50 protein-coding genes and 1 tRNA gene (1 of these 51 running past the window's edge) are annotated in these 57,671 nt (G+C 46.5%); 26 read left to right on the forward strand and 25 right to left on the reverse strand.

Going from position 1 to position 57,671, the window contains the following annotated elements; genetic code table 11:
- Positions 1–180 precede the first annotated feature (180 nt).
- Both WIG73_RS08760 and WIG73_RS08765 read right to left on the reverse strand, forming a co-directional pair.
- Positions 181–1,248, reverse strand: coding sequence for a hypothetical protein (locus WIG73_RS08760; RefSeq protein ID WP_337400171.1), 1,068 nt, complete (start codon positions 1,246–1,248; stop codon positions 181–183).
- Positions 1,249–1,810: 562 nt separating this feature from the next.
- Positions 1,811–2,635: a helix-turn-helix domain-containing protein gene (locus WIG73_RS08765; protein WP_337400172.1), complete on the reverse strand. Its 825-nt coding sequence runs from the start codon at positions 2,633–2,635 to the stop codon at positions 1,811–1,813.
- Positions 2,636–3,076: 441 nt separating this feature from the next.
- On the opposite strand from WIG73_RS08765, the gene WIG73_RS08770 reads away from it, so the two are divergent.
- Genes WIG73_RS08770 through WIG73_RS08790 form a run of 5 tightly spaced genes read left to right on the forward strand, consistent with a single transcriptional unit; the run spans position 3,077 to position 7,813 of the window.
- Positions 3,077–3,871 (forward strand): hypothetical protein, encoded by a 795-nt coding sequence (locus WIG73_RS08770; protein ID WP_337400173.1) that lies wholly within the window; start codon positions 3,077–3,079, stop codon positions 3,869–3,871.
- Positions 3,864–4,586: an HPr-rel-A system PqqD family peptide chaperone gene (locus tag WIG73_RS08775; RefSeq protein WP_337400175.1), complete on the forward strand. Its 723-nt coding sequence runs from the start codon at positions 3,864–3,866 to the stop codon at positions 4,584–4,586. Before WIG73_RS08770 ends, WIG73_RS08775 begins: the two co-directional genes overlap by 8 nt.
- The gene (locus tag WIG73_RS08780) at positions 4,583–5,602 is read left to right on the forward strand and encodes a radical SAM protein (RefSeq protein ID WP_337400176.1); all 1,020 of its coding nucleotides are present in this window, start codon (positions 4,583–4,585) and stop codon (positions 5,600–5,602) included. The genes WIG73_RS08775 and WIG73_RS08780 overlap by 4 nt, the downstream gene beginning before the upstream one ends.
- Positions 5,599–6,786: an HAD-IIIC family phosphatase gene (locus WIG73_RS08785; RefSeq protein WP_337400177.1), complete on the forward strand. Its 1,188-nt coding sequence runs from the start codon at positions 5,599–5,601 to the stop codon at positions 6,784–6,786. The genes WIG73_RS08780 and WIG73_RS08785 overlap by 4 nt, the downstream gene beginning before the upstream one ends.
- Complete coding sequence (locus WIG73_RS08790) at positions 6,776–7,813, forward strand: nucleotidyltransferase family protein (RefSeq protein WP_337400178.1); 1,038 nt, start codon at positions 6,776–6,778, stop codon at positions 7,811–7,813. The genes WIG73_RS08785 and WIG73_RS08790 overlap by 11 nt, the downstream gene beginning before the upstream one ends.
- Before the next feature lie 43 nt (positions 7,814–7,856).
- On the opposite strand, the gene WIG73_RS08795 is transcribed toward WIG73_RS08790, so the two are convergent.
- A tRNA-Glu gene (locus WIG73_RS08795) sits at positions 7,857–7,931 on the reverse strand.
- A 168-nt stretch (positions 7,932–8,099) separates the two neighbouring features.
- Between WIG73_RS08795 and WIG73_RS08800 the strand changes: the two genes are divergently transcribed.
- The 3 genes from WIG73_RS08800 to WIG73_RS08810 all read left to right on the forward strand — a co-directional run bounded on the left by WIG73_RS08800 (position 8,100) and on the right by WIG73_RS08810 (position 10,799).
- Positions 8,100–9,002: a dihydrodipicolinate synthase family protein gene (locus tag WIG73_RS08800; protein ID WP_337400179.1), complete on the forward strand. Its 903-nt coding sequence runs from the start codon at positions 8,100–8,102 to the stop codon at positions 9,000–9,002.
- Between the two features lie 15 nt (positions 9,003–9,017).
- The gene (locus WIG73_RS08805; protein ID WP_337400180.1) at positions 9,018–10,373 is read left to right on the forward strand and encodes a sialidase family protein; all 1,356 of its coding nucleotides are present in this window, start codon (positions 9,018–9,020) and stop codon (positions 10,371–10,373) included.
- A gap of 120 nt (positions 10,374–10,493) precedes the next feature.
- Positions 10,494–10,799, forward strand: a complete 306-nt coding sequence (locus tag WIG73_RS08810; protein ID WP_337400181.1) for a DUF6809 family protein — start codon at positions 10,494–10,496, stop codon at positions 10,797–10,799.
- Between the two features lie 45 nt (positions 10,800–10,844).
- On the opposite strand, the gene WIG73_RS08815 is transcribed toward WIG73_RS08810, so the two are convergent.
- On the reverse strand, positions 10,845–12,200 hold the full coding sequence (locus tag WIG73_RS08815; protein ID WP_337400183.1) for a hypothetical protein: 1,356 nt from the start codon (positions 12,198–12,200) through the stop codon (positions 10,845–10,847).
- A gap of 144 nt (positions 12,201–12,344) precedes the next feature.
- Between WIG73_RS08815 and WIG73_RS08820 the strand changes: the two genes are divergently transcribed.
- The 6 genes from WIG73_RS08820 to WIG73_RS08845 all read left to right on the forward strand — a co-directional run bounded on the left by WIG73_RS08820 (position 12,345) and on the right by WIG73_RS08845 (position 24,700).
- Complete coding sequence (locus WIG73_RS08820; protein WP_337400185.1) at positions 12,345–13,142, forward strand: AraC family transcriptional regulator; 798 nt, start codon at positions 12,345–12,347, stop codon at positions 13,140–13,142.
- 188 nt (positions 13,143–13,330) lie between these two features.
- On the forward strand, positions 13,331–14,170 hold the full coding sequence (locus WIG73_RS08825) for a TIM barrel protein (protein ID WP_337400186.1): 840 nt from the start codon (positions 13,331–13,333) through the stop codon (positions 14,168–14,170).
- 53 nt (positions 14,171–14,223) lie between these two features.
- On the forward strand, positions 14,224–17,856 hold the full coding sequence (locus tag WIG73_RS08830) for a right-handed parallel beta-helix repeat-containing protein (protein ID WP_337400187.1): 3,633 nt from the start codon (positions 14,224–14,226) through the stop codon (positions 17,854–17,856).
- Between the two features lie 20 nt (positions 17,857–17,876).
- Positions 17,877–19,676 carry a hypothetical protein gene (locus WIG73_RS08835; RefSeq protein ID WP_337400189.1) on the forward strand — a complete coding sequence of 600 codons (1,800 nt, stop codon included), beginning with the start codon at positions 17,877–17,879 and terminating at the stop codon, positions 19,674–19,676.
- 30 nt (positions 19,677–19,706) lie between these two features.
- Positions 19,707–21,443: an S-layer homology domain-containing protein gene (locus tag WIG73_RS08840; RefSeq protein WP_337400190.1), complete on the forward strand. Its 1,737-nt coding sequence runs from the start codon at positions 19,707–19,709 to the stop codon at positions 21,441–21,443.
- The gene (locus tag WIG73_RS08845; RefSeq protein ID WP_337400191.1) at positions 21,440–24,700 is read left to right on the forward strand and encodes an S-layer homology domain-containing protein; all 3,261 of its coding nucleotides are present in this window, start codon (positions 21,440–21,442) and stop codon (positions 24,698–24,700) included. The genes WIG73_RS08840 and WIG73_RS08845 overlap by 4 nt, the downstream gene beginning before the upstream one ends.
- 99 nt (positions 24,701–24,799) lie before the next feature.
- Here WIG73_RS08845 and WIG73_RS08850 read toward each other — a convergent pair whose 3' ends face one another.
- Positions 24,800–26,182 (reverse strand): MATE family efflux transporter, encoded by a 1,383-nt coding sequence (locus tag WIG73_RS08850; RefSeq protein ID WP_337400193.1) that lies wholly within the window; start codon positions 26,180–26,182, stop codon positions 24,800–24,802.
- A 223-nt stretch (positions 26,183–26,405) separates the two neighbouring features.
- On the opposite strand from WIG73_RS08850, the gene WIG73_RS08855 reads away from it, so the two are divergent.
- Complete coding sequence (locus WIG73_RS08855; protein WP_337400194.1) at positions 26,406–27,101, forward strand: MgtC/SapB family protein; 696 nt, start codon at positions 26,406–26,408, stop codon at positions 27,099–27,101.
- A 35-nt stretch (positions 27,102–27,136) separates the two neighbouring features.
- On the opposite strand, the gene WIG73_RS08860 is transcribed toward WIG73_RS08855, so the two are convergent.
- Both WIG73_RS08860 and WIG73_RS08865 read right to left on the reverse strand, forming a co-directional pair.
- On the reverse strand, positions 27,137–30,016 hold the full coding sequence (locus WIG73_RS08860) for a glycoside hydrolase family 2 TIM barrel-domain containing protein (RefSeq protein WP_337400195.1): 2,880 nt from the start codon (positions 30,014–30,016) through the stop codon (positions 27,137–27,139).
- Between the two features lie 93 nt (positions 30,017–30,109).
- The gene (locus WIG73_RS08865; RefSeq protein ID WP_337400196.1) at positions 30,110–30,913 is read right to left on the reverse strand and encodes an AraC family transcriptional regulator; all 804 of its coding nucleotides are present in this window, start codon (positions 30,911–30,913) and stop codon (positions 30,110–30,112) included.
- Positions 30,914–31,024: 111 nt separating this feature from the next.
- On the opposite strand from WIG73_RS08865, the gene WIG73_RS08870 reads away from it, so the two are divergent.
- From WIG73_RS08870 to scfB, 3 genes are all read left to right on the forward strand, one after another.
- On the forward strand, positions 31,025–32,689 hold the full coding sequence (locus WIG73_RS08870; RefSeq protein ID WP_337400197.1) for a trehalase family glycosidase: 1,665 nt from the start codon (positions 31,025–31,027) through the stop codon (positions 32,687–32,689).
- Between the two features lie 65 nt (positions 32,690–32,754).
- Positions 32,755–32,907, forward strand: a complete 153-nt coding sequence (gene scfA / locus WIG73_RS08875) for a six-cysteine ranthipeptide SCIFF (protein WP_177677513.1) — start codon at positions 32,755–32,757, stop codon at positions 32,905–32,907.
- Positions 32,908–32,965: 58 nt separating this feature from the next.
- The gene (scfB, locus tag WIG73_RS08880) at positions 32,966–34,339 is read left to right on the forward strand and encodes a thioether cross-link-forming SCIFF peptide maturase (RefSeq protein WP_337400198.1); all 1,374 of its coding nucleotides are present in this window, start codon (positions 32,966–32,968) and stop codon (positions 34,337–34,339) included.
- A 42-nt stretch (positions 34,340–34,381) separates the two neighbouring features.
- On the opposite strand, the gene WIG73_RS08885 is transcribed toward scfB, so the two are convergent.
- The 6 genes from WIG73_RS08885 to WIG73_RS08910 all read right to left on the reverse strand — a co-directional run bounded on the left by WIG73_RS08885 (position 34,382) and on the right by WIG73_RS08910 (position 40,035).
- Positions 34,382–34,795 (reverse strand): GNAT family N-acetyltransferase, encoded by a 414-nt coding sequence (locus WIG73_RS08885; RefSeq protein ID WP_337400199.1) that lies wholly within the window; start codon positions 34,793–34,795, stop codon positions 34,382–34,384.
- Entirely contained in the window at positions 34,792–35,538 is a 747-nt protein-coding gene (locus WIG73_RS08890) for a class I SAM-dependent methyltransferase (protein WP_337400200.1), read from the reverse strand. Before WIG73_RS08890 ends, WIG73_RS08885 begins: the two co-directional genes overlap by 4 nt.
- A gap of 22 nt (positions 35,539–35,560) precedes the next feature.
- The gene (locus tag WIG73_RS08895) at positions 35,561–36,835 is read right to left on the reverse strand and encodes a methionine gamma-lyase family protein (protein WP_337400201.1); all 1,275 of its coding nucleotides are present in this window, start codon (positions 36,833–36,835) and stop codon (positions 35,561–35,563) included.
- A gap of 16 nt (positions 36,836–36,851) precedes the next feature.
- The gene (locus WIG73_RS08900) at positions 36,852–37,415 is read right to left on the reverse strand and encodes an indolepyruvate oxidoreductase subunit beta (RefSeq protein ID WP_337400202.1); all 564 of its coding nucleotides are present in this window, start codon (positions 37,413–37,415) and stop codon (positions 36,852–36,854) included.
- Positions 37,416–37,434: 19 nt separating this feature from the next.
- On the reverse strand, positions 37,435–39,165 hold the full coding sequence (gene iorA, locus WIG73_RS08905) for an indolepyruvate ferredoxin oxidoreductase subunit alpha (protein ID WP_337400203.1): 1,731 nt from the start codon (positions 39,163–39,165) through the stop codon (positions 37,435–37,437).
- Positions 39,166–39,315: 150 nt separating this feature from the next.
- Positions 39,316–40,035: an SDR family NAD(P)-dependent oxidoreductase gene (locus tag WIG73_RS08910; RefSeq protein ID WP_337400205.1), complete on the reverse strand. Its 720-nt coding sequence runs from the start codon at positions 40,033–40,035 to the stop codon at positions 39,316–39,318.
- 155 nt (positions 40,036–40,190) lie between these two features.
- Between WIG73_RS08910 and WIG73_RS08915 the strand changes: the two genes are divergently transcribed.
- Positions 40,191–40,934 carry an AraC family transcriptional regulator gene (locus WIG73_RS08915; RefSeq protein ID WP_337400206.1) on the forward strand — a complete coding sequence of 248 codons (744 nt, stop codon included), beginning with the start codon at positions 40,191–40,193 and terminating at the stop codon, positions 40,932–40,934.
- Positions 40,935–40,947: 13 nt separating this feature from the next.
- Here the strand turns inward: WIG73_RS08915 and WIG73_RS08920 are convergent, their stop codons facing one another.
- From WIG73_RS08920 to WIG73_RS08930, 3 genes are read right to left on the reverse strand one after another with little or no spacing between them, the layout of a single operon-like run.
- Complete coding sequence (locus tag WIG73_RS08920; protein ID WP_337400207.1) at positions 40,948–42,582, reverse strand: ribulokinase; 1,635 nt, start codon at positions 42,580–42,582, stop codon at positions 40,948–40,950.
- A gap of 12 nt (positions 42,583–42,594) precedes the next feature.
- A complete protein-coding gene (locus WIG73_RS08925) occupies positions 42,595–43,452 on the reverse strand; it encodes a hypothetical protein (protein WP_337400208.1) in 858 nt (285 codons plus the stop codon).
- 40 nt (positions 43,453–43,492) lie between these two features.
- Positions 43,493–46,714, reverse strand: coding sequence for a UvrD-helicase domain-containing protein (locus WIG73_RS08930; protein ID WP_337400209.1), 3,222 nt, complete (start codon positions 46,712–46,714; stop codon positions 43,493–43,495).
- Between the two features lie 109 nt (positions 46,715–46,823).
- Here WIG73_RS08930 and WIG73_RS08935 point away from each other — a divergent pair, with 109 nt between their 5' ends.
- The gene (locus WIG73_RS08935) at positions 46,824–48,104 is read left to right on the forward strand and encodes a glycoside hydrolase family 140 protein (RefSeq protein WP_337400210.1); all 1,281 of its coding nucleotides are present in this window, start codon (positions 46,824–46,826) and stop codon (positions 48,102–48,104) included.
- 22 nt (positions 48,105–48,126) lie between these two features.
- Positions 48,127–48,660 (forward strand): flavin reductase family protein, encoded by a 534-nt coding sequence (locus WIG73_RS08940; RefSeq protein ID WP_337400211.1) that lies wholly within the window; start codon positions 48,127–48,129, stop codon positions 48,658–48,660.
- A 271-nt stretch (positions 48,661–48,931) separates the two neighbouring features.
- On the opposite strand, the gene WIG73_RS08945 is transcribed toward WIG73_RS08940, so the two are convergent.
- The 3 genes from WIG73_RS08945 to WIG73_RS08955 all read right to left on the reverse strand — a co-directional run bounded on the left by WIG73_RS08945 (position 48,932) and on the right by WIG73_RS08955 (position 50,014).
- Complete coding sequence (locus WIG73_RS08945; protein ID WP_337400213.1) at positions 48,932–49,126, reverse strand: hypothetical protein; 195 nt, start codon at positions 49,124–49,126, stop codon at positions 48,932–48,934.
- 99 nt (positions 49,127–49,225) lie between these two features.
- A complete protein-coding gene (locus tag WIG73_RS08950) occupies positions 49,226–49,606 on the reverse strand; it encodes a hypothetical protein (protein ID WP_337400214.1) in 381 nt (126 codons plus the stop codon).
- A gap of 132 nt (positions 49,607–49,738) precedes the next feature.
- Positions 49,739–50,014 carry a hypothetical protein gene (locus WIG73_RS08955; protein WP_337400215.1) on the reverse strand — a complete coding sequence of 92 codons (276 nt, stop codon included), beginning with the start codon at positions 50,012–50,014 and terminating at the stop codon, positions 49,739–49,741.
- 184 nt (positions 50,015–50,198) lie between these two features.
- Here WIG73_RS08955 and WIG73_RS08960 point away from each other — a divergent pair, with 184 nt between their 5' ends.
- The 3 genes from WIG73_RS08960 to WIG73_RS08970 all read left to right on the forward strand — a co-directional run bounded on the left by WIG73_RS08960 (position 50,199) and on the right by WIG73_RS08970 (position 52,120).
- Positions 50,199–50,438, forward strand: a complete 240-nt coding sequence (locus WIG73_RS08960) for an ABC transporter ATP-binding protein (protein ID WP_337400217.1) — start codon at positions 50,199–50,201, stop codon at positions 50,436–50,438.
- 32 nt (positions 50,439–50,470) lie between these two features.
- Complete coding sequence (locus WIG73_RS08965; protein WP_337400218.1) at positions 50,471–51,298, forward strand: DUF2971 domain-containing protein; 828 nt, start codon at positions 50,471–50,473, stop codon at positions 51,296–51,298.
- Positions 51,299–51,382: 84 nt separating this feature from the next.
- Positions 51,383–52,120, forward strand: a complete 738-nt coding sequence (locus WIG73_RS08970) for a Fic family protein (protein ID WP_337400219.1) — start codon at positions 51,383–51,385, stop codon at positions 52,118–52,120.
- Between the two features lie 1,409 nt (positions 52,121–53,529).
- On the opposite strand, the gene WIG73_RS08975 is transcribed toward WIG73_RS08970, so the two are convergent.
- The 6 genes from WIG73_RS08975 to WIG73_RS09000 all read right to left on the reverse strand — a co-directional run bounded on the left by WIG73_RS08975 (position 53,530) and on the right by WIG73_RS09000 (position 56,432).
- Positions 53,530–54,078, reverse strand: a complete 549-nt coding sequence (locus WIG73_RS08975; RefSeq protein ID WP_337400220.1) for a sigma factor-like helix-turn-helix DNA-binding protein — start codon at positions 54,076–54,078, stop codon at positions 53,530–53,532.
- Positions 54,075–54,284, reverse strand: a complete 210-nt coding sequence (locus WIG73_RS08980; protein WP_337400222.1) for a hypothetical protein — start codon at positions 54,282–54,284, stop codon at positions 54,075–54,077. Before WIG73_RS08980 ends, WIG73_RS08975 begins: the two co-directional genes overlap by 4 nt.
- A gap of 105 nt (positions 54,285–54,389) precedes the next feature.
- A complete protein-coding gene (locus WIG73_RS08985) occupies positions 54,390–55,166 on the reverse strand; it encodes an ATP-binding protein (protein WP_337400223.1) in 777 nt (258 codons plus the stop codon).
- Positions 55,167–55,187: 21 nt separating this feature from the next.
- Entirely contained in the window at positions 55,188–55,994 is an 807-nt protein-coding gene (locus WIG73_RS08990; protein ID WP_337400224.1) for a phage replisome organizer N-terminal domain-containing protein, read from the reverse strand.
- Positions 55,995–56,007: 13 nt separating this feature from the next.
- Positions 56,008–56,250 carry a DNA-binding protein gene (locus tag WIG73_RS08995; protein WP_337400225.1) on the reverse strand — a complete coding sequence of 81 codons (243 nt, stop codon included), beginning with the start codon at positions 56,248–56,250 and terminating at the stop codon, positions 56,008–56,010.
- A complete protein-coding gene (locus tag WIG73_RS09000) occupies positions 56,247–56,432 on the reverse strand; it encodes a hypothetical protein (protein WP_337400227.1) in 186 nt (61 codons plus the stop codon). Before WIG73_RS09000 ends, WIG73_RS08995 begins: the two co-directional genes overlap by 4 nt.
- Positions 56,433–56,576: 144 nt before the next feature.
- Here WIG73_RS09000 and WIG73_RS09005 point away from each other — a divergent pair, with 144 nt between their 5' ends.
- Together WIG73_RS09005 and WIG73_RS09010 are read left to right on the forward strand one after the other, a co-directional pair.
- Positions 56,577–57,194: a helix-turn-helix transcriptional regulator gene (locus WIG73_RS09005; RefSeq protein ID WP_337400228.1), complete on the forward strand. Its 618-nt coding sequence runs from the start codon at positions 56,577–56,579 to the stop codon at positions 57,192–57,194.
- Positions 57,169–57,671 carry the 5' portion of a helix-turn-helix domain-containing protein gene (locus WIG73_RS09010; RefSeq protein WP_337400229.1) on the forward strand. Its footprint extends 307 nt past the window's final position, so the window shows 503 of its 810 coding nt (coding positions 1–503); the start codon lies at positions 57,169–57,171; its stop codon lies beyond the right edge, outside the window. The genes WIG73_RS09005 and WIG73_RS09010 overlap by 26 nt, the downstream gene beginning before the upstream one ends.

Consider the following 57,671-nt stretch of genomic DNA (forward strand, 5'->3'; position numbering starts at 1 on the left):
CAAGCATGCAGCGAGCGCTAACGCGCGACTCGCTGCACAACTTGAGGTGACAAAAGAGCACGTCATATGACGTGTTCTTTCGCTTTTTAATATTCAGATTAGCGAGAAATTGCGTGTCCTCCATCGAAATAGCCCCCCATTGCCAACTTTAGGCGATGGGGGGGAGTTAAGTTATAAATTTTAAGAAACTCGTTCAATCAGCTCGGTGCAAAGCGAAATGTCCATTTGTTTCAGGCCAAGCAATAAATTTTTAATCCGTTCAACGTTTTCTTTTCGATAGGTAAAACCAAATTTTAAATATAGGTTAAAGCACATGGTAGCATAATCCACACATTCGCCTGCAGGCGCAAGCAATGGCTCTAACTTAAAATTTTGTTCTTCTATTAAATATTGAATACGTTTCTGCATGGTAAGCTTGTGGTCATAAAGAAACGTAAAAATCCGGTCGTCAATTCTGTTTTCATTGATATAATTTGGTTTATATAGAATTTTGTCTAAATATGCTTCAATAATATCATAAATTTCAAGTCCGTAGCAAAACGCGTCCTTCCGAAACGGCGTGTTACGGATTTTCGCCAAAAATCCTGTTCCCGGGTCGGAATTTAAATAATCTTTTAAAAACTGTGAAAACAAGCCGCAGTCGAATTCATAATGAAAATCTTTCGGTTTAATCAAATATATAGAATTTTCCTCCATTTGGTGGTCTTTATCAAAGAGCGGAATAAATTCGTCGGCTTCTAAAAAGGCATGGTTTAAATCGTCAAAGCGCATTGTAAAATGCTGAAAGCGGCCGTTGTCAATGTGGTCGGCCAAATAAACCTCCTGCAAATCACGGTCAAACCCGGTTATGTAGGCCTTGTGAGAATAGTTTCTGCCGCGGATTTTCGTCTGGCTGAACGTAGCGTCAATGAAATAGCCTTGCGAAACAAAGTCTGTTACAAAATCGCAAAACGTTGGGTAGCTGGTTTTCACAATTTCACGGTTTAAGGTGTTTTTGTCGACGAACGGGCACAAATCCCACACATTGCACAAAAATTGGGATGTTGTAGGAATGCATGACGGGTGAAATAAAACAGAGGGAGGTGCGTTGTCATCTTCTGTTTTCACAACGCCCAGCGTGTTCACATAAAAATTCATATACCAGTGATAGGCGGTTTCCTTCGGCAAAATGGTGGAAATAAAAAAATTGTCGGAAGACCAAGTTTTAAACTGTGGTTCGTGAAACTGCAATGTAAATCTGTTTTCCATAAAAAACCTCCGTTCTTTTGAAAATATAGCACAAATTGGCTGCCATGTCAAGGCCCGCTTAGAAAGAGAACAGCGCAAAGTACCCAACTTGGCACTTTGCGCTGCCTGCTAATTTTAGTCATAACTTGAATCTAGTGCGTTTCATCTTGTGTGTGTTTAAAAAAATAATAATCCCTTTTACCCCTTAAAGAAAAGATAATAATCCCCTTGCACTATTTTCAAGTTATACTAAAATTCTCCTAACAAAACACATTATATCACAAAGTTTTCCATTTTGCAATACCATAATGTCATATTTTTTAAAATTTTTGAATTTTTTCTCATAAAATATCTAATTTGCGATAAATGTGATAATATGCGCGTGTGAGATTTGGGCAAAACAAAAACCGCAGCAAACCAAATTGTTCACCACGATTTTTGCAATGCTAATTAGCGGTAGAACCCAAAACCACAGCCGGAACGGGCTGCCGCCATAATGTGCATTGACAATTTGTCTGCTGTTAAGGTTAAGCAAGCAGGCTTTTTCCATGTTTTTTTCACGATGAAATTCCCCCCTTTTTTTTCATTTGTTTGAAAATTTACTTAAAACGTCAATAATGGCGTCAAAGTACTTTCTGTTGAGGCTGTAAAGAATGGTTTTTCCTTCATTTCGTGTCTTTACAAGGCCAATTTTCATCATCATGGTAATATGATGATATGCTGTGGAGCCGGTGAAGCTGAAAATCTTTTCTAAGTCCTTACAGGTAACTTCCTCCCGTTCCAATAATAGCTGCAAAATTTTAACGCGGCTCTCTTCACATATTGCGTTGCCAAAATCCAGTAGGTTTAAATCCTTTTTTAGGCTCTTAACAATATCTAAAACAGACAAATATTCATATCCAAGAAGATAAACCGCACCCTCTTCAATGCCTATAAAATTAATGGTAAACTTTGTTATCAAACAATGGGAAACATATAAGGCCAAATTGTTTTTCTTAATATAGGTTAAGTCTTTATATCCTTTCATTTCCTCGTTTAAAATTTCAAAGTTTGTTTGGTTAAAAACCTGAAGAATTTTTTGATAATTCTTTTCATAATATTGCGAAAGCATAATTTCTTTCGCCATCAGCTCATAGCGAAGCGTTTGAATGTAAGGCTCAGGTTCAATAAAGAACTCATACAATTTGCTTTTTTCCTCGCCGGAATAGTTTGAGTTTTTAATGTGTGAAAACAGCGGAGTGTTAGACTTTATGCACGCTTCCACCTCTTCGTCCGACAGGTCGTAAAAATAGAACCGAATCAGCCTTTCTTTTAACCGTTCCTTGTCAGCCAGTTCACTCAGCAAAAACTTAAAATTAAACGTCGTTGAAAACTGTTCTTTATACGGATTGTAATATTGCGTAGTCATAAAACAACGACCATTTTCGATTGTATGAAAAAAAACATATAAATCCTCTGGGATGTCAGCAAACTGTTCAATCACATCATTATAGAACTTTATGTTTTCAGACAGTTTATCATCAACTTTGAGATCATTTAAACAAAGCTTTGTGTTAAACCTGAGGATAAAAATAAAAAACAAATCGTATATATATCCTGGTTCTTTTAATAAACGAATTTGGTGCATAAAATCACCTCCACAACTTTACTGTAAACAAATTATAGCATAGAGGTTTTGAAAAATCAAGAGTTATTATATCATATAAGTAAAAAATATGCAATATAATTAGTTATATTTTCCATAAAATTCGAAATTTGTCTAATTTTACTTTTAAGTTGCATGTAAAAAGTTGATTTATTATAGAAAGTATTATATACTATAATAAATTGACAAAAAAGGAATGACATCATGGAACAAGTAACACTAAATCTGCCATTTCAAACTTCATTTCAAATTTCAACCAACAGCAAAGAGCTTGTTGGCATGCTGAAATTAAAATATGGCAAATATGTAACAACAACCGCCGCCGAAAATGCAAAACACATTTCGGCTCTCAAAAATGACGGCATTTATCAGGTGGCGTTTGAAGACATGAACGTGACAGACGAAAGCGGAGCCTTTGCCATTGACGAAATTGTGGCGAACAACACCGTTTACGACGAAGCAGTTTTCGCCCTCCACGGCGCCGCTGTGGAGCACCGCGGCAAAGCATATTTGTTTTTAGCCTCAACCACCAGCGGAAAAAGCACCCTCACCAGCTTTTTAACCACCAGCGGCTTTGGCTATTTAACCGACGACTGCATTTTGCTGGACAGGACAAGCTTTTGCGTCTATCCGTTTACCACCCCAATCCACCTGCGGGAGGGCGGGCTGAACGTTTTAAAACGCCTGAATTCTGCACCAAAATCCTTTGAAGTGATTGACGACGAAAAATTTGAACGGTTTGTTTATACGCCGTCAAACTGCGTAACCCGCCCGGCGGAGCTTGATAAAATCTTTTTCATTGCCCGAACGGAGCAGGAAAATAGCCTGAACCAAATGGACACCATTTCCCGCATGACGGCGCTGATGAAAGCGCCCATAACGCCCTATCCCGTTACGCCGGACTATTTAAAATTTATCTCAAAACTCGCGGCAAAAAACTGTTTTGCGCTCAACTATTGCGATATGGCGTTTGCGGCGGAGGTGATTCAAAATGGATAGCGCCCTTTTAAACCGGCTTTTGTTCGCGCAAACAGCCTCCGGCAAAGAGGTGGATATTTCTGTTGTTGGCGTTAGCATGAACCCCACGTTTTATGAAAACGACACCATAACGGTGAAAAAGTTTGACGATTATGAAATTGGCGACGTTTTGGTGTTCACCTATAAATTAGGCGAGCTTTTGGTGCACCGCCTGCTGGACAAAAAAGACGGATTATATTTTTGCAAGGGCGACAATTCGTTCCGGCTGGAGGACATTTTAAAAGACCAAATTGCCGGCAAGGTTATCCGGCTGAACCACAGGCCCCTTGCGCCTTGCTCTAAGCAGCTTATCACGCTTTCTTACCAGGTAAACCGCGCATTTGTAAACTGCCGGTATGACATAGATAAAACAAAACAGACAAAAATTTATCAGCTTTATGAAAAGACATTTTTAAAAGAGAGGGACACAATTATGAAGTACAAAACAAATGAAGCGATGGATTACATTCAAACCGACGAAACATCTCTTGCCGTTTTCGACCCGGAAACCGGCGACACCCATTTCTTCGACGAAACGGGAATTGACATTTTAAACCTTTTAAAAGAACCCTGCGATTTAGAGCAGCTGCTTTCAAGCTTAAGCGAGCTTTATAACGTGACGCCGGATGAAATTCAGGCAGACGTAAAAGAATTTCTGGCTGACACAACAGAAAAAAAGGTTGTTGAAGTGCTATGAATGTAAAATCTGTTTATGTTGAAACCACAAATATTTGCAATTTAAATTGCAAAACCTGTTACAACCGTTCGGGGCTGAACAAAGAAAGGAAAGAAATTTCAAAGGCCCAGCTAGAAGAAATTATTAAGCTGTTTTTACCGTTCGGGCTGTCCCGCTTTTTAATTTCCGGCGGCGAACCGGCCCTGCACACAGAGTTTGATAAAATTTTAGATTTGGTTGACGCTTATCCCAATCTGTCCTTTGGCATTGTGACAAACGGCACGGTTCACAGCCAAAAGCTTATTGAATTTTTAAACACCCGCGAAAACTTTACCCTGCAAATCAGCTTAGACGGGTCAACCGAAGAACAAAACAGCAAAACCCGCGGCGCTGGGCACTTTGCAAAGGTTTTGGAGTTTGCAAAGCAAATTCACAGCAAATCTGCCAGCCCGCTTTTGAAAATGGTCATTTCCCAAAACAATTACGACGACATTGAAAGCTTTTATAAGCTGGCGGTTTCGCTGAACTTTACGCCGGAATTTGCGTTTATTTTCCGCTCCGGCAACGGAGCGTCCGGCTGGGAAGATAAGGCGGTTTCGCCCCAGCAGAAAATTAAGGCCCTAAACCTCATTGACGGGCTGAACAAAACCTATGGCGTCAACGCGGTTTTGCCGTTTTGCACCGGAAAATGCCCGTTTACGAAGGGTGACAGCAACCTTTCCCTCTGCATAAAGACAGACGGGTCGGTTCAGCCCTGCCAAATGCTTTATCAGGAACAATTCACCCTGGCAAACGCGCTTTCTTTCGACTTAGGTGCATTTCAAGCCGGGCTTTCCCGCATTGTTCAAACAGCGCAGGAGAGACTTGCGCTGGATTACGGCTGCAAAAAATGCATATTGAACAAATATTGCGGAAAGGGCTGTGTGGGCGCGGCCGCCAACTTAAGCGGCGACCCCTTAACAACAGATGGTGACTGCGAGTTTAGAAAACTGCAATTGCTGTCACATCAAATGCGGGGAGTGATGAAAAGGCCATGAACGAACAGACAATTTATAGAATTTTAAGTGTTGTTACAGAAAAAAACGAAGAAGCTTTAATGGCGTTTTCAAAAGACCAAAGCCTTTTGGATTTAGGGTTGGATTCCATTAAATTCATTCAATTCATTGTTGCGGTGGAGGAGGCGTTTCAAATTGAAATTCGCGACAGCGATTTGCTGTTTTCCAAATTTGAAACCATTGAAAAGCTGTTTTCCACCCTTTCCGGCTATTTGGAAAGCACGCCCCTGAAAAAAGTTTTGGTCTGCGACTGCGACAATGTGTTATGGCGCGGCGTGGCGGGGGAAGAGACAGTTTCGCTGGACAGCGACACGCTTTCTTTGCAGCAGGAAATTGTAAATTTATGTAACCGGGGTGTGTTGGTCTGCCTGTGCAGCAAAAACGACCGGGCCAATTTTGAGCAGGCATTTGAAAACCCTGATATGGTGTTAAAAAACGAACATATTGCAATTGCTAAAATTAATTTTCGCGACAAAGCAGCCAATTTAAAAGAAATTGCGGCGGAGCTGAACGTTTCGCTGAACAGCTTTGTTTTTTTAGACGACAGCGACTATGAACTGGGGCTGATTTCCGCCCTGCTGCCGGAGGTTTGCGTTGTTAAGGCGGATTATCACGATTTATCTTTTATAAAAACGGTGAGCGGCCTATTTTCGCAAAGCGCCTCTACCATGAACAGAACTGCGTTATATAAAGAACAAAAAGAGCGCGAGAAGGAAAAGCTTCATTTTAAAACGGTTGATGAATATAACAACTCGCTGGAAACAAAAGCCGTTTTCTGCCCGGCAGACAGCGGCTCCGCCGGGCGCATTGCAGAGCTTTCTCAGAGAACAAACCAGTTTAATCTGTCTGGCAGGCGATATGCGGAGCAAGAAGTTTTAGACATGCTTGCGCAAAAGAAGTATCACATTCGAACCCTTTCCGTATCGGACAAATACGGCGATATGGGTTTGGTCGGCGCCGTGATTTACGAAGAAAAAGCAGACTGCATTGTGCTGCATTCGTTTTATCTTTCCTGCCGCGCCTTTGGCAGAGGGTTTGAAACCCTGATGATAAACGAAATGAAAGCCATGGGAAAGCCCCTTTTTGGCGTTTACAACGAAACGGATAAAAACCGGAAGCACAAATCCTTTTACAACGACAACGGAGTTGGCCTGTATGAATTATGATGAAATTTTAAACAATATTCGTATGCTGAGCCGCGGGGAAACGCCCGGGCAGGACATGACAGAGCTTTTGCAAAAACACAATTGCGGCTATTTGCTCAGCCAGGAAAAGCGCGATTTAACGGCAGACACCTTAAACAAAATTTGCATTGGCGAGCGTTTTCGGGCCTGCAAAGCTGTTTTTGCAGCTTTTGAAGAAAATAATATTCCCTATGCCGTCATCAAAGGCGCGGTTTTGTCTGAAATGGCATATGGCGACGCGTTTTGCAGGCGGTCCGGCGACATTGACCTGCTATTGCTGCGGGACAATATCGACATGGCAAAGCAAATTATGCTCAATTGCGGCTTTGTTCAGGGCCGGGTGACGGACGAGGGAATTGTGCCGTTTAACAGGAGGGAGCTGTTGTTTCAAATCTCGGCGAGCCACCAGACGGCGCCGTTTATTAAGAAAACGGCAAATCCTGTTTGCCCCTATGTGAACGTTGATGTGAATTTGGATATTTTCTGGGGAGAAAGTGATGTAAAAGCAGACATGCCCTTTGTGTTAGAGCACACCGAATGTGCAGAAATCAACGGCGTAAAACTGAAAAAGCTAACGCCGGAGCTGGAATTCGTTGCGCTGTGCCTGCACCATTATAAAGACGCAAATTCCATTTATTTATTATGGCAAAAAGGTTTAAGCCTGTCGCTGTTTTGCGACATATATTTCTATTTGAAAAATAACAGGTTGAATCTGCAGAGGTTAAAAGAAGCCTGCCGGCATTTACAGGCCGAAGACTTTGTTTATTACTGTGTTTATTACTGCAACGAAATTTTTAACGACGGTTTGCTTGCACCCTGTTTAGAGGCTTTAAAAACAGAAACCTCTGAACGAAATTTAAACGCGTTCGGACTGGATAAGGCAGAAAGAAAGCCATGGAACATCAGCTTTGCACAACGGCTGTTTTCAGGCTGTTTAAAACAATATTTTGAAAAGGTTTTAAGCCCGGAAGACCTGCAAAAAATTGAAATCAACAGTGAATTGATGTAAATGAAAACCCCCGAAATGATTTCATTTCGGGGGTTTTTGAAGCTGGTGACCCGTAGGGGACTCGAACCCCTGTTTTCGCCGTGAGAGGGCGACGTCTTAACCGCTTGACCAACAGGCCACACCAATAACAAATATATTATAGCACAGATTTTTTTTAAATGCAAGAAAAATTTTAAATTTTCTAACGGAAAAATGAAAATGTCCGATTGGGATAAAAAAATGTCTGCTTCGGATATTTCTCGCTGGTTTAAAAATTGATATAATAACGGTGAAAAGGAGTGAAATCATGAACAAAATAAAAAAAGGCGCATGGGTGACTATGATAACGCCCTACACGCCCGACGGAAAAATTGATTATGCGGCCTGCGGGCGGCTGGTGGAGTGGTATATAGAATCGGGCTTAGCGGGTATTTTTGCCGTTTGCCAGTCCAGCGAAATGTTTTTTTTAACCCGTGAGGAACGGCTCGCGCTGGCACGGTTTGTCATTCAAAAAGCGGCTGGGAGAATTTCTGTTGTGGTGTCTGGCCATGTGTCAGACACGGTGGAGGAACAAACAGAGGAACTTTGCCAAATGGCAGAGCTTGGCCCCGACGCGGTGGTGCTCATCAGCAACCGGTTAGTTGCCGGCGGCGAAAAGAATTTTATTTCAAACTGCGAAACCATTGTTCGGGCAATGCCAAAACACATGCCGCTGGGCATGTATGAGTGCCCGTTTCCGGAAAAACGGCTTTTAAAGCACGATGAAATTTCATATTTAAACAGCACAGGCCGCTTTCTTTTTGTAAAAGATACCTGCTGTGACATAGACGAAATGCGGGCGCGGGCAAAACTGATTTCGAACGACTTTATGTTTTTTAACGCCAACAGCGCCACGCTTTACGAGAGCCTAAAGGCCGGTTTTGCGGGTTACTGCGGCGTAATGGCAAACTTTCACCCGCGGCTCTATGCCTGGCTTTGCGGGCACATTCAGGAGGAAAAGGCACAGTTTATCAGCCGCGTTTTAGGCGTTATGTCGGTGATTGAAGCGCGGGATTATCCCGTCTGTGCAAAACGGTATTTAAAAAATCAGCTTGGCTTTCCTGTCACGGAATTGTCACGGTCGAAGCGGGCAAACTTTGTTCCGGCAATCGACCAGGAATTAGAGGGCATAAAGACGCTGACGGACTATGCTGAAAGCCTGATAAAATAAGGAGGAGCTTTCACTATGAAAGGTATTGCCAATTGGAACGAAACACCCTACATCCCGGCCAATGAGCGGGCAAAAAGTAAAAACAAACCCTATGTGTGCCGCCTGGCGCCGGAAAAAAACGGTGTAAGCGGAGAATGGATTTACCCGGAAAACAGCAAGATGGGCGGCAGGCACACCCTTTTTGTGCGCAAACGGGGGGAGAATCAATGGCAAACCGCCCCGGCGGAAAACGGGCAGTTTTCACTGGGCGGTCTGGCGGAAGGCTGCGAATATGAGCTGTATATCCAAGCCGAAAACGGCGGGAAAAGCCGCACGCGGCTGTTTGCCACCGGCGCCTATCCCGGAACCTGTGTAACCTATCATCACCCGGAAGACACACAGTATGATTTTTCGGGGCAATATACCTGCAGCCCGTCAATGGTGCGGGCGCCCAGCGGCGCGCTGGTTGCCTCCTGCGATTTGTTTCTTGCCGCCGGCCCGCAAAATCTGCAAATTTTGTTCCGTTCGGAGAACGACGGCAAAACCTGGCGCTATGTAACCGAGCTTATGCCCAGCTTTTGGGGCAGGCTGTTCGTTCACCGGGGCGAGCTTTATATGCTTTCCGTGTCGAAAGAATATGGCGATGTGCTCATAGGAAAGTCTGAAGACGAGGGTAAAACGTGGAAAACGCCCACCGTAATCGCCCGGGGGTCGTCGCTGTTTTCCTGCGACGGATGGCACCGCGCCCCCATGGCAATGGTGCCCTTTGGCGGGCGGCTGTGGAGCGGCATTGAGTTTGGCTCGTGGCACAATCTGCGGTTTGGAAATTCGCTGATTTCAGTAGACGAAACAGCCGATTTGCTAAACCCCGAAAGCTGGTGCATTACAGAGGTGCTCACCGACATTCCCGCTCAAAGTGACGGAACAACCGCTCCGGCCATTGAGGGCAACGCGGTTATCTCGCCGGACGGCAGACTTTACGATTTTCTGCGTGTGGGCAGCAGAGAGGGAGGCGGCACGGCCCTGATTTTGGAGGGCAACCCGCAAAAGCCGGAAAAAATGCTGGAGTTTGCCCGCTACGTGAAGTTCCCCATGGGACACACAAAATTTGAGCTTATGACCCATGCAGGAGCATATTATGCGGTTGGGAACGACAACGCGCCCCACAGAAATGTGCTTTCGCTCTACCGTTCGAAAAATTTGGACGATTGGGAGCTGGTGAAACACTTAATTGATTTTAAAGACTGCGACCCGGAATATACGGCGTTTCAATATCCCGCCGCGTTTATCGAGGAGAACACACTCTATGTGCTGTCACGAACGGCGCTGAACGGCGCCCACAATTTTCACGACGCAAACTACATTACGTTTCACAAGTTTCCGCTGAAATAAAGAGAAACCCGGCAGGCTTTGCGGCTTGCCGGATTTTTTAAAATACACTGCGTCACAATTGCGTCAATGTTATCATCTTCAAATTTTATTTGTTATAATACCAATTGGAGGTGAAAAAAAATGGAAACAATATTAAAAAAGCTCTATTCAGGAGAATTGGACCCAACAAAATTTTATGAACCGGAAAGCGCAGAATATTGGAAAGAGGACGCAAAAGTGAATGCCATTTTAACCAAATGGGCCAACAAACTGGGAAGTGACGACAACCTCGAGTTTTTTGACGAAATGTTTTCCATCTATGTTGAAATGGTGGGATTGGAACGGGAAGAAATTTTTCAGTATGGCTTTAACCTGGCAGTGAAGCTCATGAGCGAAGCTTATTCCGCCAAATTGTCCGGAGAGATGTATCCTCACCAGCGCAATTAAAAACGCCCCGTTACGAGCTCGTAACGGGGCGTTTTTCTTTTCCGTTTAAAAGTTTTTCAGCAAAATCACCTGATTTTGTTTTAACACAAAGCTTGCCGGGTTTAGGTCTGTTTCGGTTAAAAAATGTTCCTGGTCGAGCAAAAATCCTTTCATAGCGGGGGAGAGGTTGGTGGAAAGCACCGCATCTTTTTCCGAAATGTTCGCAATCAGCGCGGCATGTTTGCCGCCGTCCGCCGCAGCCAATGCATAAACCCCCTGCTGTGCGCCGCTTACCCCTGCCTGGCTTCCCAAACGGTAAAGCTCGCCAAAGGCGGCAAATGCATAGTAGGTGCAAAAGGGCTCATAGGTAATGGGGTTAAACAGCCCGCCGTAAACCGACTGGCCAATCCGCGCGTCGTAATAGCACAAAATGTCTGTCTTTTTGTTCTGCATGGCGCACATCATGGCCGCCGCGTTGGCCGAAGCGAAAGATGTGCCGCGCAGCTCTTTTTTCGGCGCGTTGTTCCACTCGTTCAGCTGCGTTTCCACATGGCCGAAGCCAAAATCACACAGGCAGCGGTCAACAAAATCTGCAATCTGTTCGACCTCAGCCACCGAGTCGTAGCTGTGCCAGGAGAAAAAGTCTATGGGTGAGCCGTGCTGTTTCATGTAATCGAAAAACGCGAAGAAAAAGGTGAGCATGTGCTTCGCCCGGGGAGATTTTGCATATTCGCGCATTTCTTCACTTAATTCATTGGAACTGGCCTTTTCCGGAACGCCGAATTTTAGCGGCTCATTAAAAATGCTGTAAAATCCGGAGGAAGCAAATCCCCCTACCTTAATGCTGCTGCCAAAGCACTTCTTTAAGTGTTTTGCCGTTACGTCGTAAAGCGCAAAATATTCTTCGTCCGTGCCCGTCCACATCTGATTTTCACCGGGAAGGCCGTTGTCCGGCTCATTCCAAATCTCCCAGTAAACAATGCCAAAATGAAAACCGTTTGCCCAGCCCTCGTTATAGTGGCGAATAATGTGTTCACAAATCCGCGCCCATTTGCCAAAATCTTTTGGCGGATGAATGTGGTAGGCGCGGATGTAACACTGGTTTTCAATGGTAACGCCCAAACGGAAAATGGGCGGGCAGCCGTATTCCATTAAAGCGGAAACCAGCGTGTCGGTAAATGCAAAATCATATGAGGCAGGGTCGGTTTCGTCTGCGTTAAAATCCCGAAAAATATTAGGTATGTCCACAAACCGTCCGCCGCCATAGGCTCCGCCCACGTCGTGCAGGCGGGCGAACGGAACCGCCGCCTCTTTCAAATAGGAAAAATAAGAATAGTCAACTCCCAAAAAGGGCGGCTGGCCAACGCCGTGCATGGGCTTTATGCGGCCTGTTTTCTGATTAAAATTAAACTGAATGTTCATGCTCACCACTCCAATCTTGCTTTTATCATACAACGAAAACCAAAAAAGTCAATAAAAAAGGCAACGAAAAATTTTCGTTTTTTCTTATTTTAAATTGAATTACAATATGTTATAATAAAACATATCAGATGAGGAGATGGTAGTATGCTGTCAGATAAACTGAATATTACAGATATTTATTGCGTATGGCCATTTTATTCAAAAAGCCATATTGTTGGAACCAGACAATATTATGCAAATACGCGCCGCTATCACGAGCTGATTTATGTGCTGGACGGCGAGTGCATGAGCACATACAACGGAAAAACGGTGCGGAACAGCCCTGGAACGGTGCAGTTTTTGCCCAAGGAACCGGTAGGCAATAAGCATTATATTGATTTTATCTCTAAATATAGCTGTATTACATTCTTTTTCGACAGCGACGTTCCTCTTTCCAATGAGATTATGACTTTTGATTTATCGAACAATTCTAAGGTAAAAGCAATTTTTGAAAAGGCACTTCACATTTGGAGCAGAGGGGAAACGGGACATTACCACCAAGGCGCCTCGCTTTTATACCGGGTGTTGTATGAAGTTGAAAAGAGCTGCTGCGCCGACTACATGGCCTCAAGTGCAGAAAAAAGGATTGAGCCTGCGGTGGAATATATTCACCATTACTATTGCGACAGGGATTTTTCCTATGAGTGTCTGCCTGCGCTGTGCGGCCTGAAATATTCCTATTTTTTCAGGCTGTTTGTGAAGCGGTTTGGCATTTCGCCCTCGCAGTATGTTAAAAAAATGAAGATAGAAAAAGCTTGTCAATTGCTTTGGATTAACAAGTTTTCCGTTACGCAGATTGCGGAAATGCTGGGGTACAGCGACGTATATTACTTTAGCCGGCAGTTTAAAGACCAGATGGGTGTTGCCCCGTCGCATTATGTGTCTTCCATACCGCAGTTATAATGCATCTATCAAAAAATATCCCCCCCAAGATTAACCTTGGGGGGATATTTTTTGTAAAAACAAAATTTTTAGTACAACAAAATACAAATAACAATCATATTCCATTGTAATGCAAAAATGGCTCTGGTATAATTTCATCAAAATTTACAAAGCAAATAACCAATAAAAAGGATGATGAAGCCATGAAAATGGGGATTACGATTGTACACTTCCCGCACCGCAGTGTTTGTGAAAACATAAAGTTTTTTGCAGAAAACGGATTTGACGCCATTGGATTTTACGGGCCGCAATTTTATGACGACGTGAAAGATTCAACAACAGGAAAAGTGCTGGCGGAAACGATAGAAAAATGCGGCGTAGCCGCCACGGTACATCATATGATACCCAAGCCGGAGAACAAAGAAGCGTGTGAAAACTTTTATGATGAGATGAAGGCAATGAAACAATGGCAGGAAGAATATGGCTTGTTGCATGTTTTATCCTTTGACGTTTGGATTTTGGATAAGTCCAAAGTTGCCCCAATGATGCAGCATGCCATTGATACGTTTGCCGGTACCGGAACAAAAATAGCGTTTGAGGATTTTCCGCTGAATACTTACGAGCTGATGCAATCGGGCTTAAGTTTTTCAGATGAATCCGGCATTTTAATGGACTTTGGACACACAAATGCACGCCTTAGCACGGCGGGAACAAACCAAAACTGTTTTTTGGCAAATAGGGGCGAGGGCGCGCCGCTCATGCCCGGCGACAACAGCGTAGAGGCGTTCCGCATGGCGTTTTTGAAAAAGCCCCTGCCGGTTTTTGAGCTTCACCTTCATAACAATAACGGAATAGACGACCAGCACGACTTTATTGAAAACGGCACGGCAGATTTTCGTGGAATTGCAAAAATGCTAAAGGAAGTGGGATTTAAGGGCATTGCCTCTTTTGAAGCGGGGCCGGCTCTGCACGGCAAAACAGGCGAGGAAGCGGACAAAGCGACGATTGAAAGCCTGAAAAATTGGAAAAAGTGGCTAAGTGAAGATTAAACAACTTGTACAAATGGGAAACCCCAACAATCAATCAAGAAAGGAAGGAACGTATGAAAAAGATTATTGCATTGCTTATGGCAATGGCACTTTTGCCGAGTTTCACCGCATTTGCTGAAGACAGCCGTGTCATTCAAAGCGAGCTGTTTGTATCCCCAAGCGCAAGCATTGACGGCGACGGCACAAAGGAACACCCGTATAAAACCATAGAGCAGGCGCAGCAAAAGGTTCGCACCATGAACACGCAAATGACGGGAGACATCGTGGTAAACCTGCTTCCCGGGCGGTATGAGCTTTCGGACACGTTAGAGTTCACAGCAAAAGACTCCGGCTCGAACCACTACGACGTTATCTACCGCGGCAGCGGCGACGACACAACCCTATCCGGCGGAAAAGCGGTCAGCGGCTGGAAACAGGGCGAAAACGGAATCTGGACGGTACCGGTGGAAGCAGATTTCGTGCGCGAGCTTTATGTGGACGAAACCCCTGCAAGCCGGGCGTCCAGCAGCAAGCGTATCGCTGGGATTGCAAACTACCAGGATCCGGATTCCTATTATAAAACCTATGGTTCCGATGGGTTTTATGCCAACAAGTCGGAAATCGGGCTTTATCAAAATCCCGGCGACATTCAGCTCATGTGGAATGTGACCTGGCGGGTTTATTATATGAATGTGGAAGATATTACAGCAGACCCGGAAAACGAAAGCCGGGTCATTGTAAAAATGGAACAGCCCGCCTGGGGCGCAATGTATGCCACCACGGCCTCTACCAGCCCGCGTTTTCACTACGGCTTTACGGTGGAAAACGCCAAAGAGGTGTTAGACGAGCCGGGCGAGTTTTATTTTGACAAAGCCGAAAAGCTTCTATATTATAAGCCCCGTGAGGGACAGGATATGACAAAAGCCGAAACCATTGTTCCGGCAATCGACCGGCTGGTGATGTTCCGCGGCAAACACTGTCAGACCTGCGACGGCAACCTGCGGGTAAAAAATATCCGGTTTGAAAACGTGCGCTTTGCCCACTCCACCTGGGGCGCGGTAGAGGGGCTGGGCTTTACCACGCGCCAGGCGGAGGTAATGAACATTCCGGCGTCCCGGGGAAAACACGTGCCCGGCGCAGTACAGCTTGAATATACCGACGAAGTAGACATTGAAAACTGTACCTTTTTCGGCATCGGCACCGCGGCGCTGTCGTTAAGCGAAAGCGTGAAAAAGGGCGAGTATAACAAAAACGTATTTTCCGACATCGGGGCAAGCGCCTTAGTGGCGGGAAAAGAGTGGCACTCGAAATACTTTGAGCCGTCAAACCCCAAGGCCGCGGCCAACGTGGCATTTCGAAAACCCTTAATCGGCTCTTACCAATATGTAACCGGCCAGATGGAAAACTATTGCCTCTCCATGTTTTCGTCTTACCACGAACAGTTCTACGACGAGTTTTACACCGCCCTCGGCAGCACCTGGCAGGGGGAGCCCTGGGCCAAAGACAAAGGCATAAAGCCCTGGCTGATGATAGACATGGAGGAGGCCTACACCATCGACAGCTTGAAGCTGGGCTTTGCGGAGGGTGTCACCGAGGAGCAGAGAAGAAACATAGAAATTTTAGGCTCCAACGACCCCAAATTTGAAACCTACATCACCTTTGCCACATTTGACAAGCCCGCGGCAAACCTGCAAACCGTTCCGGGCAATAAAACGGAAAAAGTGCGCTATCTGATGATACGCAAAACCGTTTCCGAAGCCTTCGGCATTTCCCAGCTTTGGGCCTACAGCTACGACGAAGCGCCCAAAGGCTCAACGGGAATTTGCATAGACAACACTTTTTCCAACAACTACATCACAAAGGTCGGCAAGTTCAATATGGGCGCCCCGGCAATCCACGCCCTTTATACCAATGGGCTAAACCTGTCCCACAACGAGATTAACGACGTGTCCTACACGGCCATCTCCTTAGGCTGGGGCTGGGAGGCCATCGACTCCGCCGAAACCGGCAATAACACGGTTTCCTACAACAAATTAACCAACTATAACCAAATGTGCTTTGACGGAGCCGCCATATACACCTTAGGCGACCAGCCCGGCACAAAAATTAATCATAACTATATGTCCGGCCAGAATCTGGGCCAGTCGATTTACTTCGACCAGGGCACGCAGTTTATCGTGGCGGACAACAACGCCATGACTGACGTAAACCAAAGCGTGTTCATCTGGCACCCAACGGTTATGAACAACAAGGTCTATAACACCTATTCCGCGTCGGGCCTGTTTACAAAGAACAACCCCAACAACGTGCTGAACGAAATTCAGACGTTCCCGGCAGGCTCGCCCCCGGCGGAGGCCTATAAAATCCAGCGGGAAGCGGGAATTGAGCCTGCGGTGCGCGAGTCTGTCGTAAGCCGCGTTCCCGATACGCCCGACCCATACCTTCGCGGCCGCGAGGCATTCGAGGGCGTGGCCCGAACGGTGAATCAAAATCCAGCCCACCCGGATTCGGAGTCCTTACAGGAAATGACGGAGATTTTTTTAGCCGACCCCACCCTGGGCAAAATCCCGGGCAAAAGCACCTATGAAGAAATTTATGCAATAAAGGAGCTTTATAACCGGTGCGTGGCCTCTGAATTCGGCCTTGACGAAAGCTTGGCGCTGAAAGAAAAACTGCTGGCGGCGGCGGAGGGTATCACCCATAAAAGCCTTAATGAAATGCTTGCGTTCTGCAAGGAAGCGCTTTTAAAAGCCACCGTGGGCAAAACGCTGAACGCCTACCCCCGGGAGGCGGTGGACGCTCTCACAGAAGCCGTAAACGGCATAACCGCTTCCGACCGGGCGGACGAATTTGCAGAATACGCGGCGGTGCTGCGCTTAGAAACCGCATATGCCGCATTTGAAGCGGCAAAATACGCCGCCGATGTGGAATATGCCTATATACCGGGCGGAACCACCGAAATCAATCAGGAAACAAAGAGCATTACCATCACCATTCCCCAGGCGGCGGACTTTGCCGCCGTGAAACCGGAGTTTGTGGTATCGTCCGGCGCAGAGCTGGCGCAAGACCCCAGCGCAAAGCAGGACTATTCCAAAGAAACGGTCGTTCCGGTTTACCAGCCGGAGCTAAAACGGTATGTATATTGGAAATTGAACGTGGTAAAGAAAAACGAACCTATACTTTCTGAAAAAACTGTTTCGGCAGAACGTTCGCAATGGAAATCGTGGGGCAAAAACATCGCTCCGCAAAGCGATAACGGCGTGCTGACACTATTTGCCAACTACCAGCCCTATCTGTATCAAAAGGGCAGATTCGACAAGGAAGTAAACGTGAGCTTATGTGCGGAAACGAAAGACGCAAACAACGAAATCAGCCTGATTTTCGCGGCGGGCAATCCGGACATGGAAAGTCTGAATCAAACAGGCGCAGAAAATAACCATTACCGCATTGCGCTTTCCGGCAGCGCCGCGCGGCTTTACAGAGTGAAAGACGGGCAGGCGCAAATGGTTTCGGAAACGCAAAACAACGGTTTTTCCTACGGCGAATGGAACAATATCCAAATCAAGGCCGCGCAGGACGGCAATTACGACAACATAACCGTGTATATCAACGGCGCGGCGGTACTGAACGCCAACAGCATAGAGAGGCTTGGAACAGTTGGATATTTCGGAATTCGCAGTAACAGTCAAAAAATAAAAATAAAATAACGTTACAGGAGGAAAATTTTATGAAAAAGTTTTTATGTGTTCTGTTGTCCCTGGGCATGCTGCTAACAGCTGCAAACGTATGTGCGGCGCCGGGAGACGTGGTAAACGTGGCCTTAGACAAACCGGCCTTTGCAAACCAGCAGTACGGCGCGCTTTCGCCTAAAAACGCCACAGACGGAAACGCGCAGACCTGCTATGCTGGCACATGGGGCGCGGCAGGCACCAACGTAACGTTTTACGTAGACTTGGGCGAGACGTATCCTATCCACAGCTTAAAGCTGTTTTTAGGCGGAACCGACCAGGAAGCGCAGCGGAAAAACTTCAATATTTACTTTACCAATGAGCGCCCCGTTTGGACAGCGGCAGGGGAGCGCGTTCTGGTTCATGAACAGGCAGAAGACCCCGGCGACGATGTGGAATTAAACGTCTCCGTGCCCGACGAGGCGAAAGTCGAAGCATACCGCTACGTTGTAGTGGAGAAACAGGACCGGGAAACGGGCCTTGCGATTCGTGAAATTGAGGTTTACGCTCCCGCAGACAGCGTTCCGGAAAAACCATCTTACATGGTGGAAATCGGAAGAAACAAAACGGCGCTGTCAAACGATAACTTCGACACCTCTGCCAGCTATATGCTAAACGACGGAAACGCCGCCACCACCGTAGCGGGCGAAACCAGCGGAACTTCAGAAACGGGCGCCCTGCGCTATAAAGCGTGGATTGATTTAGGCGCGGCCTTCCCCATTGAAGGCGTGAATATTTCCATTACCAAAGGCAACGACACCTGGTTTTTCATCTACGGCTCAAACGACCCGACCTTCGCCGAAAGAGACACCCTCTACACCGGAGAGGGAACCCCCTTAGGGCAGGATTTTAAATTCCTTGAAACGCCGGAAGAAATGAAAGCCACGCCGTATCAGTATATCATGGTAGAGCGTAACAACGGGAAAGCTATGGCAATCAGCGAGCTTGAGGTTTACACCACCAACACCGCCGCGGAAGAAACGGAAGTTTCAGAGCAAAACGGCCGTGTCATTGAAATCGGCCGGGGGAAGAAGGTTGTTTCCAACAGCTTTGCAGGTTCTTATGTGGCGGAGAACATTAACGACGGCACCGATTCAAGCTTTTGGCAGGCAAACTGGCCCACAACGGAAGAACACTATGCGTTTATCGACATGGAAAAACCAATTTCCGTTGCAAGGGTAACCACCTTTGGTGCACAAACGGTAGGAGCGGGCAGAACCGACGCAGATTTAAAAATCGTAGCCACCAACGACCCGAATTTGGCTCCTGAAAACTGGGACACCTTAGCCACCTGGGAGGCAAACAAAACAACCCTTCCCCGCAGGGAAATGATGTTCACCCCGGCGGCGGAGTTTGCGAAAAACACCTACCGCTTTGTGGGAATCAGCACGATTTTGGGAACCGGAACAAACGGCATGCAGGAGCAGCGCGTAGGGGAGCTTAAGGTTTATACCTACGCACAGGATTTTAAAGAGAGCCTGAATCCCATTGCGGCCGCATGGAACAGCGAAACGAAAACGGCAGACATCTCCTCGGTTATGGTAACCAACGCGGGCACGCCCTATACCATGATTGCGGCGGCCTATCAAACGGACGAAAACGGAAACAACCAGATGATAGGCGTGAGCATTCAGAACTTCGACGGGCTTGTGCAGGGGGCCTATCAGCCCGTCTCCATGACGGCGGACCTTTCCGGCGTGGAGGGGATTGAAAACGTCACAAGAATCCGCGTGATTTTGGTAGACACCTTAGACCGGATGTGCCCAAAAATGGCGGCCTATGACATTCCTCTGTCTTAAACAATAGGGGAAAACCGAAGGAGTGAAAACATGATACGAAAAAGGCTTGCTCGGCTCTTATTAGCGGCAATGATGGCATTTTCCGCCCTTTCGGTTTCGGCTGAGGGTGATAACAGCAGTTTAACGGCCAAACTTTCAGATTCCTCAGTTGAAATTGCAGGAACAACCAGCGCTGGCTATGTGCAAATTGTTGTAATGAAGCCCCTGCGGGATTTTTCTGAAATCACGGCGGAAAACTTTAAAGAAATTGTGTATTACACGGACACCCTTACAGTGACCGGCGGAGGTTTTTTGTGCAAAATATCGCTGCCCGAAGATGCAGAAAACGGAAGATATGCGGTAAAAGCCATTTTTAATGAGGAATCTGGCTGTGCGGAAATGAAAACCAGCTTTTTTAAAACTTCAAACGAATATACAAAAGAAATGACAGCAGCCTACTTATCTGCAGATAAAAGCAATTTTCGCAAGGTTTTTGAAACCTATGGCGAGATTTATGACGAAGCAGATTTGTTTGCAAAAGAAATCGGCGGGCTGCTCATTGAACACGAAGAAGCAGTTTCCGAGTGCTTCATCATTGCAAAAAACGGCATGGTGAACCATACGTTTACCGAAACGCCCGAAACGGTGACGGCGCTGGGCGACATCACCAACATGCTCAAGTGCACGCTCATGCTGTATCATATGAGCTATTCCGATGACTTTGAGGCATATGTGGAGCTGTATCGCGAAACAATGCCCCTTGTGTTTGACGAAAATTACGACAAAACAGAGTTTTCCCACATATTTAAAATGGTTCGGGAAAAAGATGTGCAAAACACAGACAAAGCGTTTGTAAATGCAGTTCGGAAAACCATAGGACTTTCCTTAATTCTAAACGGCAGCAATGCCGACAAGGCAAAGGCGCTGGAGCGCTTCAGCAGCGAGCTTGGCATAGCAAAGAAGACGCTGGAAAACAGCGGCTTTGCCCTTTTGGAAATTGCCAAATATCTTGAAGATGATGAAGCAGCGGTGAAAGAATATGCAGGCGGCATGGAAAGCGCCGTAAAAGACGCAATTGACGCCCTTGAGAAAAAGAATAACAGCGGCGGCTCCGGCTCCGGCAGTTCCGGCGGACGGGGCAATTCCTCTATTTCGGTTGGAAACCGGGAACCTGCAGGCACTCCCGACCCATCGACACCGCCGGACACGCCGGAACCCAACCCGCCTTTTTGCGACCTGGACGGCGTTTTGTGGGCAAAAGACGCAATTTTAAATTTATATCAAAAAAAAATCATCAGCGGAAAGGAAAACGGACGTTTTGCCCCGCAGGACAACCTGTCCCGCGAGGAGGCGGTTAAAATTCTGGTCGGCGCATTTGGTCTTTTTGAAAAGCAGGAGGACCTGCACTTTTCAGACTGTAACGTGGAGGATTGGTATTATCCATATGTAAGCATTGCAGTGAAAAGCGGCATTGTGCGGGGTATTTCCGAAACCCTTTTCGGAACCGGAACAAATATCAACCGGCAGGATTTTGCGGTGATGCTCAGCAGAACACTTACAGCCGCCGGCTGTAAATTAAACGGGGCAAAGGCGGTTTCCTTTGCAGACAGCGAAGCGATTTCAGAATATGCCCGGGCAGACGTTGACGCGCTCAGTGCGAACGGCCTTTTTGTGGGCGACGAGAGTCAGCGGTTTTACCCGCAAAACAGCATTACAAGGGCAGAAGCCGCCGTGGCAATTGAACGGGCGGTTAACTTTACCGAAAGCAGTCAGGAGGTGCAGCCATGAAAAAATTAATCAGTTTGCTAATGGTGGTGCTTGTGTTTTCCAGCATTTTATGTGTGCCGGCAGCCGCCCTTGAAAACGTGGCGCTGAACAAGCCCACGGCAGCCTCCTCTGTTTATGCGGCAGGCACAACCGGCCCTGCCAATATAAACGACGGCAACAGAAGCAACTATTTTGCCAGCGGAGGCGCGGTTTTAGAGGGAACCGTAAACGGAAACCAGTTTGTCAGAATTGACCTTCAGGAACCCTGTGAAATCGACTCGGTTGTTCTCTATACCCGTGTGGATGTAGACGACGGCAGATACCGCAAAAATTTAGCGGTAGAGTTTTCCAACACCGCTGATTTTGCAGAAAAAGAAAGCGTGCAGGCGGTGGGAAACGAACCGGTGGGCTTTAAAGAATCCATTGCGGTGGATTTAAACTTAAAGCGTCCATACCGATATGTGCGCGTTGTGCAGTCGGCGGGAGACAGCCTGCTGGTGTTGGCTGAGGTAGAGGTGTTCGGCGAAGCCGCGGCTTTGACGGATGAGGATAACAACACCGTCCCGGCGGAATATGCCGACGCCGCGGCAAGTGAATATGCCGGCCCCATCCGCCTTTTGCAGGTGATGGGCGTGATGTCGGGAATAGACGAAACCGCCTTCGGCGTGAACAAAATCGTGTCGCGGGCACAGGCGGCCGACGCCATTGTGAAAGCCGCCAACCCCGACTATCCCAAAGCAGAAAAACAGCCGTTTTCTGATGTAGACAGCGCGTTCTGGGCGGCAGACACCATAAGCAGGGCATGGGATTTGGGAATCATTAAAGGCGACGGCAACGGTGACTTTCGGCCGAACGACCCGGTGAGCGAGCTTGAGGCCATTACCATGATGCTGCGCGCACTGGGCTATGGAGCGTTTTTAGAGGCTAGAAACAGCGTTTCACAAACTATTTCCGCCGCAAAACAGGCCGGGCTGGTGAAAAGCTTTCAGGCGGACAAAAACGAATATATCGGCCGCGGCAAGTTTGCCCAAATGCTTTACCGCATGCTGCGGAGCAATGTAGCGGTTGTAAAGGAAATCAACGGCGACGGCCTTCGTTATGAAACAAGAAAATGTCTGTTGGAAGACCTGCATGGCATTTTACTGGATGAAGGGCTGGTAAAGCAAAACCGATATTCCCATTTGAGCTGGCCGAAACCGTCTTCCGGAAACAATGCCGTAATCGGCGCTGAAAATTTGCTCGACCCCCGGGGCATTTTAGATAGCCTTTTGGGTTACAACGTAACATATGCAACACAAAAGGACCAACCCGAACAAATTTATATCGCATGGCCCGAAGACAATGAAACCGTAACCATAAAAGCCGAAGAGTTAGACAGCACCAAAGAGGAAATAAAAAAAGGCAGCGTTCGGGTTCTGCGTGCGGACGGCAAAAAAGAGCATTACACCCTTTCTGCGGCAAAAGACATTGTGATAAACGGCGTGTCCTATCCTGAGGCACTGCCGGAGGATTTGTTGATTTCAGCGGGAACCGTTACGCTGATTGACAACGACAGCGACGGAAGCTACGACGTGGTAGACGTACAGTCCTACGAGGTAATGGAGCTTTTGCTGGTCGCCGACAAGGGCGAGGAGCTTATGGTTACCGACTCTTTTGGAAAAACAGAAACCTTAGTCAAAGAGAATACCGCCGTTTTTTATGTGAACGGGTCGGAAGCAAAAACGGGAAAAATAAAAACAGGCCGGGTTATCCGCCTGTATCAATCGAAAAACGGACAGAAAAGCAAGGTTGTTTTGCTGGATAACACCATATCCGGCACGGCAGAAAACATTGCCCAAGGAATAAGCGTTACGGTTGGCGGAACGGTTTATCCATATGCCGCCGGACTGAAAAGCAGCGAACACCAGGAGGAATTTGCCCCCGGCGATGTTATTACCCTTTATTTAGACGAAGAAAATAAGGTGGAATGGATTTTAAAAGACGCAGAACAACAGAGCGGCGACTGGAACATCGGCTTTTCGCAAAAGGTAAACCTGGCAAAGAGTATGGGCGACAAAACCCAGTTCCGCATTTTTAATCAAAACGGCGCGTTTGAAACGCTGCCTGTTGCGGACAAGGTTTTTGTTGACGGAACAAGGGTGTCCCACGACGAGCTGACGGAAGCGGTAAGAAAAAATCCGGAAAATTATGTGCTGGAGTTTATCCGTTACCAAAGGAATGACGGCGGTGAAATTTTTCGTCTTGACACCATGAATCAGGGGGAGCGGGAGGACGGCGAAACCATGAGCTTTTACCGAAAAAGCACCGGCGGCAGTATGGTGACGGAGGTAAACGCAATTTATAACGGGCAAACCTATGTTATGCCCGCAAAGGGTGACGCGCTCACCTTTGTGATTCCGCAGATAGACGGAGAATTCACCGACGACGAGGAATATGACTATGTATATGACATCAAACAGCTTTCACACGTCATTTACAATCATAACGACAACGGTGACACTACTGTTTCCTCCTATATGCTGGGGGAGGACGGATTTCCAAAGTTCTTTGCAAATATAAAAAATTATAAGGGAGGCGGCTCCGGCCTGAATGTACGCCTGGTTTCCGACACGGCAAACATGCCGGTTTTGCTGGTTGAACGTGTGAACGCAGCAATGAAAAACGACATTGCCGGCCACACCATTCACGTTAGAAACCTGAAGAACGGCAAAACAGAGCAATATTTTGTGGAAGACCAGATAAAGCTGTTTGAAACGGGAAAGGTGTTTCAGGAAAAGCAGGAATGGTTAGACGCCAACATGTGGCTGGACGAAAGCAAAATTTTCAGTGCGGATCCGGCTGTTTTGCAAAATTATGTCAGCGGTTTTTCTGATTTGTCCTTTGGGGACATCATTGGGTGCGAATTGGCGTCAGACAGGGTAACGGCCATTGAGCGCCTTTACCGGTATGACAAAACAACAGCGCCGGAACTGTTAAACAGCGTTTGGTATTCCGGCGGGCAGCACCCAAAATGGTTTTTCTCGCGAAACAGGCTGCAGCTTGGAACGGTTGATCAAACCGACAAGATTTCGGTCACCTTTCAGACCAAGGAAGGGGCGCAGGAACGCTTTTACCTATCCTCATTTTTCAGCACGCTGTATGTCTGCGATAACACTCGGGAGAAAATTACAACCGAAAACGGCGCCAACATCAGCGCATACTTAACCGATCAGACGAAGTTTATGTATCTGTGTTCCTCGGGAACGCCGGTTTGCATCGTTGCATATACCTTTGATTAGACACGATAATTTGATAAATTGTTCTCTCTCTCCTTAGGCTGTGCGCAAAACTGCGGCCTAAACGGAAAATGCCTGTAGAACGCTACAGGCATTTTTACGTTATTCAATTGCTTGCACCTTTTCCGTGTCCACTGAGTGAATAATCAGCTTTTTCCACCGTCCCGTTAAGAAGAAGCCCAGGCCAAAAACCATGGCGGCGGCAGATGCAATGGGTCCGCCCAGACCAACGCCCAACAGCCCCATATTGAGCACCATGCCGAATATGTAAGATGCGGGGATTCGGAACAAGAGAGACGACATAATGCCGTTAATCAGCGAAAAGTTGGTGTGCCCCGCACCGATAAACAAACCGTTAAAGCAAAAGCACAGAGGAGCTACCAAATAGTCATATTTAAACGCTTTTATGTATGCAACGCCGTTTGCAATGAACTCAGGGTCGTTTCCGAACAGACGCATACAGCTTTCCGGGAACACGCCTACGATAAAGAATATCACAATGCTGATGGCCATGGAAATTGCCATGCCAACCAGCATGGTTTTGGCAGCCCTGTCATACTTTTTCGCGCCGATGTTTTGGGCACTCATGGCGGAAACCGAGGTGCTCATGGCAATGCCGGGTAAAATAGCAAATCCGTTCAGTTTGCCCACTGCGCCCACCGCGGCAGAGGCCATAACGCCAATAGAGTTTACCAGCGCCGTTAAAAACAGAAACGACGCGCTTGTGGCAACATTCTGAATAGACGTGGGAATGCCAATTTTCAAAATCAGCTTTAGCTGCTTTTTTGTTGCGCCTTTAAACGAGTCTAAGCTAAAGTCGAAAATAAAGTTGTTTTTTCTAAGGTAAAGAATGCACAAAATCATGCTGATGGCCTGGGACATAATCGTCGCCAAAGCAGCTCCGGCTGCGCCCATATGAAACACTGCGACAAACAAAAGGTCGAGCACAATGTTCACGCCGCAGGCAATTGCCACAAAAATAAGGGGATTACGGCTGTCGCCCAAACCGCGCATAACCGCGCTTAAGGCATTGTAGCCAAAAATGAAAATCGTGCCCAGCATGCTGATGAAAAAGTATATTCTTGCCTCGGAGAAAGACTCTGCCGGCGTTTGAATGAGCCGAAGCAGCGGTTCCTGCAGCGCCAGCATGGCCACAGTGATGACCACAGCGGCAACGGTGAGCGACACAAACAGCGTCGCAATGGTTTCGTGCATGGACTTCCTATCGTCCGCCCCCATATACTGCCCGATTAAAACCGTTGCGCCGACGGCCAGGCCAAACACCATGTTGGTGATTAAAAACGAAACCTGCCCGCCGATATTTACGCCGGACATTGCCACCTCGCCTGCAAACTGGCCCACCACCAGCATGTCAACCGTGCTGTAAAGGGACTGGATTAAATTCGATATTAGAACAGGAAGCGAGAACAAAACAAGCTGTTTTACCACGTTCCCTTCTGATAAATTGTTTTCAAATTTTGCCATTTTTAAGTAAATACCTCGCTATTTTATGGTGATAATTTCATATTTATTGTACCATTTTTTTTAAAAACGGGCAAGGGCTTTTTGCTTGCTTTTGCGCTTTTTGTCAAATGTTATCAGAAAAAATTTTTAAATCTTTGGATTGTTTGTAACTATTTTTTTCCTTGACGGGGATAAAACATTGCTGTATAATATATAATATTTTAATAGAGGAGAGAGGAAATAAATGGAGTTCATTTTTTCAAACGGGGTTTCGCAGCTCGACTGCATTGCAAGAATTGTGGCAGCCTGCCTGTGCGGCGCGCTGATAGGATTCGAGCGCAGCCGGCGGCAAAAGGAAGCCGGCATCAGAACGCACATCATTGTGGCATTAGGCTCGTCTCTGATGATGATTGTGTCGAAATATGGTTTTTTTGACATGGTGGACATTCACAGCGGAGTGTTCACCGGCGACAGAATTGCCGCTAACATCATAACCGGCGTGTCGTTTTTAGGCGCGGGCATGATATTTTTCCGCGGCAGCTCGGTGAAAGGCCTAACCACCGCGGCGGGCATCTGGTCTACCGCAGGGGTGGGGCTTGCCGTCGGGGCAGGGCTTTACATCATTGCTGGAACGGCCACGGTGCTGATTTTAATTATTCAAATCATTTTCCACAAATGGCAAATTAGCGCAGACACCCAGGTGTTCGGAAAAATTGTGGCGGTTTTGGAAAACGACGAGGCCAAAATTGATTTCATTGCAGACGCATTAAAAAATGAGGGGATTGAAATTGTTTCCAGCCGGTTTGAAAAACTTGGCGACGACAAGGCAAAAATCACCTATGCAGTGCGCTCCGACAATGAGGTTTCTGCCAAACAGTCTGCAAGACTTTCGCGGATTATTCCCGAAATGGTGTCGTTAGAGGTGCACAGCAACACATAAAAAGAGCGGAACCGCTTGGTTCCGCTCTTTTTATTTTATTCTTTTGTAAGCCCAAAAGAAAATGCAAACTCAATTTGCTTCTCTTTCAGCCGATATCGCTCAAGCAGCGCCGGCCCGCAGGAATTCGAGCCGATTCCTGAAACCTTGTAGTCAATCCGCACGTTCACGGCGCCGTTTTTGCACAGCTCGTCAATGTGTCCCGCCTGGGAAAGGTCTAATGCGTCAAACTCAGAAACGTTAAATTCAAACCCATCTCCTGTAAACGTAAGCCCGTTATTAAATGCAAGCTCCTTTGTGTTGGTGTGGTTGCCGTGCTCTTGGGGTTTTACATAATTCACATACTCGTCTGCTGCCGCGCTGTGAAACAGCCCCATGCGGGCAAAGGCGCGCATGTCGGCGTAATTTTCGTCCGGCCCCATGCCAAAATACGAAAAGCGGCTGTTTTCTAAAATGGTTTTAAACTCAAAGCCCAGCCGCGGCAGCCACACACAGTCCTCCCGCACGGAGCCTGAGAGGGAAACGTCCACCGTGCCGTCGATGAAAAACGTATAGACTGCGGTATAGCGGAAAAACGGTTTTCTGGAAATGCCGGCAAGGGAGCCTGTTACCGTAATCACGTTGTTGTCTGTGCGGCAGTCATAAACCTTTGAAAACACTTTGTTAAAGTTCTCGCCGGACTGGTTGTCGCTGTCAGACCATTCCCATTTTTTTCGGATATGCCTGTCGTTGTCTGTGGGCGCCCGCCAAACAGAAAGCTTGGTGGGGGAAACCAGCTGTTCTTTGCCGTTTCGTTTTATCGAAACAAACCCGCCCAAAAGCTTTGAAAATTCATAAACAAAGCCATCTCCCCGGGCGATAATGGTTTTTTCGGTTTCCGTCAGCGCCAGGGCACTGCGCGGGGCCTCGCGCGATTGTTTTGGAACAGAAAGCTCGTGCTGAACGAAGGCGACCTCGTGGCCGTTTTTGTCAGTAAACGATGCGTTTAAATATGCCCCCAAACGGCAGCCGGTAACGTTTTCCATTAACGCGGCCACGTTCAGCTCGCGGCTTTCTTTGGGTTGCACATCAAGCGTATAATCCCCCTCCGCCACAGTTTCGCCGTCCGCCATTACGGAGAGCTTTAACGAAAACTCCGAAAGATTGGTAAAGTCATAAAGATTTGTCACAGTGAAATCCGTGCCGTTCAGCGAAGCTGAAATGTTTTGATAGGCGGCCTTAATTTCTTTCGAGCCGGCTTTCAGCCGGCGGTCGTGGGTCACCATTCCGTCACAGCAGAAGTTGTGGTCGTGGGTGCCCTCGCAAAAATCGCCGCCATATTTGGGCACGCCGTCAATCACAACGGTGTGGTCAGCCCACTCCCAAACACAGCCTCCGATAAAGGCGGGATAGCGGTAACAAAAATCCATATATTCCAAAACCGTTCCGGGGCCGTTGCCCATTGCGTGAGCAAACTCGCATAAAAACAAAGGCTGTTTATTTTCCGGGTTTGTTAAATACCCCTCAACCGTCCGGTTGTTTTGCTCTTTGGAATAGGCCTCGTTTTTATACACTTCAGGATACATAATCGAATACACGTCGGCGTGGTCTAAATATCCCAAACGGGACGCGTCCTCACAGTGAACAAGCGCTCCCGGCCTGCGTGCACGGAGCCATTTCACCATTTCATAGTGGTTTGGCCCGTGGCCGCTTTCGTTTCCGGTGGACCACATAATGATGGACGGGTGGTTTTTGTCCCGCTCGAAGGCGCGTTCCATGCGCTCAACATAGCTTTTCGTCCACTCTTTTTTGTTGCCCGGCCAGTCGGAATTGTCGTTGTCATAGCCATAGCCGCAGACGCGGGTAACAAAACCGTGGGTTTCCAAATCGGTTTCCAGCACCACATAAAGCCCTAACTCGTCGCACAAATTCAAAAACTTCGGCGGGGGCGGGTAGTGGGACGTTCTCACGGTGTTAATGTTTAACGACTTCATCAATAAAAGGTCGTTTAAAATTGCCTCGTCGGTCTGATACCAGCCGGTGTAAGGGTCTGTATCATGGTGGTTCACGCCTTTTAACTTCACCGGCACGCCGTTTATGATAAGGGCGCAGTCCGGGCCGATTTCCACAGTTTTAAACCCGGTTTTGATTGTAATGACTTCGCCGGCGGATTCAAATTTCAAGGTGTATAAATAGGGCTTTTCGGCGTTCCAAAAAACAGGATTTGCAACGGCAAAGGAAACCCCGTTCTGCCCGGTTTTTGTTTCTAACACACGGCCCTCGCCGTCGCACAGCGTGACGTTGGCGCTGCCGCTGAATTTTGCAGTTATCGCACATTTTTCTGCCAGCACCTCAATGTCCGTCAAATGCCCCTGGGGGCGGGACAGCATATAAACGTCTCTGAAAATGCCGTTAAAACGGAAAAAGTCCTGGTCTTCCAAATAGCTTCCCGAGCACCACTTCAGCACCTTTGCGCGCAGGGTGTTAACACCTTTTTTTACAAAGGGCGTCACGTCAAACTCCGCCTGCAAATGGCTTCCCTGGCTGTAGCCTGCAAATTCGCCGTTTATGTATAAAAACACACAGGAGGAAACGCCCTCAAACACAATATAGGTTTGGTTGCCGGCGTTTTCTACGTCAAACTCCCGCTCATAAATCCCGGCCGGGTTTCTGTCGGGCACAAAAGGCGGGTCAACCGGATAAGGGTAGTTCACATTGGTGTAGTTGGGGTCTTCATAGCCCAAAGTCTGCCAGCAGGACGGAACGCTGATTTCGTCCCAGCCGGAGATAGAATCAGTCACGTCTGTCTCACTGTCAAAGTAATGAAACCTCCACCGGCCGTTTAAAAGCGTATATGCCCCCTCGTTTTCCGGAATGTAATAGCTCCGCTGAGGGAGGCGGTTTATGGAAATGTTATCTAAATCTTCATAAAAACGCATGGTCAAAACTCCTTTCTATCCTGCATTATATCGTCAGGCAGACCAAAAGTCAATATAATTTTCATGCAGTTTTATATGAAAATATTCCACGCCCTACGGCTGGTACATCAGCTTTTTATATTTGTGTGGCGTGCTGCCGGTGAATGCCTTAAAAACGCGGTTAAAGTAGTTGGGGGAAGAAAAGCCGCACGCAGAAGAAATTTCCGTCATGGTCAAATCGGTTTGCTCCATCAGCACAATGGCGCGGGAAATCCGCACCCGGGTAAGATACACAATGGGCGAAAGCCCCGTAATCTCTTTAAACAGCCGGGAAAAATGAAACTTGCTTAAATTCACATGGTCGGCAAGCTCCTCTACTGTGATGTCAGACGAAAAGTTTTTTAAAATAAATTCCGCCGCCTTTTTCACCGCAGCATTGTGCTTCAGTTCGCCGGTCAGCGCAAAAATCCGGCAGATATAAATGTTTAAAAGAGAAAGCAGCGCGCGGATTGCGGCGGATTGATAGGCGTGCTCCACGCTGTATTCTTTATAAACTAAAGTGAGCAGCTGGCTTAACTCCGCATTTTTTCCGATAACCGGATTGTAATCTGCCATGAGAAACGACAAGTCCGGCGCGCTGCCGTTCCATTCCGAGGCGGGAACCACCAATGCCCGCAGCATGCACCCGTTTTTTGAATGGCCCGCGTGAAAAAGACCGGAATGAATGAAGACAATGTCGCCCCGGGAAACCGGATAAGACGTTTGCCCCACAGTAATTGTCATGGCGCCCTCTAAAATTTCAATATATTCAAAATAAGAGTGCCAGTGGGGGCAAATCAGTTGTCCCGGCCCGCTTTGCAGCGTAATCCGAATGGGCTTTGCGCCAAATTCCTCTTTTTTTTCCAGTATTCCGTGCACGAAATCCACCTCGTTTCGCAATATTTTACAATATTATAGCATTATTTCTATAGAAACAGCAAGATTTATATGTTAAAATACAGCTATATTTTGTGTGAAAGGGGAATTTTTATGCAATTACCAAATATATGGGGTCAGGGCGCCCTGTTTGCCTATTCGGGACTTGAGGGGGAGTGTACGCTGAAAAACAGCTTTACCTGCACCCTCTTAGGCGACAATTTAGGACTGCGTTTGCATACGGACAAGGCCTGCGACCTTTATGTTACCACTGAGGAAGTCTGCGACATACGCTATCAAATTGTGGCGTCCGACATAATCTCTGCCGAGATCGAAACCCGCGGCGGCGCTGTTTACGAAACCTTGTTTTTATTCTATAACCAAAACACCATAATCGGAAAATGCCGGAAAGGGAGCGTCCAGCTCCGCATGGTAAACAACGCAGACCAGCCGCCGTATTTTTATGAAACCAGCACGGAAACAGAAACCTGTTTTTCCGTTTCCACCCAGCAGGAAACAGCGGTTACGCCGGAAATGGTCGCACAAACCGCGGCAAAAAAGCTGGCGTTTTACGAAGCCCTTCCCGACGTTGGCCTGAAAGACAAGGCAATCGAAAAAGCCTTTTACAAGGCTGTGTCTGTTATGAAATCCCAGGTCTATTCAAAAGAAGGACAGTTCAAACGGAACTGGACAACGCCGGACAGACTGCCCCATAAGGCGCTCTGGCTGTGGGACAGCGTGTTCCACAGCTTCGGAAACCGCTTTATTTCTGAAGCACTGGCGAAAGACAGCATTCTCGCTGTGCTGGACGCTCAAAGACAAGACGGATTTATCGCCCACATGGCTACGCCGGATTCTATTTCCGACGTTACCCAGCCGCCGGTGCTGGCCTGGGGCATTATGAGGCTTTTTAACAGAACCAAAGACATCGCTTTGCTTGAGGAAACCTATCCGAAACTGCGCGGCTACTTAAAATGGAACATGGAAAACAGAACAGACAAACACGGCCTTTATGTTTGGCATGTGGACACAACCAGCGTAGACTGCCGGTGTGACGAAAGCGGAATGGACAATTGCTCCCGCTTTGACGGTGTGAAAGACATGGAATGTATCGACTTTTCCTGTTTCATGGTCATGGAGGCCGAAGCCATGGCGTCTATGTGCGAGATTCTTCAAAACGGCGAAGGTCCGTTTTGGAAAGCGTTTGCGGAGGAGTTAAAGGAAAAAATCAACACCCGCCTGTGGGATGAGACAGATGGCTTTTATTACGACAGAATTGTGGCAAACGACAGCTTTCACAAGGTAAAATCCAACGCCTCGTTTTTGCCCATGCTTGCCGGCGTGTGCAGCACAGACCAGGCGGCAAAGCTTGTGGCGCACTTAGACAACCCCGACACATTTAAAGAAGCCGTCGGCGTACCCGGCATTGCCAAAGAAGACCCCACATACGGCACGGACATGTGGCGCGGCCCCGTTTGGCTGAACTATAACTATCTTGTGCTGGAGGGCCTGAAGAAATACGGCTATATTGAGCGTTACGAAACGTTTGTGAAAGGGATTGTGGAGGAAGTGACAAAATGGTATCTGTCAGACGGGGTGCTTTACGAGTTTTACGACCCGTCCGGCGCCACGCCCCCAAGCAGGCTGATGCGCAAGGGGCCGGTTATCGAGCCATATAATTTTAATATCCGCTACCAGGCCATACGCGACTACGGCTGGACTTGCTCTATGTTTGCATGCATCATTTTAGAAAATAAACACCTGTTTGAAAGCACTTGACAACACTCGCCGCCTGTGGTATAATTTCTTTTATACAATTGTACATAAAAAAGGAGCGAATTAAAATGACGAGAATTCAAACACTTGAAACAAAAGATTTGAAAAAAAGCTTAGAAAACGGCGGCTGCGGCGAATGTCAGACCTCATGCCAGTCGGCCTGCAAAACTTCCTGCGGCGTTGCCAACCAGCAGTGCGAAAACTGCGGGGAAAACAAGTAATAAACGGATTAGTAAGCGGGGCTGTTTTTAGCAGTCCCGTTTTTTTACGGAGGAATTTATGATACACCAATACAAACTGGGCGGCTATAACCTGGTTTTAGACATGGCAAGCGGCAGCGTCCACTCGGTGGACGACGTGGCCTACGACGCAATCGCCATGTTTAAAACCCACAGCCGCAAGGATTTAATAACAGCGTTGCAAACCAAATATGAAGAAGACCCCACCGTGAATGAGACAGAGCTTGCGGCGCTCATTTCCGACATCGAGGCGCTGGAAAAAGACGGAAAGCTTTTTTCAAAGGATATTTATGAAAATAAAGCCTTCGACTTAAAAAACCGTCACACAGAAATTAAGGCCCTATGCCTGCACATTGCCCACACCTGCAATTTAACCTGCGACTACTGCTTTGCCAGCCAGGGGAACTTTTGCGGCGAGCGGGCGCTTATGTCCTTTGACGTGGGCAAGCGTGCCATCGACTTTTTAGTGGAGCATTCGGGAACGCGGAAAAATTTAGAGGTAGATTTTTTCGGCGGCGAACCGCTGATGAATTTTGATGTGGTAAAGCAAATTGTTGCCTATGCCCGCTCCATTGAAAAAGAACACAACAAAAACTTTCGCTTTACCTTAACCACCAACGGAATGTTAATTGACGACGACGTGATTGACTTTGCCAACCGCGAGTGCCACAACGTTGTGCTGTCGTTAGACGGGCGGCGGGAAGTTCACGACCGTCTGCGCAAAACCGCCGGCGGAGCGGGAAGCTACGACATAATCGTGCCCAAGTTTCAAAAACTGGTGGAAAAGCGCGGCGGCAAGGGCTATTACATAAGGGGAACGTTCACCCACAACAATCCCGACTTTACCAACGATCTGTTTCATATGCTGGATTTAGGCTTTACGGAGCTTTCCATGGAGCCGGTGGTGTGCGCGCCAAACGACCCCTACGCCTTAACGGACGAAGATATTGAAATTGTCTGCCGGCAGTATGAAATTTTGGCGGAGGAAATGATAAAGCGCGAAAAGCAGGGAAAAGGCTTTACGTTTTACCACTATATGATTGATTTAACCGGCGGGCCGTGCATATATAAACGCATCTCCGGCTGCGGCTCCGGCACGGAATATTTTGCCGTAACGCCCTGGGGCGAGCTGTTCCCCTGCCATCAGTTTGTGGGAGATGAAGCCTACAGCATGGGCGACATCTGGAAAGGCGTTATAAATGCGGAAAAGCAGGAACAGTTTAAGCTGTGCAACGCTTATGCCAGGGAAGAATGCCGCGACTGCTGGGCAAAGCTCTACTGCAGCGGCGGCTGCGCCGCTAACGCATACCACGCCGCAGGCTCTATATCCGGCGTATATGAGCAGGGGTGCAAGCTGTTTAAAAAGCGTATGGAATGCGCCATTATGGTTCAGGCCGCAAAAGCCGGTCTGTAAAATAAAAAAGAACACAAAGCGAAAAGCTTTGTGTTTTTTTGTTTATAGCGTTTTTTGATAAATTAACTCCAGTGCTTCCTGTTCCGGCGGAAAAAACGCGCCGGTTTTTGTATATCCAAGCGTTTCATAAAAGAACTTTGCCGTTTCGTCCTCCTGGGTGGAGGTGAGGCAGTGGCAAAATCCCTCCTGTTTCATCTGGGCTTCCCAAAACGCCATAAAAGTGCGGCCAAACCCCTGCCTTTGAAAGGCCGGGTCAATATAAATCAGGTCTAAAAAGGGAAGACTTTCCCAAAACAGGCTGTAGCGCAGAACGCCAAAAATTTGGCCGCTATTTTCCAAAACAAACGCCCGGCCGGCTGAAATTACAGTTTTAAGCCGTTCCGGCGCAATGTGTTTATCCAATTTTAAAAAGCCGTTTATATCGAAAAGTTCTGCTTTGCGGATAGATACGTTCATGCTTTTTTCCTCGCCTGAACAATTAAAAAGCTTGGTTTTATAAATTCTTTTGCAATCGCCGGAAGTTTTTTCACAGCCCAATCCTTTGGCGTTGGCTCGCAAACCACTTCAATGGTAAAGCCCGCGCGGGCAACTGCCGTTAACAGTTCGCCCATGGGGCGGTGATATTTCACCACGCCGTCAATAAACCAGTGAATTTCCCGCTTGCCGCTCTGACTGTAGTTGGAAAACGTGTAAGAAACAGGGATACCGTTTTCATCTTTATTATAATGGCCCAAACCGTCTATTGTGGCGGTGGGAATGGGGTGCTCCTGGGAAAACAGCAACATTCCGTTTGGCGCAAGCAGATTGTAAATATCGGTCATCAGTTTAGAGAAATCCTCAACGTAGTGAAACGCAAGAGAGCTGTAAACAAAATCAAATGTTTCGTCCATGGAAGCAATATCGGTCATGCTCATATTTCGATATTGAATTTCCGGAGCGGCAGATTTATCTTTTGCAACAGACAGCATTTTTTCTGAAATGTCAACACCAACGACACGTTTTGCGCCGCGGCAAACAAAGTCTTTACAGTTTTGGCCGAAGCCGCAGCCCAAATCCAGCACAGCTTTGCCCGAAAGATTTGGCAAAAGCTCCGCCATGGCGGGCTGTTCAAGCAGGTCGTTATAATTGATGTCCTGGTTTCTTAGGGCAAAATATCCGTCAAAAAAGTCCTGATTATCGTATAAAATTTGACGATTCATCTCTGTCCCTCCCCCTGAATCGTTACAGCTTCCTCAAATTGTCTGCCGCGCAGAGCACAGATAGCTTTCCGCTCTCATAGGTCAGGCCGCCCTGCATATAGGCGGCATAGGGCGGACGAATCGGCCCGTCGGCAGAAATTTCAATGCTGGCGCCGGACACAAACGCACCGGCAGCCATAATCACCTGGTTTTCATAGCCGGGCATGTCCCACGGCTCCGGCACAACAAAGGAGTCGATGGGCGCGCCCCGCTGGATGCCGCGGCAAAAAGCGCAAAGCTTTTCACTGCTGCCGAATTTCACAGACTGAATAATGTCACCGCGTTTGTCTTCGGCCTTGGGGGAAACGTCATACCCCAGTTTTTCAAACACCTTTGCCGTGAGCACTGCGATTTTTAACGCTTGCGCCACAGTGTGGGGAGCCATGAAAAAGCCCTGATACATGTGCCGGTTCATGCCGAGGGACGCGCCAACCTCCGCGCCGATTCCGGGGGAGGTAAGCCGGTAGCTGATTTGTTCCACCAGCCCGCGCTTTCCTGCCAGATATCCGCCGGTTAAGGCCAGCCCACCGCCGGGGTTTTTGATGAGCGACCCGGCAATTAAGTCCGCACCGATTTGCGGCGGCTCAAGGCTTTCAACAAACTCGCCGTAGCAGTTGTCCACCATCACAAAAACGTCGGGGCGTTTCTGTTTAATCAGCGCAATGGCGTCCTCCATGTCAGAAAGCGTGTAGGAGGGGCGCCAGGCATAGCCTTTTGAGCGCTGAAGCTCCACCAAACGCACGCTTTTGTCGGCCAAAGCTTCTCCAAGGGCGGTTAAATTAATTTTTCCGTCTTTTAATAGCGGCACTTCGCGGTAGCCAATGCCCCATTCTTTTAAACTTCCGTCTCCAGAGCCGCGTTTTCCAATAATTTCTTCCAGTGTGTCATAGGGCGCACCGGTGGCAGAAAGCAGCGTATCCCCCGGGCGCAAAACGCCAAACAGGCAGGAACAAATCGCGTGGGTGCCGGAAACAATGCTGCTGCGCACCAAAGCGCTTTCTGTTCCAAACACATCGGCATAAATTTTTTCCAAGGTGTCACGGCCTAAATCGTCATAGCCGTATCCGGTGGAATAGCCCAAGTGCGCCTCCGAAACTTTGTGTTCAGAAAACGCCTTTAACACTTTAATCTGATTCAGCTCAGCCGTTTTGTCGATTTCAGCAAACTGCGGGCGCACCTCCTCCTCCGCCTGGGAGCAAAGCGCAAAGGTTTCGGGGGAGATGCCATATTCCGATTGAATAAAATCTTTTATCTCCATGAATAAACGTCCTTAATTAAAGTTCGTAGCCAAGTTCAAAGGCTTTTAAATTCGCCTCTAAAAATTTCGGCGGAACGGTGGCGTTCACAGCATTTAGCCAATCGTCTTTGGAAATGGAGGAGTGCTTTGCCAAAACGCCGATTAAAACCACGTTAACAGACTTAACATTTCCCGCCTCTTTTGCCAGGGAAAGTGCGTCGCAGGCAATGATGTTTATGCCCATCTGTTCAATCTTTTCCAAAATATTTTCAGGATATTCCGCCGTGCCGCAGATAACGGGCATGGGGTCTGTTTTCTGGGTGTTCACAATCATTGTGCCGCCCTGCTTTAAATAGGGCAAATAGCGGTAGGCCTCAAGCTGTTCATAGGCCAAAATAATGTCCGCCCCACCCTTTTCAATGATGGGGGATGAAATCTTTTCGCCATACCGCACATAGGTCACCACGCTTCCACCGCGCTGGCTCATGCCATGAACCTCGGAAAGCTTTACGTCCATACCAATGTTTTGTGCCGCCGCGCCCAGAATCCTGCTTGCTAAAAGCGTTCCCTGGCCGCCGACACCAACTATCATAATATTCATATCGTTTCTGTCCTTTCCCTTAATTCACTTTTTCAATGGCGCCAAATTTGCACACATTGGGACACAGCCCGCAGCCAACGCAAAGCGTGTCGTTAATTTTCGGGCCGTTTTCCGTAATGGAAATTGCGGGGCAGCCCAGCTTCATGCACATTTTGCAGTTTTTACACTTGTCGTTAATCACAAAAGTTCCGGAATATCCTGCCTTTTTCAACAGCGCGCAGGGGCGTTGTGCGATAATTACAGAAGGCTCGTCTGCCGCCACTTCTTCTTTCACAACTTTTTCCAAAAGGTCTAAATCAAAGGGGTCAACCACTTTCACACGGTCAACGCCAACCGCTTCGGCAAGCTTCACCAAATCTACCTGGCGGGTCGGCTCGTTCCGAATGGTAAAGCCTGTTGATGGGTTTTGCTGGTGCCCTGTCATGCCAGTGATGGAGTTATCCAGAATAATTACCGTTGAAGTGCCTTTGTTGTAAACAATATCAATCAAGCCCGTAATGCCGGAATGGATAAAGGTAGAGTCGCCCAAAACCGCAACCGTCTTTTTCGCAAAATCGCGCCCTGCCGCCTTTTCCATGCCGTGGGCCGCCGAAACGCTGGCGCCCATGCAAATGATGCTGTCGATAGAGGAAAGGGGAGCGGCACATCCCAAGGAATAGCAGCCAATGTCGCCGGACACGTTAAGCCCAAGCTTGTGTAGCACATAGAACACGCCGCGGTGGGAACACCCGGGGCACATTACCGGCGGGCGCACGGGAACGGCTTCGGCTGCCGAAACAGTGTCGGCAGCTTTTTCGCCTAAAATCTTGCTGCGAAGAAGCGCAGCGGAATATTCGTCCACCTTGGGGAACAGCTCTTTTCCGATTACAGAAATGCCCATGGCGCGAATATTCTGTTCTAAAAACGGGTCGAGTTCTTCAATTACATAGCAGGTTTTCACCTTCGCGGCAAAATCGCGGATTAAGTTTTCCGGCAGGGGCCAAACCATGCCCAGCTTTAAAACAGAAGCGTTTGGCAAAGCCTCCTCCACATATTGATAGGAGATACCGGCGGTGATAATGCCAATTTCGGTGTCCCGCATGATAACTTTGTTGAGATCCGAAGTCTCCGAAAATGCAGAAAGCTGTTCCGTTCTTGCCTCTACAGCCGGGTGCTTTGGACGGGCGTTTGCCGGAACCATAACATTTTTTGCAATGTTCTTTTCATAAGGCTTTAAAGGCAAATCCTCGCGCTCGCACACCTCAACCAGGCTCTGGGAATGGGCAACGCGGGTGGTCAGGCGCATGAGCACCGGCGTGTCAAACTTTTCGCTTAAAGAAAAGGCCTTTTTCATAAAGTCTTTACATTCGCCGCTGTCTGCCGGCTCTAACATGGGAATTTTAGAAGCTAACGCATAGTTTCTGGAATCCTGCTCGTTCTGGGAGCTGTGCATGCCGGGGTCGTCCGCCACGCAAAGCACCAAACCTGCGTTCACGCCGATATACGACATGGTAAATAACGGGTCTGCGGCAACGTTTAAGCCAACGTGCTTCATGGCAGAAACCGCCCGTCCCCCCGCAAGGGAAGCGCCGGAAGCAGTTTCAACCGCCACCTTTTCGTTGGGCGCCCACTCGCAGTAAATTTCGTCATATTTTGCCATAAATTCTGTAATTTCGGTACTGGGCGTACCGGGATAGGAGGAAACCACGCGAACCCCGGCTTCATAAGCGCCGCGGGCAATGGCCTCGTTTCCAAGCATTAACTTTTTCATATCGAAACAATCCTTTCAGTTTGTTAATTTCCTTAAAAGGGGTTAAATTATATTTTACCTTATATAGCGGAAAAAGTCAAGTTATGTAGAAGATTATCCGGTACGAATCCGCAAAACGGAGCAGAACTGCGGCGTTCTGCTCCGTTTTGGTTACATTTTTTTGCGGCAGCCGTCAACCAAGTAGTTCTGGCCGGAAACATAAGAGGCTTCGTCAGAGGCCAAAAACAATACGACGTTGGCGCATTCCTCCGGTGTTCCGGCCCGGCCCGTAAAGGAATGCTCCGGCATGTCTTCTCCGCTTACCGATATGCTGCCCGGAGAAACCGCGTTCACCGTAACGCCAAACGGCGCCGTTTCCTTTGCCAGGGACTTTGTAAAGGCAATTACAGCCCCTTTGGTCATTGCATAGTCCGTCATGTTCGGAATTCCATATACGCCGGCAACCGAACCAATGTTCACAATCCGTCCGTATCGGTTTGCAATCATGTGGTTTATCACGGCTTGTGTGGGATACATGGTGCCCAAAATGTTCACTTCAATTTTTTTCTTCCAGTCAACAGAATTTGAGTTTTGAAACAAACCAAATGTATTGTAAATGCCGGCGTTGTTAATTAAAATATCAATTTTGCCAAACCGGAGGATGGCCTTATCCATCACAGCATGAACTGCCGCCTCATCAGACACATCTAATCCACAGATTTCAACCTGCGCACCAAGCTCATTGACCGCTTTTGCCGTTTCTTTCAGCCCTGCTTTGTCAATGTCACAAAGAAAAAGCGCGGCTTTATTTTTTGCCAGTCCAAGGGCAATGGCCTTGCCAATGCCGTGAGAAACACCTGTAACAAATGCTGCTTTACCTGAAAAATCCATGAAAATACACATCCTTTAATATATGATAGTTGAAATTATACGGCTGTGCCCTTAAAAAAGCAATGATTAAAACGCTTATTTTTTAGCCAAAACCATACACTTGATGTTGACAGAATTTCAATATCATGATACGCTGAAAAAAAGGGGGCAGGAAAATGAATAAAGATTATTGTATTACAGAATTTATTTCCGCGCTGAATGTGCACGACGAAGAGGGAAAACTGCTAACAATGAAAAACCGCTATAGCGCCAGCTTGGTTTTCCCGCTTTCGGGAGCAATTTCGTTTTCGGCCGGAAAAAACCGGGTAATTGCAGATCACAACCACCCGGTTTATATCCCTCAGGGAATAAATTATTTTAACAGATGCCTCCGCGAGGCGGACAGCATTCTGTTTAACTTTTATGATATGAATGGATTTGGCGAATTAACCTCTTTGCCGCCCGTGCCGACGGAGACAGTTTTGGAGTGTTTTGAACGGATAAAAACGGCTGCCGAAGCTGTTCAAACTAGCCGGTTTTATATCTTATCACAGCTTTACAGCCTTTTGCATAAACTCGAAAACAACGAAATGCAAAACAAAAACCCAATCCTTGTTTCTGCGGCACTATTTATAAAGCAAAATTTTCATGTAACAGGACTCTCTCTGACCGACATCGCCAATGCCGCATGTGTCAGTAAGGTATATTTGGGAAAGGTTTTTGTGAAGGAGCTGCAAATAACGCCATTTCAATATCTTACAAAAATACGCATGGAACAGGCTGTTACTTATTTGCAGGAATTTCGCAGAGTTGGCGAAGTTTCCGCCAGCGTCGGTTATGGCGACGTTTATCAGTTCAGCCGCGCGTTTAAAAAATATTACGGTTGTTCTCCAAAAGCTTATTGTCGCCGCCTGCTTTAAAACGATAACGGTTTCACACTTTTTTCAGCCGCTTCATTACATGGTTTTTTTTGGCGAAATATTCACACAAAGTCACATACTCATCGTAAAGCTTGTTGTAAACTGCGGAGTTCTCTGCAACCGGTTGATATGAAAAATCCTTTAAGCGTGCTAAAACACCTGCCGCCTGTTCCATGTTTTGAAAATGGCCCGACGCCACGGCGGCAAACATGGCGCTGCCCAAGGCACCGGCCTGGGCGCTTCCTGCCACTTGAATTTCGCGGCCGCATACATCTGCATAAATCTGCATAGCCAGCGGGTCCTTTTCCGCAATCCCGCCGGAGGCACAAAGGGAACGAATGTTCACGCCGTGCTGTTCATAGGTGTCGATAATGCGCTTCGTGCCAAAGGCCGTGGCTTCAATCAGCGCGCGGTAAATCTCCTCAGGCCGGGTTTTCAGCGTCATTCCCAGAACTAGCCCTGACAAATCGGCGTCTACATAAGGGGTGCGGCTGCCGTTCCACCAGTCCAGCGCCAAAAGCTCGCTTTCACCGGGAGCGAGCAGCGCCGCCTTTTCCCGCATGAGCGCATAAACCGATTTTCCCTCTGCCGCCGCCTGCGTTAAAAACCGCTCCGGCAGGCAGTTTTCCATAAACCATGCAAAGTGGTCGCCCACGCAGGCCTGCCCGGCCTCGTAGGCAAAATATCCGGGAAGAACGCCGTCTTTCACCACGCCGCAAATGCCCGGAACCTCTTTTTCCTCGCCGTTCATCAAAATGTGGCAAGTGGAAGTGCCCATAATCATCATCAGCGTGCCGGGGCCGGTAATTCCTGCCGCAGGCAGCGCCGCATGGGCGTCTATCACGGGGACAGACACCGCCGTGCCCGCACAAAGTCCCAGATTTTCTGCGGCAGGTTTTGTCAGCCCGCCGGCAAGGGTTCCTGCCGGCATAACTTTGGTGCTGATTTTGGTGCCCGCTAAACCGTGCAAACGCGGGTCCAGGGCGGTTAAAAACGAGTCGGAGGGATATCCGGATTCAAAGTGCCAGGTGCCCTTGTAGCCCGCCATGCACGAGCTGTGCACCTCGCGCCCTGTAAGGTTCCACACAAGCCAGTCACCGGCCTCAACAAACCGCTGGGCGGCAGAAAAAACCATTGGGCTTTTATGAAGCGTTTCCAGCACCTTGGGCAGCAGCCACTCTGACGAAACCTTCCCGCCGTAGCGCGCAAGCCAGCTTTCTTTCCGCTCCTCGGCCAGGACGGTGATTTCGTCCGCCTCCTGCTGGGCGGAATGGTGCTTCCACAGCTTCACATAGGCGTGGGGGTCGCTTGAAAACTCGTCCAGCACGCACAGGGGCGTGCCGTCTTCCAATACAGGCAAAACCGTGCAGGAGGTAAAATCAATCCCCAGTCCCACAATGTCTTCGGGGCAAACGCCGGACTGGGCAACAACCGTTTTCACAGTGTGGTTTAACACGTCAAGATAGTCTTGCGGGTGCTGAAACGCGGCGCCGTTTTCCAGCCTTTCGCCGGAGGGAAGCGTTCTGTCCATCACCCCGTGGGGATATTCCATCACGCAGGACGCAATTTCCTCCCCGTCTTCCAGCGAAACCAACAAAGCCCGGCCGGAAAGCGTTCCGAAATCCACCCCAATTGCATATTTGGTCATCCGTAATCCTCCTTATTTATCGCCAAATGCAGCCTGGTTTTGATTGGGACTGCTTCTTTTTTGTATTTTTGCCGCCCGGGCCGATAGCGCCGCCCGGGAGATTTCAATGTCTTCTAAAGCCTCGCGCTCGTTTAAGCACCCCACGGTAACCATGTCGCAGTCCCGAATGGTGGCCCAGGAGAAATTCAGCCCCACAAAAGGGGTGCATCTGCCTGCGGCCATGGGCTTAATGGTCATTACGGGCTTTTTGGCGTGCTGAATAATTTGGTTCACCGTTTCAATTTCCACCTGCATTAAAAAGCCCATACAGTTATAAATTTGAATATACGTTTCCACGTCATAGTGGTTTAAGTCGCTGTAAACAATCAGCTCCGGCATGTGGGCGGAAAGGCCGGGAATCAGCCCCGCGTCGCGAATCATTTTGGTGTAGTCGTCAATTCGTTCAATGCTTCTTTTCCCTTTGTTCACCAGCTGTTCCGCGGCGGAGTGGTGAATCAGGCAAAAGGCGGCGCCAAGTTCTTTGCTCTGCTTTATCATGGCTTCTGCCTCCCGGCGGCCCGCCGCACTGTCTTCTGTGTTAATGGCCGGGGTGTCGATGATAATAATTTTTTTGCCTAATTTTTCTTCGGCTTCCCGCACGGCTTTTGTGATGACGGGCGTGAGGCTAAAGCTGCCCATAATGGCGTCTATGCCGTTGCTCACAAATGCCTCCAGCATGGGCACAATAGAACTGCTTTCTGCGTGGCGTTCTTTAATCATGCAGTCCGCCGCAGGGGAGCGGTGGCTCCAGCCGGCCATCCAGTTGGTGCCGATTAACATGCGCGGCAGAGAAATGCCGGCAACCGTGGTTCTCGGAAAAAGTTCCTCCATGATCACACACATCCTTTTTTCATTTTATATTTTGTTTTATTTAAAACAGGGACATCTGTCGCCCAATAGGCTTTGTAGGCGCGTTTTGTTCTGCTTTTTCAGTGAAATCCTCCGGAATGTCTGCTAAAAATGCAGAGGGCTTACCGAAGGAGCTTATAATCAACTCGTCCATTGCCCGGGTCATTCCCACATAAAACAGGCGGCGCTCCTCGGCAATATCCGCCGCGCCGGAGGCAGCTTCCAACGGAATGGTGCCGTCGTTTACGCCGCACAGGAATACCACAGGGAACTCAAGCCCCTTGCTGCCGTGGAGCGTGGAAAGCGTCACCGCGTCGGAACTGTAGGCCGTGCCGGAGGCGCGCTGAATGTCCCGCTCCTCACCGAGCACAACCGACTGCAAAAACGCGGAAATTCCGTCATACATCACTGCGGTATGAATCAGCTTTTTCACGTTTTCGTCCGTATCTTTCCCCAAATTCTCTGCCAAATGCGTGATAAAATTTGAGGGGGATTCTGTGCTGAACAAAGGCAGCAGTTTTTCCGCCAATAACGCAAAGGAACACAAGGGTGTTTGTTCTTCTTTTAGAATAGCAAGAATGTTTTCCGCTCTGCGCACTTCTTTTTTCTCTAACTCCGCCAAACAGCGTTTCGCCACAGGGGCGGAACAGTCGAACAACAATTTCAGCGCCTGGGCCAGGGCATTTTGATTTTTCGGTTCCGTTAAAAACCGCAGAAAGGCCAAAATTCCACGAACACAACCGTCCTGCAAAAAGTCCTCCCGTCCGGCAACGGTATAGGGAATGGATTCCTGCCGGAAACATTTTTCCAAAATCCGGGCCTGCCGGTGGGTGCGGTAGAGCACCGCAATGTCGGAAAAGCCCCGCACCCTGTGGGAGTCGTCAATTCGTTTCGCACTATCGGTATCTAACATTTCAATGCCGCCAACCATTTGGTTAATCTGCTTGGCAATAAAAATCCCCTCAGCCAGCGGACTTGTGGCAGCATGCAGCTTCACGCCTGCGCCTCCTGTTCTGTTGGCGGCCAGCGCCCGCTCCTTTTTTCCGCCCTCAGTAATCACGGAAACTGCGGCATTTAATATCTTCGGTGCACAGCGGTAGTTTTGCATAAGTGTAATTTCTTTTCTGTCAGGAAAATCCTCCCGTAGCCGGTCAAAACATTTCGCGTCGGAGCCGCGGAAGCCGTATATGGCCTGGTCGGTGTCGCCAATCACAAACAGCCCCTTTGCGTTCTGCGACCATGCTTGCACCAGCCGGTATTGCACCGGGTTAATGTCTTGAAACTCGTCCACAGAAAGGTGTGCAAACCGGCGCTTTTGCTTCGGGAGAAATTCGCCAGCCTCCCACTTCTTCAAAACCATCAGCAGCAAATCGTCCAAATCAACCACCCGGTTCTTTTCAAGCTGCGCGCAATAGGCGTAAAAAAGCTCGTCGCTGAGCTGCCCCTCTGCGGTTACGCCGTTCTTCCGTTTTGAAACCTCCTGCAAAAGATCTACCGGGCCAATTTTGGCGTTTTCTTCCAGAATAGCTTCCTTTGCCAAATCCAGCGCCGTTTCCCTGTCAACAATGGCGGGGGAAAGGCCAAGATCTGTTAAAAGCCCCAAACACACAGCGTGAAACGTGCCAATGGTCATTTGCTTTGCCGCCCGTTTTCCAATTTGTTTTTCCAAGCGCTGGCGCATTTCGCCTGCGGCTTTGTTGGTGAACGTAACTGCCGTAATTTCCTGTGGTTTCACGCCCTGCGAAATGAGGTGCACAATGCGGGAAACCAGCGTTTTCGTTTTGCCCGTTCCCGGGCCTGCCGAAACCAAAACCACCGGCGCGCCGGACACGGCGGCCTCTTCCTGCTCCGCGTTCAGTGCATCGTTCGCTTTCATCTGTTTTGCTTCGGTATCTGATGACTCCTGCACGCTCTGTGCCGGCGGGGCAGGATTTTTTTTCTTAGCAATTTCCGCTGCGTCGGGAAGCAGTGAGAGTTCTGTCAGCATGGTCTGGCCGCTGAAAAGACTGATTTCGCTGTCCTCCAATAGGCGGATTTTTCCATATTCTCCGTCAAACCCCGGCGTGCGTTTCACCTCGCCCGCCCGCAGGCGGCGAATACCCTCGGCCACGCAAACACCGCCCACAGCGCGGATTTCCTCAATGGGCGCCTGGCGGAGAATGTAAAACTCCGGGCCGATTTTTTGAAGCATCTCCTCATAGAGTTTTGCAGTTTTTTTGCTGGCTGCGGAAAGGGAAAGGGAGGCCCCAATCACCTCAGGCAGGGGCACCAGACTTTCAAAGGGCAGCATATCGGGGAGTACAAAATCCTCCGGCCGGTCGGCAAGCTGTGTAACGCGGTTCAAAACGCCGATGGTGATTTTCTTTCCGCACACCGGGCATTTGCCGCCATATTTTAAGGTTTCGTCAGGCGTTAAGCATAAATTACAGTTCCTGTGGCCGTCTAAATGATATTTTCCCTCCTCAGGGATGAATTCCACCGTTCCTAAAAACCCTTCTCCGTTTTGAATTGCGTTGTAAAGCCCGGTGTAGGAACGGTCAATATCCAAAAGGTTTGCCTCGCGCCCCAGCTTGGCAGGGGAGTGGGCGTCGGAATTGGAAACTAAGGTATAGCGGTCTAAGACGGAAAGCCGCCGGCACATGACCGGGTCTGCGGAAAGGCCGGTTTCTAAGGCGTGAATGTGGGGCGTTAAATCCTCAAAACACTCCTCTATGGTGTCAAATCCGGAAAAGGCGCCGAACAGGGAAAAGTGCGGCGTCCAGATGTGGGCGGGAATGAAAATCGCCTCCGGGCACACGTCTAAGGTCAGCTCCAACAAATCCCGGCTGTCCAGCCCCAGAATGGGCCGTCCGTCGGAATGAATGTTTCCAAGCAGCGCAAGCTTTGCCGCAAGCAGATCCGCTGCCTCAAAACCGGGCAGCAAAATTACGTTATGCACCTTTCTTACCCTGCCGTTCTTTTTATAAATGGAACTGATTTCGCCGGACAGCACAAACCGCGGCGCGTTGTCTTCTGAAAAATTGTCCGGATCTGCACAATACTCTTTTTTCAGATGAAAAAGCCCGTCCTCCGCAGAAATCAGCTTTTCCTTCAGCTCGCCGCGCCAGGCGGCATGGGTAAAGTCCCCCGTGCCCAAAAGGCCTATGCCCTTGCGCCGCGCCCAAAAGTCTAACTGTTCGGGCGTGCAGTCCCGGCTGGTGGCCCGCGAATATTTAGAATGAATATGCAAATCAGCAATGATCATAATGTCAACTCCCCCATTGTAATGATATGTTTAGTATATCGCGTTTAAAATGGATTTGCAATCCTAATTTTTGTGTGTTATACTAAAAAATAAAAAAGGGGGACGGAGAATGAAAAAGTTAAAAGTTTACGGAACCGGGCAGTATCTTATGTGGGAGGACGAAAAACCATTTTTTTACCTGGGAGATACGGCCTGGGAGCTGTTTCACAGGCTGACGCGGGAGGAGATGGCGGAATATTTCGCGGTTCGCGCGAAGCAGGGCTTTAACGCAGTTCAGGCGGTGGCCCTGGCAGAATTTGAGGGCGTCACCGTGCCAAACAAATATGGCAGACTTCCGCTAACGTTCACAAACGGCCTGCCAGACCCGGAAAAGCCCGACACAGACGGGGAATACAGCTATTGGGACCATGTGGAGTATGCAATTGCGCTTGCTGCTGAAAAGAATATGTTCATCACCCTTCTTCCCACCTGGGGCGACAAGTTTAACCGGCTTTGGGGAACAGGGCCGGAAATATTTACGCCGGAAAATGCGTATGCTTACGGGAAGTGGATTGCAAAACGGCTTCAAAAGTATTGGAACATCATTTGGATGCTGGGCGGCGACCGGCCGCTGAGCACGCACCTGCACCGGATGGTGGTTGACGAAATGGGCAGGGGCATTGCAGAAACAGACCCAGACCATTTAATCACGTTCCACCCCTGCGGCGCTGCGTCGTCTGTTGATGCGGTCAGCTCAAAATCTTATATCGATTTCCACACGGTGCAATCCGGCCACGGCTTTGAAGGGTATGAGAGCTTTTCTTTGCTCCGAAGAACAAAAGAGGCAGAGGGAAACAAGCCGTTTATGGACTCGGAGCCGCGGTATGAAGATCACCCAGCCTGCTTTAAAGCGGAATATGGCTGTTACTGGAGCGCCCAGGACGTGCGGAATAACGCCTATTGGGACATGTGCGAGGGCGCCTGCGGACACACCTATGGAAACCACTGTATTTGGGGATTTACCACAAAACCGGAACCTTATTTTCCCTTTGTGTGGCAAGAAGCCCTGCACCACGAGGGGGCGAACCAGATCAGGTTTTTAAAAGAGCTGCGCTTAAAACGGGATTTTTATTCTTTCCGTCCGGCACCGGAGCTTGCAGAGGACGATGATTCCATCGGCGGGCACATTGCTGCCGGCAGGGGAGAAAAGTATGCTTACATCTACACGCCCCAGGGCCAGCCAATCCGGGCAAACTTAAATTTGCTGGGCGGCAATATCATTCGTGCAAGCTGGTTTAACCCGAGAACAGGGGAAGAAACGTTTTATAAACTGTTCCCGCCCAAAGCTGCGCTGTTTGCTGCTCCGACCCACGGGGAAGACTGGGTGCTGGTGTTGGAAATTATGGAATAATGATAAATTGGAGGAGTTTAACATGAAACGGGAAATTAACGTTTTTAACCATGCAGCAGAAATTATGAACGCGGTCAAAAACGGTGTTTTAATCACCACAAAATCAGGGGACAAGGTCAATTCCATGACCATTTCCTGGGGGATGCTGGGCATAGAATGGAACAGGCCTGTTTTTATCACCTTTGTGCGGGAAAGCCGGTTTACAAAAGAAATGTTAGATGAAAGCATGAATTTTACGGTGAACATTCCTTTCGGCGAATATGACAAAAGAATCGTGAGCTTTTGCGGCGCACATTCCGGCAGGGATGTTGACAAGGCAAAAGCACTGAATTTGACAATGCTCCCGTCAGACAGCATTCCGTCGCCCGCCGTAGCGGAACTGCCGCTTACCTTAGAGTGCAATGTGATTTACCGCCAAATGCAGGATAAAAATGCAATACCCACATCTGTTAAAGCAGACTTTTATCCCGCAGACGCAGGCGACAACGCGCCGGACAATCAGGATCTCCACATTGCATATTATGGCGAAATTGTAAAGGCATATATCATAGAATAAATGATTATACAGACATAAATAAGGGACGCATTATGCGTCCCTTATTTGGCGCGCCATGAGAGATTCGAACTCCCGACCTTTTGGTTCGTAGTTGAGTTTAGTCCTTTTTGTAACGTTTCGTAATGTCTTGAAAACCGCTATATTATCGCTTTTTTGCAAAATGGTATTTATTAACATATTGCTGTTTTTGGCGATTTTAAGTAGCATTAAGTAGCAAATAAGTAGCAAAATTTAGCCCCAAAAAGGAGCTGTGAAAGCTCCGGATTTTGAATTAAAACCCTCTATAGTCCCGGTTTAAATATCTATGTATTGCTTTTGCTGTTTGAGAAGCTGTTTCAGGCGCAAAACCTACCTTGTACATCTTTTTAAAATCAATAGCGGGAAATTTATCTACATTGAGGCCGACAATATCTAACGTGCCTTTTAAGCTTTTATTTACTTCCTGTATCCATGTTCTATAAGTCATTATAATTTCAATCCTTTCTATTTTGTTACTGCAATACATACACAGTCCAGCAAATTGCGGCCATAACGGCCATGCAAAACGTTCCGAAATCAAATTTACTCATGCTGCACCGTCCTTTCCGTCCAAACTCTCTAAATATTTGCCGATTGCTTCGACTTCAGAACCTTCTGCTTTACTGAGTGAGGGGGCGTTCGCGTCAGAAGCTTCCGCTATTACCTTGGGACTGCCGAGTATCTCTTTAAGCGACATGGCAAGTTCAATCCCCTGTGCAATTCCGCACCGGTGAGCGCTGAATACTAAATCAAGGGCCATACTTTCCAATGCGGATAATGCCTCTTTGAGTTCCGGCCCAATCGTTTCAGATATTTCCGACACAGAACACCTAAATAATGCTTCAAGCTTCTTTTTGCGTGTAGTTTCATAGGGTTCCATACTGTCATCGTAAATAATGCTGTCATATATTTTTGCTGTGGTTTTCATTTTTATCTTTCCTTTCGTTAATTTATTCTTGACAATTTCGGACGGCTACCGTATAATTAAATTGTAACCGTCCTTTCAACTGATGGGTGTTACACTGCCTTTACAAATCGTGACTTTGTAAGGGCTTTTTCTTTACGCGATTGTGAATCGGGTTGTGATGTTGTCCTTTACAAATGCAGAGTATAAATCCTTGTGTGCTTCCTTAAATGCCTTTGTGTCGAACCGGCTTGATTTTACCGTTTTATAGCGGATTTTATATTCACCGGTTATAATTTCATCTGTCCCCCTTTCTGACATCTCAGCCTTGATTTTGTCCTTGATAGCTTCCATTTCGGCCGCTATTTCCTCGGACATACGTTGCAGTTCCTTAAGTTCCTTTGCTGATGATTGTAAACTTTGTTCGCTCATGTTCATTGCCTCCGTTTCCATTTGGTTTGTTTTGACCTTACGAGTATATTATAATATATTTGCACCAATATATCAATGGATAAATTGCACAATATTTACATCAATATATTATGCAAAATGTATATTTACATCAATATTGAAACATGTTATAATTAATATATAAATAGAAAAGAGTTTATATATAATGAACGCATTGAAAAGAAAGGGGTACTCTATACCTATGGCGACTACCAAAGCAGGGCAAAAAGCTGTAAACAAATATGTTAAAAATAATTATGATAGAATTAATTTCACAGTGCAAAAAGGGAAAAAAGATATTATTCAGAATGTAGCAGAAAAACAAGGGGAGAGTGTGAATGGATATATTAAAAAGGCTGTATCGGATAGAATAAAATCTGATACCGGAGATGATGTTGAATTATAATGTCGTAATAAAATATGGGAGGTTGTTTGCTTATGGAAGAGAGTGGAAATTTTCTAGAAAAACAAGATGTGATTAATGTTTTACAAGAATTTCAATGTAAAATAAAAAATTTACCTAATTATTTCTATCGTTATAGGTCGTGTAATAAAAATTCACTGAAAGCATTAAATAAAAATAGAATTTATTTGTCTTATGCCGAATGGGTTAATGATCCATATGATTGCAGCGTTAGAAGTGAAGAATTAGAGAAATTACCTATCGTGATTGATGATATTCTACCAACGAATCAAGTTTATAATGATATAATAAAAAGCTTTAGAAAATTTCCGGAACTTCAAGCAGACATGATACAAGAAAAAAAGAAAATGGTTAATTTTCAAAAAAACGAAAAAAAGCAGATTGAAATAGAATGCGAAAAAGTTTTTGACTCATTAAAAACTACGAAAATCGCATGTTTTTCAACAAAAAAAGATTCTATATTGATGTGGAGTCACTACGCAGATTATCACAAGGGGTTTTGTATTGAATATAAAAATAGTGAAAATAGTGATTTTTTTAAACGAATAATGCCTGTTATATATTCTCATACGTTTTATTGTTGGAAAGATTATAAATACTTTTTGATAACAAAATATAAAGATTGGAGTTGCGAAAATGAGTGGCGTTATTGGGAAATGGAGCAAGATACGGAATACGTTAATTCACCAACGCCGACGGCAGTTTATTGCGGTGCTAAAATGAGTGAATATAATATAAAACAAATTGTAAAAATAGCTAAGAAAAATAGCTTTGATGTTTATCAAATATATCCTGCAAAAGATAGATATGAGTTGGATTTTAAAGAAATATATAAAATATAGTTTTAGTTTAAATAAAAAATATTTTTTGATTTTATTGGACGAACTACGTACCAAAAAACTTTCCGCTTGAAAGGAAATGATGGCATGAATTTTACAGAAATAGATAAATTAAGAGAAAAATTAAAAACATTGCGTCCTCTGAATGAAACAGAAATAAAACGGCTTCGTGATGAGTTTATCATAGAAAACACATACGATTCAAATGCTATTGAGGGGAACACATTAACACTTCGAGAAACAGCTCTCATTCTGCAAGAGGGGATAACAATAGCGGAAAAGCCTATTAAAGAACATTTAGAGGCTGTGGGACATAAAGATGCGTTTGAATATATACTGGAGCTTGCAGACAGAAGCACGCCGCTATCAGAACGCGTCATAAAAGATATTCATTCCCTTGTTTTGATGAATGACGCAAATAACAGAGGCGTATATAGAAGCATTGGTGTTACTATAATGGGCGCCGCACACACACCGCCGCAGCCGTATTTGGTCCCTGTTCAAATGGAACAGTTACTCGCGGATTATGAGGGTATGAAACAGGATAAACACGTCATAGAAGCAATTTCAATGTTTCATCTGCTGTTTGAGGGGATACACCCGTTTATTGATGGAAACGGCCGAACCGGCAGACTGATTTTAAACTTAGAATTAATCAAAGCTGGCATGCTGCCCGTTAATATTAAGTTTACAGACCGTAGGAAATATTATGACTGTTTTGACGCATATTACGGCAATGGACATACACCGGATATGTTAACCGAGCTAATTACCGGATACGAAATAGGCGAGTTAAAAAAGCATATTAAAAGAATAGAGGGATAGTTTCTAAGTATGGCGCGCCCCTCTACGCTCTTTTTCTTACCAAGGTTTTAAACCTCGACAAAACGCAATAATCGAATAGATTTATCATTTCAGGTTTTTTCAGGTTTTGGCCGGTTTCGGTCAGAACCTTTTTTTGTAAGTTATATAGCGGACATTCAGTATCTTGCAAATTGCAAGGTACTAATGGCAAGAAATAGAGAGTTTTCAGGGGTTGTCAATTTGGTAACCCCTTACGGAGGCACGCAGACTACCCGCGTATTTACCGAAGACGGCAAAAAATAACCTCTATTTAGAGATTTTAGAGTCCATAAAAGGGTGGCTGACTGTAAAAAGTAATCCGGAGATTTCGGAGGCCCTAAAAAGAAGACTATTAAATGTATATTCGCCACTTGCGAGGTGGTTCCAGTATGACTTCCCCTGATAGGGGGTTCCCATTTTGACAATCCCCTTACAAAGAATATTCAGTACTAACCAAATTGGGTAGCGCTGACGGTATTTCAGTCCCCCTCAGACTGAGGGCTACTAACGTCAAGAAATGCAGAAAATTTCAGTTACCGATAAAATGTCGGTTGCTTATCGTTTTCTAAAAATTTAGAAAATGGCAGTGCACGAAAGAGGGGGAGTTGAAACAACGCCCCCCCTAATGTATTGCGAGATTTGCGAGGTCCTAAAAAGGGGGTCACAAAACTGGACGCCCTTGGTAAGGTTTTGGTAAGGTGAAAAGCTGGCGTCGCATTTTGCTACCCCATCAAAAAGCATATTTTCGGTAATAACCAAATCGTTTAGCACTGAATACAGAAAAAGCCGAAGTCAAAGCGACTTCCGCTAATTAGGTTTTGGTAAGGATGGGGTAACGAAACAGTACCCCATCAAAAGCGGACAAAACAATTGAGAGATAGTTCCTGATATAAGACACCGTTCTGTTCATGGTTTCACCTCTTACTGTTACTTACTCAAAAGTTGGTAACGGTTTCAAAAAGTGCCTCAATCCCTTGCCGCACAAGGCTTTGCGGTGTTTTCAAAAATCAGTTTGTTACCAACGTTACCAATTTTCTATATAATTATATTTTTTGGTTTAGAAAGTCTATATATTAGTAACATAGTAACATCACATAGTATTTTATTTATAAATATAGTAATAGCAAGGTTTTTGCGGTGTTACTAAGAATGTTACTAACCGTTACCAACTCCGAATTTGATGTAATATGGTTACACTACATTGGCAGCCCGTTTTTTTGTAGACTTGGGAAAAATACTCGGAATTACTCGGAACAATGAATGCAACCCAATACCTGGGTTTTATAGCGGTCTATTTGCTCTGTTTTTAGTACTTATTTGCGTTTTTACAGAAAACTAATATTGGATAGCATATCAAAGAAAAATCGAATGCGGGAAAAAATAGAGCGGTTTTAAATGGTTGTGTCTTTTCTGTGGATTCTGTCGTAAAAATGATTGTTTTCTTTTTGCTCCATTTTCAGAACCGCCCATTCAACGCTGCTGGTGTTGGTATGCTTGAATTCAGTGAATCCGCTATGGTATATGGAGCGGTCAATGACGTATTCGCGATACGAGTGCAGTTTTTTATGTTTGGGGTTTCTTAAATTTCTAAGGGCTTTCACTCTTATCTGCCGTATTCTCTCTCCGTTTACGCTGTATTTTCGGCCTATTTCAGCCAAAGTCTTTTCCGCAACAAAAACATCACACAGAATATCATACATCATATCGCCGTTGTTTTCGTCCTTTAGCGCGTCTTTTACAAGTCCAAACACCCGTTGCATATCGGCGTTATAAATTGCATTGTCCTCGAATTCTGCCGCTTCGTCCGGGAGCATATCGGCCTTAGTGGTTTCTCCGTCCTCAACTATGGGAGAATCCAGAACGCACAGGTCACGGCGGTTTTTATCACGCTTGACATATCTTGAAAAGTACCATTTCAGCTGATTGGAAAGGTACGTCACAAACTGATAGCGCTATCTTCTTTGTAGCTGTCAATGGCCTTTAAAAGCACAAAATAAGCCTCCTGCATGAGGTCGTCTGTTTCATACCCCAACCGCTTAAACGGCCGGCAATTGCGAAAAATAATGCCGCTGTTCTGCGTGTAAAGCTGCTCTAACGCGGATATGTCCCCCTTTTTGGCTGAAATTACAAGATGTTCGTTTGTCAAAATAAAGCCCCCTAACTACTTGCAAAAACCGTTTGACTGTGGTAAACTGATTATGTTGGCTGGGGGCTTGGGTTTGACTGTGGTATTTGTTTACTGTGGCAGGCCTTAGCTCTTTTCTTTTCCGCGGCAACTTTCGCCGGTGATTATCATAGGCAATTTACACATGTCTTTTATTCTGTCATATGTACGTTCTCCAAATGCGGATTTTAATTCTTCAACGCTCAAATTTGTAGAAATTACAGTTGGTTTTTCGTTTATGTATCTATGGTCTAAAATTCTGTAAAATAAATCCTGATTCCATACAGTGGTTCTTGTTATGCCGAAATCATCTAAAATCAGGACGGCCGTATTTTTGCAAATTGTTTCGAAATCGGCAGCTGTATGATTGTCCATTCTTTCTTTTACTCCGGCGATTAAGTCTGTACACCTTATATATTTGCACGGCGGCGTAATATTCCCAAAACCGCCTAACGGGACAAATTGACGCGCGATATTCTCATCAATCGCACAATTATCTATCATTCTGTTGATAATAGCGGCCGATATATGTGTTTTCCCTGTTCCGACAGTTCCAGCCATCACAAACCACAGACCGGTATTGCTATAGTCCTTGTTTGCAAATTCGGTGCTTAAGCGTTTGCATATTGCTTCGTCATTGTTTCGCGGCTCGAAGTTGTCAAACGTTTTTTCAATATAACCAATTGGGAGACCGCTTAATTTCCGCATGTGTTCCCGCGCTCTGATTGTACCGGTTGCAAGCTCCTTTTCTTTTTGCTCGTAATAACATACGCATGTTTTTGGCATTACTTTGCAAATAGGCGTAGGCTGAAAGTATTCTAATTGTCTGCCGCAGTTCGGGCAATATTCTGTATTACCGTTCATGTTAACATCTCCTTAAAGCGGTTAAACCCATTCTCTTGTTTTAAATTTATCATATTGGGTGTGTCCCTGTTCCGGCTTAACAGATGTTCCTTTGTCCTGTGCCTTTGATAACCACGCTGTAATAAATGCGCTGATGCCGCGGCTTGTTTTGCGCTTTTTGGGATTGCTTTCAAGCCAGCCCTGCATTTTCCGTAATTCCTGCAAAACATCTACTGCCGGATACAGTTCTTTCCAGTGGTCTATTTGTGGTTGGTTGATGTGATGAAAAGATTTGTCATTTAACACCAAAGAAAGAGCCGGCGAAGGCTCCGGCTTGGAGTTTGCATAAGCAGCTCCGAGCAATATATTTTCTCTATTCTCTTTCTTATCTTCTTCTATATCTTTATCTGGGGTGTTTACGTTTTGTTTACGTAAATGTTTACGTAAATCATTACACTCTGCAAGTTGCTTCTGTTTGGCTCTATATTCGCGTTGATATAGTTTTGAATATTCTTTTCGCGCTTCAATCTGTTCGATACTTTGATGTTTTCCCCAGTTCGGAATTGTAATAACGCCGTCAACAATTTCAATCATTCCAAATTCTTCAAATGTTTTTAGTGCCAGTTGAACGGTAGTTTCTTTTCTTCTGAAGATTGTTGCCAGCATTTTGTCTGTACAAGCAATTTTGTTTGACATCATGAACACGCCGCTGTTGTTTTGTTTTCCTGCAAGACATAACAGTTTAAACCAAATTACAATAATGCTGTCAGCGTCCGGCAAACTTTCAATCAAAAGTATTTTTTCATCGTCAAAAATATCCGTGACAATTTTTATCCATTTTACACCCATGTGCGTCACCTAACTAAACCATGCGCCGGATTGGGCTATTTTCAAAATATGTATTGATATCGGCTTTTGGTTCGCTTAGAAACTCAAGGAATTTATCGAAGTTTATCAGCGTTTTATTTCCGGCTTTTACAAATACAATCTGACCGCTGTTTACCAAATCCCGCAAATAATATTCTGTAATAGCGGTTTGCGGGTCAATTTGCTTTAGTTCCGCTATGGTTTCTTTAATCGTCCTCATTCTGGGCGGTGTGCTCATGCTTCTTCACGCTCCTTTACTAAATCCGCTATAATTTGCCTTACTTTTGCTTTTTGTTCCGGTGTGAATTCGCGGCGAAGCTTCTTACTGAATGTTACATCATTGCACCCGAAGCGTTCCGCTATTTGCCACAGCTTTAGATTTACGACCTTCACTTCTTCTCTGATGTCCAAATTTTTCATTTTTCTTCTCCTTTTTTATTATTCTTATTGACTTCAAATATCAATTATGTTATGATTCAATTATAGCATAACAATAATAAATAATCAAGTGTTTTGTTATGACTTTATTTTAGAATAATAAATTCGTTAAACTGGAGGGGCGAAATGAGTGATAATATAAAAAAAATGATTGGCGAAAGAATTGGACTTGCCTTGAAAAATGCTGACAAAAAACAAAAAGAATTGGCTCAATATTTAAATATTTCAGATAACACAGTATCTTATTTTGTAAACGGCAGCAGGACACCGAATACGGAACAGATTATAAAAATAGCGGATTTTCTTAATGTTTCTGCTGATTATTTATTGTGCCGGACGAACGTAGCAAAAGCAGATATGATACTGCAAACTATAGCGAAGGAAACAGGACTAAGTGAAAGAGCAATTGAACGTATATTAGAATTGAAGCAAGATAAAAATGATACATTAAATTTGTTCCTTTCCTGTGGTTTAACACATGAATTTTTTGAAGAATTTAAAGAACTAATTATAGTCCAAAAAATGTTGAATACCAGACGGACAGTAAAATTTTTTGAAGTTTCAGAAGAAGAATTCGAAACAAATTTTCATGAAAACACTGATTACAATTATTCAATTATAAACATGGAAGATAAGCTAAATCTGAAGTTGTTTAATATGCAAAATATTTTACTTGAAATTACAAATTATATTCTTGACGAGGTGGTGGAAGGTATAAATGGCCAGCATAACGAAACGGAATAACACATATATCATTCGCGTGTCGCTGGGATATGACGGCCTGGGAAAACAGATACAGCGGTTTAAAACATGGAAACTCGAACCAAACATGACACCAAAGCAGATTGAAAAAGAGCTGGAACGGCAAAAGGTTTTGTTTGAGGAACAATGCAATAGCGGTTCGTTTATGGGCGGCAATATGAAATTTTCTGACTTTGCCGACTATTGGCTGAAAGAATATGCAGAGAAAGAACTTCGGCCAAAAACCATTACGGATTATAAAATATTATTAAAACGTATTAACGCAGCAATCGGACATATTCGGCTTGATAAGCTTCAGCCGCACCATATTATGAAGTTTTACAATAATCTTCGGGATGGAAATATCAGAGAGGACGTAACCTATAAAGCAAAAATTGACGCGTTGCCGCTATTAAAGAAAAAGAAATTAACCCAAGCTGCACTTGCGGAAAAATCAGGCATTTCTATTAATACGGTTCG

The organism is Congzhengia sp. (genome assembly GCF_037235575.1).
Classification (GTDB): Bacteria; Bacillota; Clostridia; order UBA1381; family UBA9506; genus Congzhengia; species Congzhengia minquanensis.

Excerpts from the sequence above, each read along its gene's own strand:
- WIG73_RS08855 (WP_337400194.1), top strand. The coding sequence starts at position 26,406 with ATGGAGTTCATTTTTTCAAACGGGGTTTCGCAGCTCGACTGCATTGCA.
- iorA (WP_337400203.1), bottom strand. The coding sequence starts at position 39,165 with ATGAAAAAGTTAATGCTTGGAAACGAGGCCATTGCCCGCGGCGCTTAT.
- WIG73_RS08925 (WP_337400208.1), bottom strand. The coding sequence starts at position 43,452 with ATGGAGGAACTTTTTCCGAGAACCACGGTTGCCGGCATTTCTCTGCCG.
- WIG73_RS08885 (WP_337400199.1), bottom strand. The coding sequence starts at position 34,795 with ATGAACGTATCTATCCGCAAAGCAGAACTTTTCGATATAAACGGCTTT.
- WIG73_RS08890 (WP_337400200.1), bottom strand. The coding sequence starts at position 35,538 with ATGAATCGTCAAATTTTATACGATAATCAGGACTTTTTTGACGGATAT.
- WIG73_RS08970 (WP_337400219.1), top strand. The coding sequence starts at position 51,383 with ATGAATTTTACAGAAATAGATAAATTAAGAGAAAAATTAAAAACATTG.
- WIG73_RS08775 (WP_337400175.1), top strand. The coding sequence starts at position 3,864 with ATGGATAGCGCCCTTTTAAACCGGCTTTTGTTCGCGCAAACAGCCTCC.
- WIG73_RS08910 (WP_337400205.1), bottom strand. The coding sequence starts at position 40,035 with ATGGATTTTTCAGGTAAAGCAGCATTTGTTACAGGTGTTTCTCACGGC.
- WIG73_RS08800 (WP_337400179.1), top strand. The coding sequence starts at position 8,100 with ATGAACAAAATAAAAAAAGGCGCATGGGTGACTATGATAACGCCCTAC.
- WIG73_RS09005 (WP_337400228.1), top strand. The coding sequence starts at position 56,577 with ATGAGTGATAATATAAAAAAAATGATTGGCGAAAGAATTGGACTTGCC.
- WIG73_RS08920 (WP_337400207.1), bottom strand. The coding sequence starts at position 42,582 with ATGACCAAATATGCAATTGGGGTGGATTTCGGAACGCTTTCCGGCCGG.
- WIG73_RS08820 (WP_337400185.1), top strand. The coding sequence starts at position 12,345 with ATGCTGTCAGATAAACTGAATATTACAGATATTTATTGCGTATGGCCA.
- scfA (WP_177677513.1), top strand. The coding sequence starts at position 32,755 with ATGACGAGAATTCAAACACTTGAAACAAAAGATTTGAAAAAAAGCTTA.
- WIG73_RS08790 (WP_337400178.1), top strand. The coding sequence starts at position 6,776 with ATGAATTATGATGAAATTTTAAACAATATTCGTATGCTGAGCCGCGGG.
- WIG73_RS08810 (WP_337400181.1), top strand. The coding sequence starts at position 10,494 with ATGGAAACAATATTAAAAAAGCTCTATTCAGGAGAATTGGACCCAACA.
- WIG73_RS08815 (WP_337400183.1), bottom strand. The coding sequence starts at position 12,200 with ATGAACATTCAGTTTAATTTTAATCAGAAAACAGGCCGCATAAAGCCC.
- WIG73_RS08785 (WP_337400177.1), top strand. The coding sequence starts at position 5,599 with ATGAACGAACAGACAATTTATAGAATTTTAAGTGTTGTTACAGAAAAA.
- WIG73_RS09000 (WP_337400227.1), bottom strand. The coding sequence starts at position 56,432 with ATGAAAAATTTGGACATCAGAGAAGAAGTGAAGGTCGTAAATCTAAAG.
- WIG73_RS08985 (WP_337400223.1), bottom strand. The coding sequence starts at position 55,166 with ATGAACGGTAATACAGAATATTGCCCGAACTGCGGCAGACAATTAGAA.
- WIG73_RS08825 (WP_337400186.1), top strand. The coding sequence starts at position 13,331 with ATGGGGATTACGATTGTACACTTCCCGCACCGCAGTGTTTGTGAAAAC.
- WIG73_RS08955 (WP_337400215.1), bottom strand. The coding sequence starts at position 50,014 with ATGAGCGAACAAAGTTTACAATCATCAGCAAAGGAACTTAAGGAACTG.
- WIG73_RS08940 (WP_337400211.1), top strand. The coding sequence starts at position 48,127 with ATGAAACGGGAAATTAACGTTTTTAACCATGCAGCAGAAATTATGAAC.
- WIG73_RS08965 (WP_337400218.1), top strand. The coding sequence starts at position 50,471 with ATGGAAGAGAGTGGAAATTTTCTAGAAAAACAAGATGTGATTAATGTT.
- WIG73_RS08765 (WP_337400172.1), bottom strand. The coding sequence starts at position 2,635 with ATGACTACGCAATATTACAATCCGTATAAAGAACAGTTTTCAACGACG.
- WIG73_RS08895 (WP_337400201.1), bottom strand. The coding sequence starts at position 36,835 with ATGGAGATAAAAGATTTTATTCAATCGGAATATGGCATCTCCCCCGAA.
- scfB (WP_337400198.1), top strand. The coding sequence starts at position 32,966 with ATGATACACCAATACAAACTGGGCGGCTATAACCTGGTTTTAGACATG.
- WIG73_RS08960 (WP_337400217.1), top strand. The coding sequence starts at position 50,199 with ATGAACGCATTGAAAAGAAAGGGGTACTCTATACCTATGGCGACTACC.
- WIG73_RS08770 (WP_337400173.1), top strand. The coding sequence starts at position 3,077 with ATGGAACAAGTAACACTAAATCTGCCATTTCAAACTTCATTTCAAATT.
- WIG73_RS08990 (WP_337400224.1), bottom strand. The coding sequence starts at position 55,994 with ATGGGTGTAAAATGGATAAAAATTGTCACGGATATTTTTGACGATGAA.
- WIG73_RS08900 (WP_337400202.1), bottom strand. The coding sequence starts at position 37,415 with ATGAATATTATGATAGTTGGTGTCGGCGGCCAGGGAACGCTTTTAGCA.
- WIG73_RS08840 (WP_337400190.1), top strand. The coding sequence starts at position 19,707 with ATGATACGAAAAAGGCTTGCTCGGCTCTTATTAGCGGCAATGATGGCA.
- WIG73_RS08760 (WP_337400171.1), bottom strand. The coding sequence starts at position 1,248 with ATGGAAAACAGATTTACATTGCAGTTTCACGAACCACAGTTTAAAACT.
- WIG73_RS08845 (WP_337400191.1), top strand. The coding sequence starts at position 21,440 with ATGAAAAAATTAATCAGTTTGCTAATGGTGGTGCTTGTGTTTTCCAGC.
- WIG73_RS08950 (WP_337400214.1), bottom strand. The coding sequence starts at position 49,606 with ATGAAAACCACAGCAAAAATATATGACAGCATTATTTACGATGACAGT.
- WIG73_RS08995 (WP_337400225.1), bottom strand. The coding sequence starts at position 56,250 with ATGAGCACACCGCCCAGAATGAGGACGATTAAAGAAACCATAGCGGAA.
- WIG73_RS08945 (WP_337400213.1), bottom strand. The coding sequence starts at position 49,126 with ATGACTTATAGAACATGGATACAGGAAGTAAATAAAAGCTTAAAAGGC.
- WIG73_RS08935 (WP_337400210.1), top strand. The coding sequence starts at position 46,824 with ATGAAAAAGTTAAAAGTTTACGGAACCGGGCAGTATCTTATGTGGGAG.
- WIG73_RS08835 (WP_337400189.1), top strand. The coding sequence starts at position 17,877 with ATGAAAAAGTTTTTATGTGTTCTGTTGTCCCTGGGCATGCTGCTAACA.
- WIG73_RS08860 (WP_337400195.1), bottom strand. The coding sequence starts at position 30,016 with ATGCGTTTTTATGAAGATTTAGATAACATTTCCATAAACCGCCTCCCT.
- WIG73_RS08805 (WP_337400180.1), top strand. The coding sequence starts at position 9,018 with ATGAAAGGTATTGCCAATTGGAACGAAACACCCTACATCCCGGCCAAT.
- WIG73_RS08915 (WP_337400206.1), top strand. The coding sequence starts at position 40,191 with ATGAATAAAGATTATTGTATTACAGAATTTATTTCCGCGCTGAATGTG.
- WIG73_RS08830 (WP_337400187.1), top strand. The coding sequence starts at position 14,224 with ATGAAAAAGATTATTGCATTGCTTATGGCAATGGCACTTTTGCCGAGT.
- WIG73_RS08930 (WP_337400209.1), bottom strand. The coding sequence starts at position 46,714 with ATGATCATTGCTGATTTGCATATTCATTCTAAATATTCGCGGGCCACC.
- WIG73_RS08850 (WP_337400193.1), bottom strand. The coding sequence starts at position 26,182 with ATGGCAAAATTTGAAAACAATTTATCAGAAGGGAACGTGGTAAAACAG.
- WIG73_RS08870 (WP_337400197.1), top strand. The coding sequence starts at position 31,025 with ATGCAATTACCAAATATATGGGGTCAGGGCGCCCTGTTTGCCTATTCG.
- WIG73_RS08780 (WP_337400176.1), top strand. The coding sequence starts at position 4,583 with ATGAATGTAAAATCTGTTTATGTTGAAACCACAAATATTTGCAATTTA.